The following is a 57,671-nucleotide window of genomic DNA, read 5'->3' as shown; positions in this document are numbered from 1 at the left end:
TGAGGCGCGGTGCGGCTTTCTGCCCGGAGATTCACCATTGGGCATCCCGTGGGCTGTCTAGGGATTGACGGCCCCTCTCCCCTGCGGCTAACCCAAAAAACATGGACCACGTCGCGCACCGCTCGCTCTCGACGAGCCTGCCCAATATCCTGACCTATGGCCGGATGGTGGCGGTACCTGTGCTTGCCGGCCTCCTGTTTTTCGGGACGGGCGACGTCGCGCGGTGGTTGGCGTTCGCGATCTTTGTCGCCGCATGTCTGACCGACTGGCTCGACGGATATCTCGCGCGGATCTGGGAGCAGCAGTCGAACCTCGGCCGCATGCTCGATCCGATCGCCGATAAGCTTCTCGTCGGGGCAACGCTTCTGATGCTCGTCTACACCGGCACGATCAGCGGCTGGGCGATCTGGGCGGCTCTCATCATCCTGTCGCGCGAAATTCTCGTTTCCGGGCTTCGCGAATTTCTCGCCGAGCTCAACGTCAAAATTCACGTCACGCAGCTTGCCAAGTGGAAGACGGCGGTTCAGTTCGTTGCGCTTGCCATGCTGCTCGTCGGACCGGCAGCGGAAGGCATCCTGCCCGGCACAACGACGGCGGGCGTTTTGCTTTTATGGATTGCCGCACTTCTTACGCTGTTGACCGGCTACGATTATCTGAAAGCTGGAATACGCCACGCGATCGATCGCTGAGGGCGCCATGACCGAAAAACAAAGCACCGGCGAAACTGTACTGCGCTATTTCGCGTGGCTGCGCGAGCGCACCGGCCTCAGCGAAGAGCGCCTGATCCTGCCGGCAGATATCCTGACCGTGAACGACCTGCTCCTCTGGCAGTCCCGCCGGGGCCATCCCTTCGATCAGGCTTTCGCGAAGCCCGAAGCGATCCGCGTCGCGATCGACCATAGCCACGCAAAACCTGCCGCTGAGATCGGATCCGCACGCGAGATCGCGTTCTTTCCTCCAGTGACCGGAGGCTAAGATGGCCGTTCGCGTTTCGGAGGCGGATTTCGATGTCTCGGAAGAAATGGCGCGGCTCACCGGCGACGATACCGGAATAGGCGGCGTTTCCATTTTCGTCGGCAAGGTTCGCGGCGAAGCGGGGGCCGAGAAGCTCGTCTCGATGACGCTCGAACATTATCCCGGCATGACGGAAGCCGAGCTCGAGAGGATCGAAGCGGAAGCGCACCGGCGATTTAATCTGTCGGCGTCGTTAATCATACACCGCGTCGGCGAGTTCAAACCGGGCGATAATATCGTGCTGGTCATCACGTGTTCGCCGCACCGCGGCGATGCGTTTGGTGCGACAGCATTCCTGATGGACTACTTAAAGACGTGTGCGCCATTCTGGAAGAAAGAGACGCTCGTCAGCGGCACCACCCGATGGGTCGAAGCCCGCGAAAGCGATGACGAAGCGGCCGCTGCTTGGGTATCAATCGGCAAATAGCTGCCGCCCAAAGCTTTCCCCGAAACTGCTGATTTTAGCTCTTAACGAGAGATTAACCGCTGTTGCCCGATAGTCTTAATAACCTATTGCTCCGACCGCTAAAACGCCATCTTCCCCAGGCACACAGAAGTCTCTGTGGCGCACTCGACCGGGTGGTGAGCGCGCCTAGGGGGATTGCACTTATGCGTTGCTCGGCTCGACGCTCAATTTGCAGCGTCTTCGCAGCGGCTTTCGCCGCCGGCGCAGTGTGCCCGGCCTACGCTGGTAGCAAGGCCGCAGACACGACCGCTCAGAATGCGGACGTGCAGACCGCAGCCGTCTCACCGGCCCCCGCGTCTGGTCCTGCGAAAGGCGCCACGGGCACCCGCTTCGTCATCGGCCTCGAAAGCAAAGTCGACTATGAGGTCTTTGCACTTGCGAACCCGAACCGGGTCGTCGTCGAGCTGCCCGGCGTCAACGTTCGGCTTCCGACGCTCGAAGGAAAGCAGCCGGCGGGCCTCGTCAAAAGTTTTCGTGCGGGCCTCGCCGCACGCGGTAAAACGCGCGTCGTCATCGACGTCACCGAACCGGCCGTGATCGAAAGCTCGAAGATCAGCAAAGACAAGGATGGCCGTTACCTCCTCTCTCTCGCGATCCTTCCCGCGGCCGCAGCACTTCCCGATCCCCGCAAATCGATGGCCAAGCCTTCGGCTCTCGGCGCATCCGACTTGCAGCCGCCCTCGCCGCGGCTTGCCGAAACCCCGAGGGAACGAGCGGCAAGGGCTTTCAAGCAGATCATCGTTCTCGATCCCGGTCACGGCGGCAACGACTCAGGCGCCATGAAATTCGGGACGGTCGAGAAGGAGGTCGTCCTAAAATTCGGCCTCGTATTGCGCGACCTTCTCGAGAAAACCGGCCGCTATAAGGTTTTGATGACGCGTAGCGACGATACATTCATTCCGCTCGACGAGCGGACGAGGTACGCGGAGCGCAACAAAGCGAACCTCTTCATTGCCATCCACGCCGACTACTCGGACAACGGCTCGCGGGCGCGCGGCGCCACGATCTATTCGTTGCGCGACGGCGTCGCCAAGTCGCTCGAACGCTCCGCAAAAGGCAACTCGGCGCAAATGGTCCTGTCGGCCGACGAGATCGATACGGTCAAGAGCGTCAATGGCGATGTCGGTACCGTCAAAGACATTCTCGCAGATCTCGCCAACCGCGACGTGGAAATGACGCGCGAACGCAGCGGCATGTTCGCGAAAACGGTCATCGAGAACATGGGCGAAAGCACGCCGCTTCGCCAAGAGCCCGAGCAGCAGGCTGCGTTCCGCGTTTTGAAGACCGCGCAGTTTCCTTCCGTTCTGATCGAGCTTGCCTACGTGACGAACCAGCAAGACGCCAGCAACCTGAAATCCGACGAGTGGCGCAGCAAGGTTGCGCAGTCGATCGCAACTGCGATCGACAATTACTTCTCACACGATATCGCGCGGCTGCCTATGTGAGCGCCTTGCGACTCCGCTGCGCGGAGCCGGCCGCGAGATGCGCGGCAGTGTCGGAAGCGCAAAAATAAAAAGAGGCCGGCTCATGGGAGACGGCCTCTTTTTTTGCGTGGCAGGAGTTCGTCGCACCGACCCCTGCATGCATCAGTCACCTCCTACATGGAGGATATTTGTTGTGTTGTCGCCAGAGCAGAAACAGCCAGCGTCTCCTTGGCAAATCGCGCGAGGGATGAGCCTCGCTTGATCGAAGAAAACCGGTTGGCTGGTGACAGCGCTTCTGCATGAGGCACTCCATCTTCCAGGTGTCCGCCAACTCGCTCAGGAGAACGAGTGTTCCGATATCGAGACAACGCACGCGGACTCTCAGCACACGGGCTCGCTGAGCGGCGCGCTAACGTCTGAGGTTCGAAATCGGAAATGCGGAAAGGGTTGGACAGGAACGTGAAGCTGCCGAACCTGAACCAGAACGACGCTCCCTCGGGCAGCCCTATCCATTGCTGCCGCGCGCCGTTCGAAGTCATCTGCCGGTCCATCCGGAACCGGTTCAGAGAAGAGAAGGGCATCGACCCTTGGTTCTCGCTCTGACGCTCGCACAAAGTTGTAAGGACACGCCTAACAACACTTCACACTTCATAGGCTAAGCGATTCGCATGACAATTCGTAAGATCAGCAACATAGCGGGGCGGGACGATCAGACGAACGCGGGGACCGTCGGCGCGAACCTCGACAGGAGACATTCCGCCCTCGTCCCCGTCGACCTGGAAATGCGTCCGTTCCCGTTTGCCGATGGTCGCGGCCTTGACCGGCAAAACGTGCACGCCCTTCGGTCTCGTTTCCGGGCGGGCGAGCCATCCCAGCGCCAGCGATAGCAGATTGGCTCCGATTGCCCGGCGAGTGCCGGCTTCCATTACGACGGCGACGAGCGTATCGCGCCCCACCCCGGCATCGGGCGCCAGCGTGAACACGCTGCCATAGCGGATCGCAAACGACAGGATTACCCAGCTCGCTTCGAACCTTCGCCCGTCGAGTTCGACGTCGAAGACGGGGTGCGCCTCGGCAAATGTCTTAATAACGGGATAGACATAGGCGCCCCGGCCGAACGCGCGTTTCGTCCGATAACTGAGCTTCGCGACGACGCGCGCGTCGAAGCCTGCGCCCAACATCAGGAAAAACGGTTCGCCGTTGGCGAGGCCGCCGCGCATCTCGATCTGCTCGCCGGTCAGCAGCACGTCGGCCAGCGCCTGAACGCCTTTCGGCAGGCCGATCTCGGCAGCGAGCACGTTGCCTGTCCCCAGTGGGACGAGACCGACGGGCAGGCTCGTTCCGGCCGCCCCCGTCGCCACGGCGCGGAATGTGCCGTCGCCGCCCGCCGCGATGACGGCGTCAGCCGCGCCGCGTCTTGCCAAATCCGCAACGCGTTCCGAGGCTTCGGCAGAATTGCGTGCCGGGACTTGGAAGACTTCTGCCTTGCTATGGCGCAGGCTGCTGACCACACCGTCGAGAAGGCGGGGAATAGCGACGCCGGCGGTCGAATTGAAAACGAGTGCATACCGGCGGTGCATCTGTGGATCGCAATCCATAAGGCAATGGCGGCACCGGTCGGCGCCGCCATGTGAAGCTTACAGAGATAAGCGGGTATGCGCCTTAAACGATCCCGTCAAGGCTGGTAATGCGTCAGTGGTGGGCGCCTTCGAGCGCCGCAGGCGCTTCCGCCTGCCGCGCTGTCGACGTTACCGCCTTCTGCACCTTTTCGAACGCCCTGACCTCAATCTGCCGGATGCGCTCGCGGCTGACGCCAAATTCTTCCGACAACTGCTCGAGCGTTGCGGGGTCCTCGGTCAGCCTTCGAGCCTCGAACACACGGCGCTCGCGATCGTTGAGGACCGCCATAGCCGACGAAAGATACGACTTGCGCCGCTGCAGTTCTTCGTCCTCGACGAGGCGATCTTCCTGGGTCGGCGTATCGTCAACGAGCCAATCCTGCCATTCGCCCGATTCCGATTCAGCGCGAATGGGCGCGTTGAGGGATGCGTCGCCACCGAGGCGGCGATTCATATTCACCACGTCTTCCTCGGGCACGCCGAGCTTCGTCGCGATCGTCTTGACGTGCTCGGGCTTCAGATCGCCGTCATCGAGCGCCTGGAGCTGGCTTTTCGCGCGCCGCAAATTGAAGAAGAGCTTCTTCTGCGCGGCGGTGGTGCCCATCTTCACAAGGCTCCACGAACGCAGGATGTACTCTTGAATCGACGCGCGAATCCACCACATCGCATATGTTGCGAGGCGAAAGCCCTTGTCGGGATCGAAGCGTTTGACGGCCTGCATCAGGCCGACGTTTCCTTCAGATATGACTTCGCCGATCGGCAAGCCGTAGCCGCGATAACCCATCGCGATGCGCGCGACGAGACGCAAGTGCGACGTCACGAGCTTTTCGGCGGCGTCCGAATCCTGATGTTCCTGCCAGCGCTTGGCGAGCATAAATTCCTCGTCAGGCGCGAGCATCGGAAATTTGCGAATCTCTTCCAGATACCGCGTGAGACCCAGCGAACCGCCGGCCAGTGATGGAAGACCTTTAGATGCCATTGCCCTCTGCCGGACCTTCTCCCGTTTCCGGTTCGGCCCGTGCTCCCTTCAGACTGTGGGAGTCTGTACGCTCCCCCAACGTCTGGTGTTACATAGTAGTGAAATCTAGGAATTCACTAGGGGTTCCCGTCACTTCCTCTTGAACGGCCGTGACGATTACCCACATCTCAACACCGCCTTACTTCAAACGACGGCTGCGCTTCTTTTCCGTCGGTTTGACGTGAGTAGGCTTCAACGCCTCTCCAAGCTGTTCAAGGTCGGCTGGCAATTTACTGCTAAACTTAAGCTTTTTGCCCGAAATCGGATGCTCGAACTCGAGTTCAGCGGCGTGAAGCGCCTGTCGCGTCAGGCTTGATGCCACGTCTTTCGCCTTGCCGGAAAGCGCCCCAAGGCGCGTCTTGAATCCGGTGCCGTAGGTCGGATCTCCCAGAACAGGATGGCCGATATGCGCCAGATGCACGCGGATCTGGTGCGTCCTGCCGGTTTCCAGCACGAGGCGCAGGAGCGACACGTCGCCTCCCGGCGTTTCTCCGGGGAATACGTCGATCACCTCATAATGCGTCTTGGCGCTGCGGCCGACGATGCCTCGCGTTACCGCGATTTTCATCCGGTTGGCGCGGCTTCGTCCGAGACGGGCGTCGATTGAACCGGCAGGTAGCGAAAGCTTGCCCCATACAAAAGCCAAGTAGCTGCGATGGAGCCGACCGTCGCGGCCGTGGCTCTGAAACTGTTCGGCCAAGCCCTGGTGCGCCGCGTCCGACTTGGCGACCACGAGCAGGCCCGACGTGTCCTTATCCAGCCGATGCACGATGCCGGGCCGCTTGACGCCGCCAATACCGGAGAGGCTATCGCCGCAATGGGCAATCAAAGCGTTGACCAGCGTTCCCGATGCGTGCCCGGCTGACGGGTGCACGACGAGGCCGGCTGGCTTGTCGATCACGATCAGATCGTCGTCTTCGTAGACGATGTCGAGCGGCACATCTTCGCCCTCGACGCCGGTATCTTCCGCCTGCGGCAGGGTGACTGTATAGACGGCGCCTGGTTTGACCGGTGTGCGCGGCTCCCCTATCGTCTCGCCCGCGCGGACGTGGCCATCGCGTATGAGAGACTGGACGCGGGCGCGGCTCACCCCATCAAGCTTCGAGGCGAGCCAACGATCGACCCGTTGGCCAGCATCTTCGGGGCCTGCGACAACCTCGATGAGGCTCTGTTTTTGTTCGTCGATGGGCACGGCGCTCGTAACTATCAGAAAGAAATTCTCGCGATGACTAACGATCAGCCGCAGACATCCTCGGCCGACTTGATGCGCGAACAGCGCCTCCAGCGCAATCTCAAGATCGTCGTCGGTGGACTTGCCGCGCTTATTCTTGTTGGGCTCGGAGCCGTTGCGGTGAAGGTGATTGGCCTCGCTTCGGGGGGCTCGGGCGGCGCACAAACATCGCGGACGGTCACCGTTTCGCCCGGTGCGACGCTTTCGCTGGAAATTCCAAAGGGTGCGCGGATCGTGTCTGTTTCATTGTCGGGCAACCGGCTCGCCGTCCACCATGAGGGGCCGAGCGGCCCGGGGATTGCGATCGTCGACATCGAAACAGGACAACGTGTTGCCGAAGTGAAGCCGGTGGAATCGGTGCCGCGCAATTAGCAGGTAAGGTCATAGGCTTGCCGTCTCTCTTCCCGCGCGGGCGTTCTCAAGCGCCTGTCCAGGTTGTAATTGCCACGCGCTTCTGGGCTTGATCGGCCGCGAACACTCGACTACACGTCCTTTGCGCCTGCCCCGTTCGTCTAGTGGCCCAGGACACCCGCCTCTCACGTGGGCAACAGGGGTTCGAGTCCCCTACGGGGCGCCAATTCAAGCTAAGCCATTGATTTTATAGAAGCCATTGAGAAACAAGGGCTTTCTTTACTCGACTGCTACGATTTGTTGCTACGAATCGAGCATGTCCGACATGGCCAAATATTCCTTCCTCACTCGTCGCTCCGGTTCCCAAAACTGGTATTACAAGCGCGACGTCCCGCTGGAGTTGCGTGCTCCTGGGCGACGGAAACAAGTCTGGAAATCGCTCCGAACTCCTGATCGCAGGAGCGCTGAAAAAGTCTACGCCGCAACGCATGCCGAAATTGAACTTCGCTTTGATCAATGGCGGCGGGAAGACAATCTGCCAATTGCCCCGGCCGGCACCCCGACAGACCCCAGCGCCTCGAACCCGACCGCTGCGCCTCTTACTCCGGCCCTCCTTCGAAAAATAGCCGACAGCCACTACCTCAGCATTTACGAGAATGACTTCGATTGGCGCAGCGATCTTTGGCGCAGAACCCGCGACAATGAAGAAGCGTTTTGGTCGGGCGATCTCATCAAGCATCCGGCGAACGACTGGCAGCAGCGCAATGGTCAGTCGTACAGCTATTACGCACTCCTTATGGAGGAACCGGTACTCGAGGAGGTATTCCTTTATTGCGTTTACTTCGCTCGGAAGGAGCGACTTCAAAAGCTCCGCCGTTACTACGACCTGGGTGACATTTGCGGCATCGAGGAGAGCGCTGCTGCGCTTTTGAGTTCGCAACAACTCAGCCTTAGCGACGCCGATCGCAATCGCTTACTGCGCAAGCTCCTGCAAACCGAGATTAAAGCACTCGAAGACATGACGGCGGGCAATGAGGCGACCTTTGACGGCATCGTGTCTCAAGACGTCGCTGTGGACGTGAAGGAACGAAAGCCAAAAGCCAGTCCAGCAGAAATCGCTTCGGTCCTGGCGGAGAAGTACATCGATACGATGGCAAGAGAGCGCGATTGGCCGCCCAAAACAACATTGCGCAAGCGCGCCGAAATACGAGAGTTCCTAGAGATATGTGGTGACCGGCCGATCAATTCATATGGTCAGGAAGATGGCGTAAAATTCAAAGACGTCCAGTCTGCTCTTCCAGTCTATCGCCAGAAAGCTCCATTCAAGAAGCTTTCGTTGACAGAAGCGGCCGAGAAAGCGACGGAACTTCGCAACAAAGGGCAGGATGTTGAGCTTCTGAGCCCGCTCACAATCAACGACAAGATCGGATCTGTTTCGTTGCTCTTCGAGTGGGCCAAGACGCGAACCGCAGACGTTGTAAATCCTGTTTCCGACCAGAGCATTCAACGTCGCAAGAATAGACGTCAGGGCAAGAAGGTACATCCCTGGACCATCGAGGAGCTCAATCGGATGTTTGCCGCTCCTATTTATATTGGGTGTCAGTCCGAAACCCATTGGAAGCAGCCCGGCCAATCCGTCCTTCGACGATCGGCGAAGTTCTGGGTCCCACTCATCGGCCTTTTCTCGGGCATGCGTCTGGGCGAAATCATTCAGCTGCAAATCACGGACGTCAAAGAGAAGGACGGAATCCACTACTTCGATGTCACCCCTATCGGCATTGATCCGTCCGACGAAGAAGCGGTTGATACTCACGAAGAGAAGTCGCTTAAGACCTCTTCAAGCCAGCGCGCCATCCCGATACATAAAATGCTCTTCGATCTTGGTTTTGAAGACTTCCTCGAATTTCGACGCGCGTCGGGATCGACGCGGCTCTTTCCAGAGTACGAAAAGGCCAAGGATGATGGCTCTTGGTCGAAACAGTTTTCGAAATACTTCAAGCGGTTTCGAGAATCCATTGGTGTATCGCGACGAGGCGTGCGGTTTCACAGCCTACGGCATAATGTTGAAGATGCCTTGCGCAACGCGCATATACTGAAAGAGGTGCGCGACGCCATTCAGGGGCACGGCGAGAATGGCGTATCCCGAGAATACGGCAGCGGCTATTATCTCGCGACTTTGAATGAAGCGCTTCAGAAGATCGCCTACGATGGCGTAAGCTTTCCTCCAGCGCAAAACATCGCCAATTACGCCGCGCCAACAAACGCCACACTCTAAGTTTCGTTGAAATTCAACAATCGTCTTAGGGCGAGGTCGAACAAACAGACCAGAAGAACGATCCCCAAGCGAGCATGTTTGGAAGCAAGTTTTTTGGGAAAGCCCAAAGCCTTCAGAATTTGTCACTGCAGGTGCATTGGGAGGATGTTGGTTGGCGGGTGTTAGTCACTTTCACCCAGCTCCTCAATCAAATCCGACCAAAAGATCACATCGATCTCCTCAGACCATTGCTTCCAAATAAATACTCCCCGCTTCAAGCTAAGGGACTGCAATCAATTTATTTGGCTGAGATCCCGGAGATACTTGCCGAGGTGCTGTTCGGACTGATCGGCGCAGAGGTAGATGCTATTCGTGTAGCGGGCGCAGCGATTGAGCCTGTCGCAGCCGATGATCTGGACGGTTGGGAAAAGAAGATCGAGCGCCAGATTGAAGATGAGGTGACGATTGCCGAGACCGATCGGCTTGCGTTGGTTCGGGCAAGGCGTGGACAGGGATTTTTTCGTGACCACGTGGCCCGAATAGAATCCCGGTGTCGAGTTACGGCCGTCGACACCCAACCCATCTAGTTGCAAGCCATTGCAAGCCATGGCGGGACGCCAGCAACGACGCGCGGTTGAACGGTGAGAACGGTCTCCTCCTCACTCCCGACCATCGATCACCTTTTTGACCGAGGCTTTATTGGATTTGAGGATGACGGACACCTTATCCTATTCGCCTGTTGCCCACAGGGCATCAGAGAAGTCGTTCATCACGGTAGCTTGGACGATTAAGGGCAGAGGTGCTCTTAGATCACTTTTCAAAAGCGCGGCCGATCTTCTTCCAGCGCTCCACACCGTTAATTGCCAAAAAACAAAGCGTCTAGTCGGCCGCCGTAGGATCAACTACGGATCTTATCTCGATGATCCGGTTTGCGGGAAAACCGCTAAGTTCCGCGTGCTTCCGAATTACGTCTTCATCTCTGGCGATATAAACGCAAAACGTGCTATCGCCAGCGACATACGAGTGCAGCCACTGCACATCCGGTGATAATTTCGCCAAGGCCTCGTTAGAAGTGGCCGCTGCTTGTCGAAGCTGCTCCGCGGTAGAACAGCCGACGCCGGGGATATTACGTTCAATGATAAATTTTTTCATTAGCACTTCTTAACATCATACTCGTTTGACGGAGCGCGAAAGCCGATCAACATCCGCTGGGTAAGCTCAAGTCAATCAGCCCCTAGCGTAATTGACCCAGACAGTTTTAGTCTGAAGATATTGTTCAATCCCTTCCCGACCATTATCCTTGCCGTAACCTGATTGCTTGAAGCCTCCCCAGCCGACGGCGGCATCAAATTGATTGTAAGTATTGATCCAAACCGTGCCGGCTTGAATTGCTGCGGCTGCGGCATGCGCCTTCGCAACGTCGCTTGTCCAGATTCCAGCGGCCAAACCATAGCTGGTCGTGTTTGCTCGTTTCACTAGCTCGTCGAAGGACTCAAACGTCTGAATTGCTAAAACGGGTCCGAAGATCTCATCGCTTACCACCCCATCAGTATCCTTAGCTCCGGTTAGGACGGTGGGCTCATAAAACGAGCCGGAAGCGAATGTGCCCTGACCGCGCCGTCCCCCCGTCACGACTTCTATGCCCGTATCTCTGGAGCGTTCGACGAAGCCACTGACCCGCTTAAGTTGGTCCTCGGAGATAAGCGGCCCGAGCGTCGTCTCGGTGTGAAGGCCATGACCCATCTTCAGTTTTGAGGCTTCCGAAACCACTTGATTGACTACCCGGTCGAAGGCTTTTGCTTCGACCATAAGGCGAGAGCCGGCAGAGCATACTTGACCCGCGTAGAAGAAAATGGCGCCTGCAGCAGTTACTGCGGCAGTATCGACATCGCCGTCAGCGAAAATGATGTGCGGATTTTTACCACCCAGCTCGAGAGATACACGTTTTAATGTCGCCGATGCGATACGTGCGATATGCTTGCCGACCCTTTCCGATCCGGTGAATGTAATTTTTGCGACGCCCGGATGTTCGACCAGTGCCTGACCCGTTGTTGCGCCATCTCCTGTAAGAATGTTGAGAACCCCAGGAGGAAGGCCTGCTTCAAGTGCTAACCTTCCAAGGATTAAGGCCGAGAGAGGCGTTTGTTCGGCGGGCTTGAGAATGACTGTGCATCCGGCCGCGAGCGCCGGCGCAATCTTGAAGCACGCCTGGCACAAAGGAAAATTCCACGGAACGATTGCCGCGACGACACCAACCGGCTCGCGACGCGTATAGACGAGCAACTCCGGAGAGCTCGCGGGTATCGTTTCACCTGCTAACTTTGTGCACCAACCCGCATAATAGCGAAGGGCGTTTATGGCGAGGCGCACGTCGACCGCGGCAATTTGATGTTTCGGCTTACCGCTGTCGAGACTCTCCACTTCTGAAATCCACGTCGTGTCGCGTTCGATAAGATCGGCAAGCCGCAGCAGAATCTGCGATCGGTCCATTGGCGACATTTTTTGCCAACTGCCATGAAGCGCTGAAGTAGCGGCGGTTACCGCTGCGTCAACGTCTGCCGCTTTGGCGTTCGGAACCTCTGCCAGCGCTATTTTGAGTGCAGGGTCATACGTTCTAAGAGTTTCGCCCGCAGCACTCAAAACGTCGTTTCCATCGATGAGCAATTTATGCGTCGACGAAAGAAAATCGATCGTTTTCTTCGACGCCAATTGCGTCCCATTCAGTGGTTGTTCGATCATGTTCGGAGTGGCCTCGCTACCTGCATCTGTGTAATCAAATTACGTTTCGAGTCCTCGCGGGGCATCTCTGCGAACAGAGACCAAAGCGATCCTGATTGTCTGACGTTTGTCCTTCAGAAAGCGCTTTCCTCCCGGGTCAGTCGCTTAGTGCAGCGGTCAGAATGGTAACGCCGCCGCTCGCGAACCTGCTCACGTCCGCAACGGCCGCCCTGCCTTCCTCCGATTCCAACGAAGCATCGAGATCCGCTTTTGAATCGTAGTCGAGGAAGGCGATCAGATGAGCCGGCCTCTCAGCATTGCTATTCTCAACGGCCCCGCGACTAAACGAAAACGACTGCAGGCGGGGCATCTTAGCGACGAGCTTGACATGAATGTTGTGGTAGTGGTCGTCAAAAGCGGCCGGATTGGCGGGGGGGTCATAGATGACAGTGACTCTGATCATTGTGCTACCGAGAAATTGAGAACTCTAGCTGCGTCGCTGAAAGAACTTCCGCCGACTGATCAAATCATCGCAGCGCGTTTTTCGCTGGTACGGCATATAGTTCGCGTCGGTGATAAAGGAGCGGTTGGTGGACCGTCTCTTCGATTTTGTGCACGAGGGCAGCTACAATCACGTGGTCGCCCGCGGTCAGCAACGCGTCGACTTCACATTCAAATGTCCGGCAGGCACCTTCAAGCCTCGGTCCAAATTCGGTAGGTGCCCAGTTTAATTCAGAGAATTTATCGTTCCCTTTGCCTGATAGTTTAACGGCGGCCGCTTCCTGGCCCTGAGCGAGTAGATGAATAAGGAGACGCTTGCCCTCTTGGGAGAGTGCCTTGAGGGTGGAGGAAGACCGATCAAAGCAGGCAAGCATCAAGGGTGGATCCAAAGACAATGAACAGACCGCAGAAAGTGTGGCACCGGTCGGTTCACCTAGATCATTCCAGCAGGTCACGGCCGTCACTGCGGCCGGAAATTCAGCGAGCGCCGATTTAAACTGTTGAGCATCGAGACTAGCGCTAGTTTCGTTTTCTCTATTTCTTGGGGAAGCGACTGCCGTAGCTGAGGGCATGCGCATTAAACTCCTCGGCTGATGTGATCGAGGACGACACGCCCCCGCGAAAGGACAAATTCCACCTTAACGTCGCGAATTTCGTCGACGGATCCACGGTAAGGGTCGCGATCCAACGCGATCACGTCCGCTAACTTCCCGGGCGCCAAGCTTCCCTTCGTATCCTCTTCACCGAGGGCGGCCGCAGAGTCGATCGTGTGCATTCGCAGTGCCTGATCGAGTGTAATAGCTTCATGCAAATCGATAATGGCCCCGGAGTACGCTTGGCGCTTTAAGCAGCACCAGATGCTGTGGAAGGGATTTGTTGTTTCACGTTCTCCACCAACCCAGACGTCCGAACTGCCGTTCAAGCGCCATCCTTGCGAGAGCAAAGTCTTGAACGGAAATCTGCCTTTACTTCCGATTTCGCCCAGATAATCAGGAAAATATTCGCCAAACGCGAAGATGAAGACAGGCTGGGGAACAGGAATGATACCGGCGCGCGCCCAGCTATCCATTGTTCGTGCGCGAGGCAGCCAGTTCCCCGCGTGCTCAACACGTGTTCTCGTTCGGCCGGAAGATGTGCCGCCAAGCTCAACAATGCACTCGCAAAGCCATTCCTGAGCTCTGTCTCCGTTCGCGTGCACAGACAGTTGAAGATTTGACGCCTGGCTTAATTCAAATGCCCGCCGGAAAAAATATTTGGAGAAGGCGATCTGCCCGCAACCATCGGAGCCCACATATGGACAGGTAACGGCGGCGCTTTTAGCGGAAAACCCCCCATCCGAAAATAATTTGATGCCTTGAATGCGAATTGCGGCATCGTTCGCATTCAAATTTATATGACTTTTCCAGTCGGCGGCCTGTTCAAGTTTAAGGGTCCCAGGTGCCCAGATATAGATACGGTAGCTCGCGTCGAGTTCATCTGATGCGGCGAGCGCATTGAGGGTTTCGACGCCGTCGATCGTTTCCGAGATTTCACCGATTGTCGTCACACCGAAGCGGGTGAAATACTTCGCTACGCCATTCTTCAGCACTGACCGAAGTTCACTTTTATCAACCTGAGGAAAGGATAGAAGAGCGTCCATTTCCTTTACGACCCCCGTGGGATCGCCACTCGCATTACGTTCAACAACGGGCAGACCGGTCACACTATAATCAGGAGGCACGTAGTTGCGATCGATCCCTGATACTTCCAGTGCCTTGCTATTGAGCACCGTGATGTGCCCGCCGGCCCTCAGTGCCACCGGCCGATCCCGACTGACTTTGTCGAGCTCCTCGCGAGTAGGAAGACGCCCTTCTTTCAGCTTTCGATCGAAGAACAGGTTGCCTTGGCCAACAATCCAATAGTCACTGGCCTTCGCGCCTGTCGTTAGCGCATCGCAAATATCGCCAACACTGCTGCATTCCGGAAGCCGGCAGTCAATTGTCTGATAATCGGTGCGAAAAATCACTTCGCTATGAGCGTGAACATCTACAAAACCCGGCATTATCGGACGGTCGCCAAGATCATAAATGTTCGTGTCCGGACCTCGGAACTGATCAATTTCATCGCGGCGTAGCACGCGAATTATGCGGTCGCCGCGAATGGCTAGGCCATGGGCATCCCTATCGTTGTCATGCATTGTAATGGCACGCCCGCCGACTACGATGAGGTCGGCGTAATCAGCTTCAGTGGCCATCAGATGAGTTCCCGAGTGCGCTTGAACGCGGGAATGACTTCCCGACCGATTAGTTCGATTGAGCGCATGATGTCTTCATGCGGCATCCCATCAATTCTCATGACGACTTCTTCGACCCCAAGCTCTTCGAGTAGACGTAACCTCTTGATGAATTCATCAGGTGTGCCGACCAACACCGAAGGTGTTTCGGTCAGCAGAAAGTCCATATCTGTCCGGTGGTCCAAGAGCCTCAAAATCTTCTTGTCGAGATATTCGTACGAGATCTTTTTTCCTAGCGGTGCATATAGGTCGAGGATGAAATTGAAATAGCCAAGGCTGATGTCGCGAGCCTTGTTCACCGCGTCCTGCTTTGATTGAGCGCAGAATGCCGTGATGATAAGAACGCTCAATAGATCGGTCCGCTTCGGCATCAAGCTGCGCCCGGCGGCTTCAGCAGCTCCGCTCCGATAAGCGTCGATGCATTCCCTTAGATAATCGAACCCAAAGTAGTTGTCGAAACTGATGACGCCAATTCCAATTTCCCCGGCGTTTTTGTGCGACTGGGCGCTTGAGGCCGCCACAAATATCGGAGGATTAGGAGATTGAATGCAGCGTGGCAAGATCGGCACACGAGGTATTTTCCAAACCGGCCCGTCGTGTTCGATATATTCCTTCTCGAATATCTTCGCGAGAACAGCCATCGAATCTTCCCATTGTGTTCGCGTTTGGGAAGGATCGACGCCGAAAGCTGCCAAAGTCGTCAAATTGTTTGAACGCGCGGTCGCCAATTCCGCACGTCCCTTCGACACAATGTCGAGTGTCGCCAAACGCTCCGCAACAAGGATGGGATGATTCCACTGGAGCAGCACGGAGCACATGATCCGCAGCTTTATATTTTTCGTTTGGCGCGCGATGGCGGCATAGAGAATTTCGGGGGCAGCGACGCTGAAACGGGGCGGTGTGAAATGCTGTTCGGAAGTGCCCCAGCAGTGGAAGCCCACGCGATCAGCGAGTTCAACCTCGGCAATCATCTCGTCGTAACGCTGAGCAACGGTATTGCCCGGCATTACCTCACCTTCCTGAATCAAGCCGATCTTCATTTAACCACCATTTCTCCGAATTTCGCGCAAACCTACCTTTCTCATGACCGTATAAGCCGGAAAAAAGCTTGTCAAGAACCGTTAAACAGAATTATTGGCAATCGTTGGTCCGATTTCTGGAGGATTGATCAATGAGAGCTAACGCCCACATTCCTGTTTCGGTACTGACCGGCTACCTCGGTTCCGGAAAGACCACCCTTCTCAATCGCTTGCTCGCCAATCAGCGCGGACGTCGTTATGGCGTCATCGTCAATGAGTTCGGCTCTATAGGGATTGATGGCGCCCTCATCGTCGATGCGAACGAAAATGTAATTGAGCTGAATAATGGCTGCCTTTGCTGCAGCGTCCGGGGAGACCTTTTGGGTGCGTTAGAAACGGTAGTCGCTAGGGTTGACGGAGTGGACGAAATCTTGATCGAAACGACCGGGCTCGCTGATCCCGCCCCGATCGCAGCTACGTTCCTTTTGGATGACGATATTTTCGACCGCGTGAAACTAAAGGCCATCATCACCTTGATCGACGTGCCGCTGGTGAACGATCAAATCGGCGAGGATCCCGTTGTGGAAAGCCAGATTGCGTTGGGTGATATTGTTTTGTTGAATAAGTGCGACGTTGCAAGCGGCGAGCAACTGCAATCCGCCGAGGCGCTGGTAAAAAGCATCAATCGGATCTCGCCAGTCCTCAGAACGGACCGTGATGTTGTCGACGTTGTGGATTTACTTGCAATTCCGGTCGATCAACATGCTCGGCTTTCTTTCGTTAACAGACCAACCAGACCGCCGCGGCACGATGTGGTCAGCGTTTCATTGACGGCGCAGGAGCCGGTTGATGCCGAACTTTTTGCGGAATGGATTTCCAATGTCATCCGCCGCAACGGGCGGGACATCCTGCGATGCAAAGGCATCGTTGCCTTCGCAGGAGAAGATCGTCGATTCATATTTCAAGGCGTACAAACAATCTTGGAGGGGGATGTCCGCGAGCCTTGGGCTGAGGGGAAGCTCCGTGAGAGCCGGTTGGTGTTCATCGGTCGCCGACTGGACACAGCCGCACTGAGAGCCGGCTTTGAAACCTGCCTAGTGCGGGCCATACGATAGATGGAACCTCGTTGAGCAAATCTTTCACGACGTTCAATCAACAAGCGTTGCGAAAGCAGGTCTAAGTTCGTGCCGCGCTTTTCCGCGAGTGGTCGACCGTCACAAGCCTAGAGCTGACGAGCGCCGGCGACTCCAAGTTTGGATCATGCGGTCGGAAATGAGCGCGACCAGGGCGATGGAAAGTCCCGCAACCATGCCGAGGCCAACGTTCGCTTTGGAAAGCGCCACATAGAGGTCTTGGGCAAGACCCTGCGCTCCAACCATGGCCGCGATAGATAGCATGCCCAAAGAAGCGAGAATTGTCTGGTTAAGTCCCAGCATGATAACAGGCCAAGCGATCGGAAGTTCGACATGGAACAATTGCTGCGTACCGCTGCAACCCATTTGCCGCGCAGCTTCAACGATTTCGGGTGGGACGCTTCGAATGCCATGCTCGAAATACCGTATGGGCATAACGATGGCATAGAGGACGATGGCAATAAGTGCTGTGAATTCGCCAACCTGAAACAGCATGAGAGCAGGTATCAGCAGCACGAACTGTGGCATAGTTTGCAAGGTGTCGAGCATCGGACGCAGATAAAAGGATACGCGATCGCTCTTACCAGCCAATATGCCGATCGCCCCCCCACACAGGCACGACAAGATTACGGCCACCGTGCAAAGATAAAGCGACTGCATTGTGCTGCTCCAGGCGCCGCTCGCCGCAATAAACAACAAGGCCAGCAGAACGAAGGCTGCCAACCTTAATCCGCCTATTGTGAGTGCGAGCATAGTCACGACCAGAATAAATGCCGGCCAAGCGACTCCGGTAGTTCCAAAGTAGAGGAGCCATGCGAGAAAAAGCACCGAAAGACAGATGCCCAAGCGACGGAATAGGAGCCAAGAAAGAAAAGCAAGAATGACTGAGACCGCCCAATAGCCAATCATCAGTTCTGGAGTAAAGGTAATGCCCCAGGTGAATGGACTGATGGCCTGAACTAAACCCACGCGGAGTGGAAGGAGCACGAAGAACAATACTGCGTTCTTAAGGGTCGCTAGGTATTCACCAAAGTTTGCAATGAACGCTCTTAGCGCCGCGTTGAGTCCTTCGGAGGGATTATAGTGCCAGGCTGCAGGAAATCTGTCCAACTCGGGAAAGATCTGCGCTGCGAGAAAAGCGAATGCAAGGCCAGCGAGGAAAACTGCCAGGAACTGTTTGCGGGTGAAACTGTGTTGCTTGCCGCAAGCGAATCCCGTCGTTATCCGATCCATCATGATCGCAAGCAACGCGATCACCCCGCCGCAAAGCAAGCTTTCCCCAAATTGGGCTTTACGCATCGTGGTCAGCACTTGCCATCCGATATCGTCGGAGCCGCCAATCACGGCAGCGATAATCACCATCGCAAAGATGGCCATGACGGCTTGGTTGACGCCGACCAGGATCTGGCCCAGCGCGGCGCGAACTTCGACGTGCCAAAAGAGCTGCGATCGAGTACATCCGCTCATTTCGCCCGCTTCTCGAAGGGAGGCGGGGACACGTTTCAATCCAAGTAAGGTGTTCTGGGCCATCGGCCCGATGGCATAAATCGCACTGGCGATGATGCCGACGACTGGCCCGAATCCGAACAGAAGCAGAATGGGGATGAGATATGAAAAGGTCGGAACCGTCTGCATGAGATCAAGTGTCGTCATGACAAATGGGCGGCCCCAGACAAAAACGTACCCCATGACCCCGAATGCGAACCCGATTGTCACTGCAATCGGGACGCCGATTAACACGGACGCGACCGTATTCATCGTATGCGTCCAGTACCCGAGCACGATGATGTAGGCTACACTTCCCGAGGTGATCAAAGCGAGGCGGTGTCCTCCAGCTCTGAACGCGATTAAGGTGATCGCTACGGCGATCACGGACCAAGGCAATTTGGCGAGAGCAGCCTGAAGAAAGGACAACGGCAGCGCAATAAGTGCGGCGATAGCGCGGAAAATCCACTGAATATGCGGAAGGATGCCGCCGAACGCCTGATTGATCCAGTCGGCAGTGCGGAGAGTCCAGGCCACCGGAATGACGTGGACTGCTTGAACGTTGCGCCCGGCTGTCTCGCACCAAACGGCGAACAGCAGAACTGCAAGCCAACCAATTGCGCGAGTGTTTAATTCTGAGAATTGCGGTGCAACGCGAGTTTCGGAAATTTGAACCACGCTCAAATGCCGCCCTCTGTTCGAATCTGCGAGCTGATGCGGCTGATTGCGCGCAACAAGCCCGCTGACGTCACTTGGCCATGGAGGCCGGCATCATCCGCGATGAAAACGGTGTCTGTTTCGGAAAAACGGGCTATCAATTCTTCTGCGGACGCCGACAGGGGTGCAGGGTTACTAATGCCATTTGTGCTTTCAAGAGGCTCCAAAACGTCGGCGGCCGAGAGCACCTTGGTGAGCGGTACTTCAGAAGCAAATTTGGCAACGTATTCGTCAGCGGGTGCGAGAACAATTTCGGAAGGTCGGCCAATTTGTACGATCCGCCCGTCACGCATTACGATGATCCGGTCGGCCAGTTTCAACGCTTCTGAGAAATCATGCGTAATAAAGATGATGGTCTTCTTCAGCAATTTCTGCAGCCGAAGAAATTCCTCCTGCATCTGTCTTCTAATGAGAGGATCCAGCGCAGAAAAAGGCTCGTCGAGAAACCAGAGATCTGGTCCCACCGCCAGCGAGCGGGCAATACCAACGCGTTGCTGCTGACCGCCCGAAAGCTCTCGCGGGAAGGCGGTTTCCCTCCCCTGAAGTCCGACAAGCCCAATCATTTCGCGAGCACGGTTCTCGCGTTCAACTTTTGAGACCCCCTGAATGCGAAGAGGAAAAGCAACATTCTCGAGCACATTGAAATGCGGAAGTAATCCGAAGGACTGGAATACCATACCCATCTTGTGACGCCGTATCTCAATGAGTTCCCGGTGCGAGAGTTTCAGCAGGTCGAGGCCGTCGAAGGTGACTTCGCCGGCGCTCGGCTCGACTAGTCGGGAAAGGCACCTTATCAAAGTAGATTTTCCAGATCCCGACAGGCCCATGATCACAAGGATCTCGCCTTCGGCGACCTCGAAGCTCGCATCGGCGACCGCCACAAGGTGGCCGCTGGCCTTCAGCGCGTGAAGTGCCTCGCTGGCGTCCCCCGTTTCATGAAGTGTACGACGCAGTTGGCTCGTCGCCTCGCTGCCGAATGTCTTCCAAAGATTGCGACATCGAATTTTGGTATGGACTGTTGTCCCACGCGCACTCATGGCGAGCCTCCGGTTTTATCTTCGCCGACTGGGATTGCGCTGTTATTTCGCGGCGGCAAGCCACTTTGCTAAGATATCAGGATGGCCATCGAGCCACTTGTTGGCGGCTTCTTCAATCGGGATCTTTTTCTCTTCGACTTCGAGCGACAGCGCATCTTGCTGCTCAGCCGAAATCGAAAACTCCTTCAGGACCCGATACGCTCCGGGCCATTTATCTTTCATGCCCACCCAGCCCAGCTTCTTTACCCAGCCGTTGGGCCATCCGCAGTCATGCGTAGCATCAGGATTCGGTCCCCACTTCGGATCCGTGTAGCATTCGGGTCTGCTTTCAGGCAGCTTCACCATTTTGGGATGGAACTTCGCTAAGAGCCAATGCGGGCTGCACAGCATCATGAGAATTGGCTTATGTGCTGCGACAGCAGCCGCGAATTCAGCTGCTGCCGCTCCGTCCGATCCCGGCGGAACCACTTTGAAATTTAAACCGAGCGCGGCGACGCGCTTGTCATTGTCAGGTCCGTAATCGGCAGGGTAATCAAGTAGCCGGCCCTGCGGGAACGTTTCGGCGGTTGCAAGCTTCTGAGCGCAGTCGTTCAGTGCCTTGTAATCAGGAAGTCCGGGGCATACCTCTTCCAGGTACGCCGGATAAATCCAGCCTTCCTTCGACATAAAGCCGGTGCTGCCCAGATCTTCGGCCTTGCCGCTCGCGATCGCCCTGTCGAAATTGCCTTGGATGGTATGCTCCCAAAGCTCCAACGTCGCGGTGATGTCTCCGTCCATCACGCCTTCGATCTGAGGAAGATAGCCCGCAGTCAGATATTCAACTTTGTAACCGAGCCGCTTGAGCGTCTCGCCTGCCAGATACGTCGTGACGTGCTGGCCCTGCCATTCGTTGATGGCAAGCTTGATGGGATCCTGCGACTCAGCGCCCGCCCGAGCCGGTGAATTGCAGAGGAGGGCAGCTCCCATAAAGAGGAGACAGGTCGCTGTGCGCTTAGCTTGATGAGACATGCTTGTTCTTCCCCTTGGGACGCCGAGGGCGTCTGATATCCGTTAAGGATCGCCGATGCTAAAGATTTCCAGATTTAGCGGATTTTCCGGTATTTGTGACTGTATTTTTGTGGAGCAGTCCATGTCAATAGATTTTAACGTGGGTTTTCTCGTTAATTTCGACCGGTTTCGACCCGGCTTGCAAAGCTTACAGACGTCCGCCTAATGTCCGCGGTGCGGGACAGACAGGGCGCAGAAATGAATTCAAGACCTTCTAAGCGTGACTTCGCGGCGGGAAGTGACCCGTTGCGACAATGGCCCTTGTCCGATCTCGATCGACAGATCATCACGCACTTGCAGGAGGACGGACGTCGGGCTTTCGTAACCATCGCCCGTGCCGTTGGTGTAACGGAAAAGACCGTGCGCACGCGCGTTCGTCAGTTGCTCGGATCCAACATCATTCGAATCGTCGCTCTCACTATGCCGAGCGCAATCGGGTACAACGCTGGAGCATTAGTCGCGATAAACGTCGAAAGCTCAGCGCAAATCACAGACGTTGCTAGGGCGCTGGCGGGCGTCGATGACGTGGATTACGTCGTGTCAACATCGGGCCGGTACGATATTCTGGCCGAACTCGTCTCACCCAGCAGGCAAACGTTACTCGAGACCTTCCATACGAAAGTCCGGGGAATCGACGGCATCGCACGCGTCGAACTTTTCCCCTATTTCAGCTTTTACTATCAGCAAGCAGCTTTTTTTACCCAGCCTAAGGCTGCGAAGGGGCTCTCAAGCGCGCACGGCGAACAGCTTGATCTTCTCGATAGATCAATCGCCGTTGAACTCAGCCATAACGGCCGCGCACCGCTAAAGAATGTGGCGCAAAACGTGGGGATGTCGGAGACGCAGGTCAGAGCGCGGATACAAAACATGGCGTCGGCCGGCACTATGACGATCATGGCCATCGTCAATCCAATGAACCTACCAAACAGCGCTATGGCTTGGTTAGCGATAAAGGCGAATGGCAATAGCAGCCTTCGATCCTTGGCTCGTGATATGGCCGAGATTCCGTACATCAGCTACGTGGTCATCTGTGCCGGACGGTTTGATATCTTTGCTGAAATCGTCTGTCCCTCTACCGAAGCGTTGTTAGCCACTATCGACAATAAGGTTCGCGACAATCCCAACGTCCGTAGTGTCGAGGCTAACTTCTGTTTCGATCTCCATTATAAACCGGTCATCCCCATGAACGGTTACGGTACAGATCGTTCGACGGGCACTGTAGAGCTCCCCGACGACCTCGATGACGTTCAGCACGAACAAGATAATTCGTGCGAATGAAAATGGGCTTTACCGTTCTATAGCGGCCCCATAGCATCGGTGTCTTTCGCAGCGAAGTTATCCGTGCGCGCCTCTTTCTCTTAGCTGATATCAACCGCTTCTTCGTCGAAGGGATCAATACCGATAGGGGTGACGTCGAAGTAGCGGATCCCGTCCTTCTCTTTGTCTCTTTCCACATTTTGAAAAGGCAAGGACGAGGCTTTTGGTCAAACAGTTTTCGACATACTTCGAGCGGTTTTGGGAAATTTCAAGCGGCGCGGAGTGAGGTTTCACAGCCTACGGCATAACGTCGAAGATGCACCGGGCTGCATCCAGAAATTGTTGTGTGCCGCTAATTGCAGGTGCGACTTTCGCCCAGGCGGCGGGGGAGCGGTCAAGCGAACGAGGTTTTGAAAGGCATTAAGATTGCCTGCATTGAGTAGAGATTTCTCGCCGTACGGAACACTCTCACAAGCTGCCTTGAGGTGCGGCGCTTCAAATTTTCGGCTGCCGAGATGCAAAGCGCCATGCACGACCTTGGCGCGCTCGGTACAATATGTCTTGAAGGTCTTGTCGCGTTCCTTGGACAACTTTTCAGCGGCCTTCTTTGCATCTTCGCAGAGGCAACGATGATCAGCCGCCAGCAGTTGCTCGGCAACGTCAGCTTGCTCCTTGCTGATATAGAAGATGGACTTAGCGACGCCCTTCTCCCATTGCAGATGCTCGGCAATAAAATCGGCATTGAACACGCAGACTGACTTCTCAAGCCCAGAGAGTTCTTTGCTTGGGTAGATGGTTGCATCTTCCATCTCGACTTCGAAGGCGCATCCTTCGGGGAGCAGAGCACTTGTGTGACCCGATTGCAGCGAGGTAAAGATGCGCGACAACATGCTCTTTCCCGAACCGTTGAAGCCGTAGACGAGATTAGAGCGACGGAAGACCGGAACAACGTCCTTTGCGGCCTTGTCGGCGAGAATGCCGACGCCCGTCATGGAGCGGACGCATTTGATGCCGCCAACCTTCTGCTTCGAATCTTTCCTAGCGGTTGCGCGTTTGCGTTGGGCTCCCGCTTGTACGGCGCGAGGCTGCTCACCTAAGCCAGGTTTGCCCAAGGCTTTATCCTGAGCAGAAGGAGGCTTTAGAGTTCAACTGAATCGCCATGGGCCGCTCTTTGAAATGCTTCAACGGTAGGTGGACACCCGTTCTTACTGCTAAGCTGCGATTTTTACGCCCGAAGGTGACTTAGCATCTCGCTTTGCGATCGCGACGCGGCCGACAAAAGTCTTTCGTTCCAAAAGAGCATGCCCGCGTGTTGTGTCTTTAAGCCAAGGAAAGATTTGACCTCGGCGCAAATGACTATGTGTTTGCCGTCCGGGGAAGTTTCCGCAGCGATAATCTGACACCTACCTGACGAAACGGCTTTATATCTTTGTTTGGAAGTGCTGCCCCCCGCCACCCATTTCCCACCCAATTAATTTCCAATATGAGCCGGAGATTGGCGCGCCGCGAAGGCTATGACAAGTGGCCGGAGCCTACCCTAAATGGGGTTGTCCTATTTCTTGTGGTGTTTTTAGCACAGACTCGACCGTCCGCCCCCATTTTGAAGAACCAGAGTAGGCAATTTTTATGCCCACCCCCATCCCCTCGGCTTGGGTCCCATAACCGGGGCGGCAAGTACCCCCCGGGGGTGCCGGTCCTCGAGCGGGACGACGTAATGAGGGATTGCGCGATTTTTTTTTTGCTACGAACCAGTCGTTCGCGTTGACAGTTCGAATTTCAAATCAAGAATTTTGCTGATTGCGAAGTCGCACATCGGCATGGCGGCGAGCCACGGCCTAACACGCCACCGAGACGCGCTCAGTAGCAAGAGACGACGAGTTGCTCGGTAGCGGCAAGCCGATGCGTAATGGCGTTTGCTGTCGCGACGTGATGCAGGCTCGGTCCTCACCTTGCTAGGCGACGAGATCGATATTCACGCTCCATCGAAGAGCACCAGCGACGGCCGCACACCATAGCTTTTCGCATTGAGCTTCGATTCACCAATTGAGACAATTCCGTCAGCGTTTGATCTACTCAAAGCGGCTTGGCGCACCATGTGATTACTTATGAAAATCGATATTTGCGTGAGTGATCCGATGCCGACACCGAATTCGTCCCAACCCGAAACAGTCGCGAATGGCGCCCTCGCCATGGCACTGCAGAAGGCGCTCCCCTTCTCACAAGCGGCGCAATCGGACGGCACGCGCCGCGTCTACGCTGAGGCCTTCGCGCAGTGGGCGGCCTGGTGTGATCTCCACCACACCTCGGCCCTGCCGGCGGCGCCCGAGGCCGTCGCCGCGTACCTGGCGTCGTTGGCACGCGCCGGCAAATCGGTCTCGGCGATCAACGTCGCCCTCTCAGCCATCCAGTCGCACCACCGCGCTTGCGGACATGCGCTGGACCGCAAACATCATGCGATCGCCGACATCGTCGCCGGCATCGCCCGCACCTGCGAACGGCCGCGCGAGCGCGCCGCCGCCCTTGATATGGGGAGCTTGCGCCGGCTCATAGCCTCCCTGTCAGGAGATGACCTCCGGTCGTTGCGCGATCGGGCCCTGATCCTGATCGCCTTCTTCGCGGCGCTCAGGCGCTCAGAGATTGCCAGCCTCGACCTCACCGGCCGCTCGCCGATCGCTCTCTCAGATCGCGGCCTCGTGTTGCATCTAACTTCGACCAAGGCGTCGCGGAGAACTGAAACCGTCGCCCTCCCCCGCCGCAGCGATGAGCTCTGCCCGGTGGCTGCGCTCGAGACGTATCTGGCCAACGCGGCTTTGACCTCCGGGCCACTGTTCCGCGCCATCAGCAAGGCCGGGCGCCCGCTCGAGCGCCGCCTCGATCCGACCAGCGTCCGTCACATCCTCGCCCAGCGCCTGTCGATGGCGGGTCTCGAGACCGCGCGCTACTCACCGCATTCGCTGCGCGCCGGCTTCATCACCGCGGCGGCGGCGGCCAACGTTCCCGAGCACCTCATTCAACGGACGAGCCGCCACAAGTCTGTCGACGTGCTCAGATCCTACATTCGCGCTGCTGACGCCTTCGACGACAACGCCGCGCGCTTCGTCTAGTCGGCGCCGCGCACATTGTTTGAGGACGTGCGCATCCCCATCTTTAAGCCATGGAGGAACATGCGACGCCAGGATCTGTGGAAGCGGACGTTGATGCCGAGACGGCGCAGCGGGATGCGATGCTGCGCGCTATTGGTGTCGATCCCACCGTCATCCGCTGGCCCGACCCAGTCTGCACCCATGAGCCTGAGCCCATGGCGGCGGCGCCATCAGGTCAAGCGCTCAGTGATCCTGAATGGGATCTGATTGCGCCGCATCTCTCCGCCGAGCCGTCACAGGCCCACGCCATGTGCAATCGCGCCTTCCTCGACGCCGTCCTCGTTGCCATGGCGCGGGGGGCGTGGACGGACCCGCGCCACCGCGGCCCGTCTTCCGATGCGGTGCGGCGGCGCTTTGGACGCTGGGCCGCGCAAGGCGTCTGGCAACGGCTGGCGGCCGCAAACCTGGCGCTCGCCCCCGCCCGCAAGGCGGCGTTGCTCGCCCTTGCCCAGCGCGCCGGCGCGCGTCGCCGCTAAGGCAATATCTGACACTGTCCGTCCGTCCAGGACGCGCGCCGGCACTGAGTTTTCACGCTTGTTTCCCCTCGCGGCGCGCATCTGCAGAGCGCACGAAAAAGAAAGCAAGAGCAAGTCAATTCAGGTACTTAGCCTCATGCGAGGTCGGCGAGGCCTGATGCATGGCTGACGTAGTTTGTTGCTGAACTTCTTTTTCCTCCAAAATGAAGATTAGGTCTCGCAGGCCTCGCCACGAACTTAACTGTGTGAATTAACTATATTTTTCTGCCCGCAGTGCGCCTCGCCCTCCGCCGGTTTGCGAGGGGTGAAAGGGTGATTTGTCCCATCCTGCGCATAAAATTAAGCATTTGGCGGGTCTTCCGCGCCAGCCTATGGGCCCGTTTTTAGCCCGCTGAGCCGCGATTTTTGCCCGCCAAATGGTTAATCATGATCCCACCGCACGTGCCGCTTCACTGTTGTCGTTGGCCGGGTCTTTCGTTTGCACCAACCGCTGCGCGTGGAGGACGGCGGCTTTGAAGGCCTTGAAATTGGGGGGCTCTCCCGGCCCTGTTTCGAACTTTTCACACCAGGCGACCACGGCACCGACGAGATCTTGAATTTCTTCAATGGGAGAAAGGGGCTCGTCACCGCTGACCAGAAACTGCACGTCAATTTTGCGCTTGTCCGCGAAGTTGGCGCGAGCTGCGCTAAGCGGGAGAAAACGATAGGCCGCCTTCTGCTCGCGATCGCGGTGAGCATTGCGTGAGGCGTCGACAACCCCCAAATCCATCAGTGTACGCGTGATATCAGCAGCGGAAGCCTCCTTGGCACCGTACCGCTTGAACGCGTGATTGAGCACCGAACGGACAAGATCTTTATCAACCCAGGTCGGTCCATTCAAATTAAGCGGTTTGCGAAGTTCGACGTCACCTTTGTTGGTATCGAGGAGCGCTACCTCCCCTTCGATCAGGATATCGGCAATTGCGCGATCTTGCGACGTCAACATCTCCAGAACCATCTTGGCACGATGTTCGGTGTGCGGTGGCTTTCTGATATTGAAATTTGAAATGTCACGCTGCATCAACTCATCGATCATCGCCGCCAGCCCGCCCTCATGATAGAGTTGCTGGCGAATGGCGCTGAAATAGGCGTGATCGCTGGCGCGGCTATTATCGACGTGCAGGACGAAATAGCGTTCTTCGTCGAAGGTGATTGGAACCGGCGTCGATGAATTCGAATTGAACCACCAACGCCCGAACGATGGCACTTCATAAGGCGTTTTGAACTTCAGTTCGACAGTCTCAGTTGGATCGGTAATCTTTGACTTGAGCGGACCTTCTTCGCGCGGATCACGAGCGAACACCGCCTCTTCGATTTGATTGAACATCATCGGTTGCGCTGAGCCGGCGAAGCGCCCGACAACGTGTTCTTTTTGCGCGAACATACGTGAAAGCTCCCCGCCCAGCGCCTCACGAATGGCGTCGGCGACGGTGCCTTTGCCGGTGCGCTTGTCGCCCCAGCAGACGATGGCAACGCCGGGCTTTTCCCACGGTTTTTGGAACAGATGCGCTAGCCAGTTCAAAACATATTCGTAGCAGGTCTCGTCGCCCCGGCAGAGGACTGTCCTGATGTGTTCCTTGAGAAGCGACCAGTCTCCGGGCGCACCCATCTGTCCGAAGCCCGACCATAGATTGAAGACCATGCTCAAATCCATTTGCCGCCCGTGCTTGTCACGATCGCAAGGAGCGAAGGTGACGCCTCGATAGAGTGCACGCGCAGGGTCCTCCAGCCAAATGAGTGAGCGCGGCTTTTCACGCAGTTTGCCTCCAACATTCACAATCTCGGTTTCTGCCCCGATCTTCACCTTGAATTCCTCGCGGGTGTAAGCCACGCGCGTTTCATTCTCGAAGACGACAATCTGGCCAGCATTTTCGACCAGCGAATAGCGCTTGTTGAGGCGCAACGTGATGAGAAGACGGTCGTGGCTTTCCTGAACCACCTCTTCAAAGGCGGAAATATTGGGCGTAGAGAGCAAGCGCGGCGAAATCTCACGCGTAATATCGCAATCGCAAAGCTGATTAGCGAAATCCTTGATCTCGGCTTTTGAGATCTGATGCGGTTTGATGTCAGCGTCGCCGATAAGAGCGACGACGTAGTCATCTACTGGATAAGCGTAGCCGGTCTCCTTCTCAACAATCGGCTTATATCCGAGCAAAGTCGCGTCCCGCACTTTGATTTCATCACCCTCGACCAGGGGGTCCGGGATAATCAACGCGTTGTCATCCTCACGCCCTGCAATTCCCGTGGCAACGAGGAGCGATTTGAGTTTCAGCCGGCTATACTTGGTCCCCTCTCGCTTCCTAATGGCCCGGCGAAGGCGCGCCGACAGCGAAGCGATATCGCGTCCCGTCTTGCCCTTGACCTGTGAGAGGAAAAAGGCGTGTGAGGAGGCGGGCCAGCCGGCAATCTCCGCGATGGCGGCATCAACTTCTTCTGTGGTGCTCGAGGTGGTGAGAGACTCGATCCGCAAAACTAATCTCCTAAATTAAAGTCCGACAAGGCTGAGATTGAAATCCGATTGGTCCTGGCCGAGGTAGAACTTTGGATCGCTCATCCGTGCGAGGTAGACGAGCGTGCCGAGCCCGACGCGCGATGCGCTATTTGAAGGCGAGCCAAAGGACTCCCATTTTCGCTCTAGCGCATCCTCGTCGTATTTGTCGGGGACGGTGGCCGACCAGTCGTGCGCCAGCCGTAATCCCTCGTCTGACCCATCCGTTTCATTGAAAATGACGATGAGGCAGCGGATCCACGTCTCGTAATCGTCGGCCGGAATTCGCTTCAGACACTCTGCGAGCTGACGGATCTTGTGGTCGTGCGGGATATCGGCGAATTTTTCGCGCCGCGCTGCGATCTCGAGGCGGCGCGCCTCAATTTCCTTCGATACGTCCTGCCATGCCGGCTGCCAGCTCCAGAGCTGGCCATCGAATATTATGATCTCATGATCAAGCGTCGAGCCGGTTGGCTTGGCCGGGAGGTAGATTGGCTGGCATGGATTGCGGCAGCTAAGATCGATGATGTCGAGGACCTCCGGCCCGAAGAGTTCGATCGCCGCTTTCTCATAGAGCGCTTTATAACCATCAATTCCAACAGCCCCCTCACCTACAAGGGGCATTGTCTTGTCGAGGAAAAGGATCACCCGCAGCTTCTCGAGCGGGTCGTGCAAGACCACGTAATGGCCTCCCCAAGCGACATGTATGGCGAAGTTTTCCGGGCTGAGATCGAAAAGGATATTCTGCAGATGACCGAGTTTGTTGGCCTGAAGGTACCTCGTCATCGCTTCTCGGGTCGGCGGAAACGGCAGCCCATGCTTTGCCGCGAAGACCTGATAGCGCTCTGCGCTGACCTTGGTGCTGATTTTGCCATGGGAATAAGTCGTATAAACGAGCGCCGTATGGCCAGATGTCGCCAGACGCGCTTTGAGTGCAGAGAGGCTGATGGCACCGTCGCAATCAAAAGCCAGCGCCTCCATCGACTGCATGTTCAAATTGGAACGGGCGCCTTTGCAGTCGCCCCAGATCAGCGCATTTTCGTCTTTGTCGCTTTGCTCGAGATGCCCTGGGCACAAGTTCTTGACGATCCCCGCCAATGGAACGTCTCGCAGTGGCAGAAATTCCTTAGCCGAACGGGAAGCAAGATAGGACAGGGAGCCGATACGCGCGTTCAATGAGGCAAGCGAGGGAATTGTGTGGCAGTCACGGATTTGCGCCAGCACTTCGGGCGGCGCTTTCCCTTCTTTCGTAAACGGCGCACGCTCTTTCTTTTGATTCATTTCAGACACGACTCGACCTTTGACCAAAAAGCATTTCGCGATTAATGGCGGTGCAGGGTGGTGGTTGGTGCTGAAGGGAGATTGTCGTTATCTGGCTCTCTCACCATTTGAACCGCTATCTCGCAGATTTGGCGCAGGTCGTTACGATCAAGCCCGAACTTGATCGCCTCCTCTTCGATCGCTTCGTCGCGCCTCGGCACCAGCTGTCGGGAGAAATGGATATGATAAATCGACTGAACAGCAGAACCAGATACCGGGCGACTTACAATTTGAAGCTCAAATTCGTTCTTCGTTGGCGACGTTTCGACAGAGTCGATATGAACGCTTCCATGCTTCTGCTGGATGACCCACGCGCAGAACATCTCAAATTGGTCCATTTTTGATTCCTTGCTTTCTAGGGGTACGTCCACCGGCTCTCCCCGGCGGGCATGCCTCACACGCCATCAAACGAGTCGGTCGAAGGCGGACTTTCACTGCACTTCGACGCTTTCATCATCAGTGACTGTAATCGCTTCCCCATCTGTCGAAGCCATCGCATGCGCGCTTGAGCTCCTCGAAATAATTTTCGACTTCCTCGCGTAGCCAGGGATCTTGCACGTGGACGACCGAAAGCATGATCGTCAGCGCCCGCACTACCGGTTCAATTAAGGCGTTGGAAGCACATCCGCGGCACGACGAGCCGAGTTGAGATGTGATCACTTCTTGATTCCCGCGGAGTTCATGAACCTCCGCCTGAAGCTTTCTCATCCCGTCGTCCGTTAGAGCCCCTCGCCATCGGCCGCAGAACGGGCAGTCACCATCGGGAGAAACGCTTCCGGCGCCCGCTACAATAGATTTGATTTCAGAGGCGGTGAGCGGATATTTCTCCGCCGCAGCCGTCACCAAGTCCGCATGATCAGCCGAGAGCGGCAAAGTAAATTTTATGTGGTAAGCAAAATGGCTGAGTTCCTCGTCGACAGGATTGAACCATTCGCTCTGATCCGTGATCGAGAGCGGAACAGGCTGATCAACTTCCTTGACGATCACACCCAGTTGCATCAAGGGGCCATCAGCAACACGTCGATGAGCTTCAATATAGTAGCAAACGTGAGCATCGCGCTTAGATGGCTCGCTTGTGTATTCTTCCAACATTCAGTGATCTCCTCCGGGGGGACGGTTGGGCGACACCGTGCCGCCCGAACGCTTTTTTGACCGAGGAGAGCGGATGGTTGGAAATTTAAAAAATCCCCACCAGAAGTTAACAGGCGGAATTTTCAACCGCGATATTTGCCGGTTCCCTTGAGGCGGTCGACTCGATCCGCCCTCATAATCCAATCTCGAATGGTCGCTTCAGGAATACCCGAGACCTCATGCATTATTTTCGAGATAGCTCTGATCGACCTCGCGGCGCCTGCCCGACGGAGCTCTTCGGCGATCATCTCCGCGATCGGTCGCATATGGCGATGGTGAAGCTGCGATAGGCGGTTACTCTGTAACGCGTGAAAAATGATCGGGACAACGCGTTTCGCGTCTCCGTATTCGCTCTGTTTACCGCGCGATGGTTTCGCGAGCCTGGCGCTTAATTCGACTTGACGGCTTTTCCTGTCCAGCGACGTGGGGGTCCCATGCCAGAAAGCGGGATTGTTCTCAAAGTCGAAAAGCGTATATTTCATAGCTTTGCCGTTCCGATGCGTTACGCTGTTGGAACGTGACAAGCGAAAGGTATGCCAATCCGCAACACTGCGTCGTCCACAATCGCGCAGCGATTGTGAGGTTGGCGAGAACCAATTTGAGACAACGACGGTCTTCTTTACGTTATTTAATTCGCTTAATAGGGCTTGCGCTTCATTCAATGATGGACGTTGCAAAGACTGCGCCGTAGTCGATAAAAGCTGCACCATGCAGAAAAGAAAAAGGTCCGCTTCTGACTGGAAACAAACATTTGCGATCAAAATGTTTCTTACCGAAACAGGACCGCTTTGCCGAGAAAGCGGACCTTCCTTCGTCCGCGGTCACCCCTAGGTCAAGTGTGCTGCGGTTACGTCGGCAAGACCACCGAAAGCAGACAACCACCAATTGACGCAAAGGGCCAACAACAGAAATCATTCCGGCGTTCGCGTGGGTGACCGCCCACTCGGGAACATGCCGCTCCACTACCGAGGGAGGTGACTCTGCTGCGCTTTCGTCAGACCGAGATTCGAGGTCGGAAGAGGCGTTGGTGCTGGCGAGGGGAAGCCCATCGAGCATTGCCGCCCGTCTATACATGCGCACGGCACTGTCGCGCATCCGGTGCGTGTCGTCGAGCGTGTTTCCGACGGACGGAATATAGACGGCAAGACGGTCGCGCTCGCGCGCCCAGTCAAGCTTGAGTGTCTAGGCCGCGCGTCTGTAGACGTCGGTCATGCGCTGGATCACTCTGGGGGAAAAGGATGCTGTATGGGACATCGGGTCTGCAAATCCAAGTAAGCTGCAGAAATGCGCTTCGGCGCCCTTAGTGGCGAAGCGGGAGACTGGCCGGCTCCGCAGCGTCGTGATTTCAAATTACTTGCTGGCGAATCCAGTGAATGCCGACGACCAGGATGCCATTCATGTCGTCCTTCTTGCACTACGTCGCTGCGCGTCCTTTGGATCATAGATCTCACCATGGTCGCGGTCATTCGCTGGATAGTCACTAATGAAGGTCACCGGTCGTAACGACGGTTCTCACCTTTCGACTCAGTGTGCAACTGAAGTCATAGGAAGAAGAGCCATGTGAGCAGCAAGAAGCAAGGGACGAGAATGGCCCCCGACCAAGCCATATAGCCAAAGAAGCTTGGCATTCGGATTCCTTGGCTCTCAGCAATGGCCTTGACCATCAAATTGGGAGCATTGCCGATGTACGTATTCGCACCCATAAACACTGCGCCCACGGAGATTGCCGTTAGTGTAGTTCGCAAAGGGCCGGTGAGGAGGGCAGGATCTCCGCCTGCCATATTGAAGAACACAAGATAGGTTGGGGCATTGTCGAGAAAGCTCGACAGACCACCTGCAAGCCAGAAATACATGACGTTGTTTGGCTGACCGGCCTCGTCCATTGCGAGGCGTATGACTGGTGCGAGCGCACCCGCACTACCGGCTTTCAGGATGATGATCGCCGGGATAAGGGTGATGAAGATGCCGCCAAACAGCTTTGTAACCTCGACGATCGGGGCCCAGCTGAAGTCATTGCCAGCGCGAATATCCTCTGAAGTGCTTGCCCACGAGCACCAAGTGATCAGCAAGAGTACGACATCACGCAGTAGATCTTGTAGCCCAATCTCAACGCCGCAGATGTTCAGACCGACTCCCGGCTTCCACAGACCGCTAGACAACACCACGAGCACGATACCGGCGAGCAGCGCAATATTGATCCATCCCGCAATGCTCAGCCTGCTGTCGAGAGTAGGATCTCGCTTGGGAGGGTGTCTCTTCTCGAGCCGAAAGAGATATGAATCGAGAACGAAGAAAACGGCGAGCAATGCCGACACGACGACGAGCCAGGGACCAAAGAGATGGACGGTGGGCCAGAAAAAACCGACCCCCTTCAGAAAGCCAAGAAACAGAGGAGGGTCTCCGAGGGGCGTCAGTGCGCCACCCATATTTCCAACGATGAAGATGAAGAAGACGATGACGTGCACATTGTGAAGTCGGTGGTCGTTAGCTCGAATAACCGGACGGATCAGGAGCATAGCTGCACCGGTTGTTCCGGCTACCCCGGCGATGAGTGCCCCAATTCCAAGAATGGTCGTATTCAGAGCTGGCGAGCCGTGGAGGTTCACCTTCACCAGTACGCCTCCGGCCACGGTGAAGAGGGCGAGAAGCAGGACTACGAACGGTATATACTCGAGCAACAAAGTGTGAGCCAGTTCGTAGAGCGTTGAAGTGAGACCGAAGACGAGCGAGCTGGGCAAAAGAAAAGCGAACGCCCAGGCCGCTGCTATCTTTCCGAAGTTGTGATGCCAAAAGCGCGGATGCGTCAGGGGCACAATGGCGATCGACAACAAAAGGCCTACGAACGGGACGATCCACAGCGCGCCGAGGTGCTGACCGTCAATGTGTACGCGTTCTCCCGCCCAGGCCCCACCTACGAAGAAGAATGAGCCGGCAATAATGGCGCTCGGACCTATGATGGCAGCCGTGATTACGCGATACTTCAATACGGCGATACAGGCTAGCGTTACGGCAACAAGCAAGAAGTGAAACGACACGCCCAAACGCAAGCTCCGCTCATTAAGCCGCTAACGTGAGCGGGGTTAAAAAATCGAAAGAGATGAGTAGGGAGTCCGGACGCCGTGATTGGCGCCCGGTATTTGTAATGTAATCTGGCATCCGCGAAATTTGCGGCTCAACACGCGAGGTGCCAAACGCAACCGTGTAGACCAATGCTCCTACCAGCACTGAGGGTAGCGCCGCCCAAGGTTCGGTGCGAGGGTGATCGGATCGATCAGCGCAACAGAGGTGCCCGCGCCCAGAGCGAGCGCCGCCAAAAGGCACGTTACACAAAACAGGCAATACTTGAACGCCGCCTCAACGCCAATTCCATTCATCTGTGATTAGCGATTGGTCGTGTCGACATTGCAGAATCGCCTTAGCGCCTTGCTTGGCGTCTAGTCCCATTTCATCTTCTATCTGTCTCAACAGCCACGAACGGAAACGTCTCAATGCTGGATTTCGTAGCCGGCTTCGCGGATAAACAAAATAGTAGGTGAAATTGCCGCGAGACACGACAGGATCGCATACTTGAACGAGCGTTCCTTGCTGGATGTCATCGCGGAATAGTGCAATCGGCCCAAGCAGCACGCCTTGGTTCCCCATCGCGGCTTGGTAAGCGAGAAGCGAGGAGGCGAACTTAGGCCCTCCATGCGCATCGACCACTCCCGTAAGGCCCGCTGCCTCGATCCAGAGTCGCCAGTCGTCGGGCCTTGCTACCGTGTGAAGAAATCTCACGCGAGCAAGATCCCGTCCCGTGCGCAAGCCATGCTCAGCGGCATACTGGGGACTACAAAGCGGAGTCAGATCATTCGCAACGAGACGATCTATTTCGCAGCCAGGGTAACTACCATCGCACAAACGGATGGCGGCATCGATGTTTTCTCGTTCAAAATCGACGCCTTCAAGCGAGGTCGTAAGGCGCAACTCTGTATTCGGATTTTCTAGATAAAACGACTTTGTCCTCGGAATTAGCCACTTGGCGGCAAACGTTGTGTAAGCTCGGATTCGAACAATCTGCTCGTCCTTGTACCCAGTGAGGATGTTCGTTCCTTCGGCTAAAGCGTGCAGGTGCACCGTTACAATCTGAAAGTATTGTTCGCCTTCAGCCGTCAAAATTACCTCGCTAGGCGAGCGGCGAAACATGGCGATGCCAAGGAATTCTTCGAGGACCTTAACTTGCCGGCTAACTGCCCCTGACGTGACACCTAACTCTTCCGCGGCTTTTCGAATGCTCTTGTGCCGTGCGGCAGCTTCGAATGCGCGTAAGGGATTGAGCGGCGGAAGAGTGCGCATTCGCGGTATCTCGTTACAACCAACGGAGCGTTGTTTTGGCGCATTGATTTTGAGATTTAACGTTGCACAGAACCAGGTGCTAAGCAAACCCAATTGTCCGCTCTCCAGAACGCCACCTTCGAATGTGGGCGAAGCTGTCAGCTCCGTCTGGAAAAGCCGAGGAGGCTGGCGGAAACCCCGTTAGGAAACGCCCGGGCAACATGCGTCAGCCAGAGCTCAACGCATCACGAATGGATTCCCGGGGATGCTGTCCGAGGTGGAGATCCAGACGCTTTTACGTTCGAGAAAATCGTTAATCGCCTCGATGCCATTCTCGCGCCCCAGACCGGAATGTTTCATTCCGCCAAATGGCATCATAAAGCTGACAGCACGGTAAGTGTTGACCCAAATGGTTCCTGCGCGCAGTGCTTTCCGCATCCGGAGTGCGCGCTTCATGTCATTAGTCCAGACTCCAGCCGCGAGACCGTAGATCGTATCGTTGGCGATGCGCACGGCTTCGGCTTCGTCATCGAAACCCAAAATTGACAGGACCGGACCAAAGACTTCCTCTTGAGCGATACGCATGCGGGACGTTACGTCGTCGAAGATGGTGGGTTCGATGAACTGCCCCCCCGATATCCCTTTGCCGGAAGCGGGCTTACCACCCAAAATGCAGCGCGCGCCTTCGCGTTTGGCGATGTCTATGTAGTCCAGCACCTTTTGGTACTGGCTGGGCGTCGTGATCGGCCCAATATTGGTCTGCGGCAACATAGGGTCGCCGATCCGCGCGGAGCTCGCCATTTCAATCAGGCGTTCGACAAAATCGTTGCGGATCGAATTTTGCACGAGAAGACGCGATCCGGCGATGCAAGTTTGGCCGGTGGCGGCAAAGATTCCCGACACGACCCCTGCTACAGCAGCGTCAATGTCGGCATCAGCAAAGACGATGTTGGGGGACTTGCCCCCCAGCTCCAATGCCACCCGCTTCATGGATTTCGCAGCCTGAGCATAGATCGCGGCACCCGTGGTGTCGGACCCGGTGAAAGTCACCATTGCTATGTCTGGATGATCGACGAGTGCCTTGCCAGCTTCCGGCCCGAAACCCGTGACGACGTTGAACATGCCGGGCGGGATGCCCGCTAATGCTGCAAGTTCGGCAAATTCTAGAGTGCTGGCCGACGCGAACTCCGACGGTTTCACGACGACTGCGCAGCCGGCTGCCAACGCCGGAGCACATTTGAATGCAACAAAAAGCAGAGGCGAGTTCCAAGCGGTCAGCGCGGCAACTACTCCGACCGGTTCGTGCTCGACAAATGCAAACATGTCAGGCTTGTCGATAGGCACGACATGGCCTTGCAGCTTGTCGGCAAGGCCACCGTAGTAGCGCCACCAGTGCGGGATGTAGCGCATCTGGCCGAGCATCTCGGTCAGAAGCTTTCCATTGTCCCGCACTTCGATCTGCGCGAGTCGCTCGGCATTGTCGGCAATCAGTCCCGCGAGCCTTACTAGGATCGAGCCCCGCTCGGTCGCGCTCATCCGGGACCAGGGCCCCTCGGTCATGGCGCGCTTGGCGGCTGCTACAGCGCGTTCGACATCGGCTTCGCCGCCGCGCGGCAGCTTTGCCCAAATGGTTCCCCGGTAGGGATCGATGCTATCAAACCACGATCCCGAAACCGTATCGACAAAAGCACCGTCGATGAAGAGCTGGTAGGTTTTCATATGTTACTTCCATGGGAGTGACGCCGTCCGTCGGGCAAAACAGTCTCACGCGTGGGAGCCGAATCGAGGGGTCCGTATAAGGACATCCGGTCGACCCGCGGCGGTAAACTTGGCGGCGGAAAGTCCACGCCATTGATGCGATAAGGCGGATGAAGAAGCGGCCATCCCCGACCATCCTCATCGGAGGCGGTAAGGATCATGTCGCGCTGAAATGCTGGATCGAAGAGCAGCTCGTCCACCCTGCGCACCGGTTGCACACGATTGCCCGCGCTACGGAGTCGACATGCTGCGTGCGCTCGAGGAAGCGTTGTCACGAAGAGCAATTCAGCTTCGTCCACGATACTCTCGTCGGCGATCCAAATTGGCCCGTCTAAGACTTCAAGCAGATAGCCTGCGTTCCCTTCGCCTTCGCCGGCCAGAAGCGCGGCCCAGGCAGTGACGTCCTGCATCGCGACGTCGACAAGGCGGTTCGTCGACCACACGCCTGCCAGAATGGCGAACAGCGTCACCTGGGCGCCAAGAATGTCGGCAGCCGAAATGCCAAGCTTCACCGGACCTCGACTGCTTGGCGTTGCGACCATCGCCCCCGACATGGCCTGTATCACTGTGTCGAATGCAGGTCGGCCAGGATAGGCCGTTGCAAGCCCGAAACCCGAGACCGAGCAATACAATAAGTTTGGATTGATCCGGGCCAATCGCTCGACGCCGAAACCTAGTTTCTCAAGCGAGCCGGGGCGCATGTTCTCGACCAGTATGTGAGCGTCGCTGATCAACTCTTCCAGACGCGTCTTGCCCTCGTGCGCGGTCAAATCCAACCGCTCGCAGCGTTTGCCGGCATTTGTCTGCGCGAAGTAGTAGCTCGTCCCATCCATTCCCGGCTGCCAGCGCCGCGATGTTTCGCCGGAGGGTGCCTCAACTTTCACAATCGTCGCGCCGAGCGAGGCCAGATGCCGGGTAGCTAAGGGGACGGCGGTGAATTGACCAAGCTCGATCACTTTCCAGCCCGACAGGGGTTGCGTGGCGGTGCCTGTCCGGCGCGGTATTTGAGCTGCCCCACCATTCAGGAAAGAGAGACGAAAGAGGTCGACGTTTGCCGCAACGGCGCTGCCGGAGACTGAGGCTTCCAGCTTTGCTGCGGCTTCAGGATGTCTAAAGGCGAAGTTCGGCTCACGCCAAAGATCTTCAGGAGCAACTATGGGTCCAGCTGGAATCTGAATGGCCTCGCAGACGGCTACACATTTTGAGGTCGCCAGTGAAGCCGTCCATTTTGCGATCAGCGCGTCCAAAGCGTCCACGGCCGCGATGCGGTCTGGCGAGGTTGCAAATCGCGGATCCTCAAGTGCGGAATCGCCGATTGTTTCGCGCAGGCGTGCCCATTGAGCATCTGTGGTGGTGCAAATTAACACGTGTCCGTCACGCGTAGGATAGCCATTCCAGGGAGCTGCTGCTGTGTGCCGGTTGCCAACGCGTCCGCTGCGATGACCGAGGAAGGCTTTCGGCAGAAAGGTGGTCAGCATTGCCACCGCAGTGGCAACCAACGATACACCGATCCGGCGCGGAGGTTTCCCTGCCAGCCGAGATGCCGAAATCAGTGCGGCTGCATACAGGGCGGCCGAGATTTCGACCACCGGTATCTGCGTCGCGGTAGCCCCGTGCTCAGCAAAGCCCGTGACATCGGTCAGGCCAAAAAGCGCCTGTATCTCGGCATCGCTCAAGCTCGGTCCATCGCTATTTGGCCCAAAGCCGGTTGCAATGTCGCACAGGACTGCACTGCAATGTTCCGCGGCGATCGCAGCTGCATCGTTCTCGTCCGATGAGAAAAGCACGACATCGTATGGACCCGCGAATTGCGCGCAATCTTCCGGATACACTTTCGCCCCCGCCTTTCGCAGCAGTTGGCCGCAAAGTGTAACAGCGAGACGCCCATCCAAACTTAAGACATTCATGGCTCTGTCTATCTTCACTCAGATCAGCGAAAGGCCGCGGTGGAAGTAATCTCACGGCCGTGGATCAGCGCGAGGATACCGTTGGTTCCATCGGGTACCTGGAAGACGCGAGTGTCCCGCCACATCTGCTCCAGCCCGACCTCCTCGCAGGTACCCAGTGCGCCCATGAGCTGCATCGAAAGGTCGACAGCGCGCAGCGATTGGCTCGTGGCGAACCGCTTAGCCATCGCCGAGGTGCCATTGCCGCGTAGTCCATGATCCAGGGCATCCAATGCCGAAAGGCACATCAGCCGCGACGCCGTGACGGCGGTTTCGATGTCTGACAAGTCTTGTTGGACCAACTGCATACTGGCGAGAGGGCGGCCGAACTGCTTGCGATTTGCGCAATGATCTCTCGCGATCTGATAGGCTCGCGATGCGATGCCGGCGCAGATCAAGCCGAGAAGCGGACGGTTCCCGTTCCACATCAGCGTCATGTATTTTCCGGCATCGCCCGGTTCGCCGACGATATTCTCCACCGGCACCTCGACGTCGTCGAAGAAGACCTCGCTCAAATGCCCCTGCCTGAGCCCCGTTATGGGGATCTCGCGGATGGTGACGTTCTTTGCTTCATGAAGGTCCACGATGACGCGGCGATTGAGTGGACGGCCCCTGTCGTCTGCCCCAGTCGTGCAGGCGACAACCATCACGTCGCAGATCGAGCCATTGGTAATCCAAAGCTTTTGCCCTGAGATGATTGCGCGCTCACCTCGCACCGTCAGCCGCGTCGATATTGCGTTCGAATCCGAACCTGACCCGCCTTCACTCGTCGCGGTGCAGGCAATTTTGCGCCCCGCGGTGAGGTCAGGCAGATAGCGCGCGCATACTGCCTCGCTGGCACCGGCGCTGAGCCGCACCGTGGACCCGTCGTGCGATATCAGTGAGATCGCCACGACCGGCGGCAGTTGCTCCAGCATCAATCCGAAGTCGAGAGCCGCCATTCCCGCGCCGCCTCGATCGGCCGGAAGCCGCATCGAGGTCACGCCGAACTCTGCCAATGCAGCGTAGATTTCGAGCATCGCTTGCTTTGGCAAAGACCGGTCAGGCGCGTGCCGTTTGAGGATCGGCTCGAGTGTCTCCAGCGTAAGCCGCCGCGTGGCATCGACGAGCAATCGCTGCTCTTCCGTCAGTTGAAAATTCATTTCGCTCCCCGTCGCCTGTTTGCTTCGCTCAACTTGCGTCCCTGATGGAAGCGTAGACTTCGCTGGCGAGCTTGATCTTCAGCAGACACCGAAACATCCCGGTCGCGCTTGTGGGCAAAGGCTCTGATATGGTCGAGGACTGCGAGAGAGGGGCCTTGAGACGTCTTCGGTCTATTAGCGTGCGACATTTTTTTGGACATTCTTATAGTACGTGTCTTTCTTCGTGATCTTTGTGCCCCTGTACTCCAATAGATCGACGCCGAGGCAATCGAGCTTGCTTCCGTCTGTCTGCGTAGCGGTAACCCGCCACTCGATGACAGCCTTGTTGCCCATGACCCATGAGCGTTCATCGTTCCATTGCAGATCGGGAGAAGCAGCAAGTCGCGCACGGATCGCATCCATCACGGTGTCCTTACCTTTGAAGCGCGTACCCCAGAAGTCGGATCCTCCCGGCGTCAGCATTTCAACGTCACTTGCGAACAATGCCTCGATCGCATTGAGGTTACGCTTATTGAAAGCGGCCAGGTACTCGCGCACGACGACCTCGGTGACAGGACCATTCGCAGCTTTGTCGACCGTAGCGAAGATGAACTCCTTCGTTCTCCGGAAGAATTCGCTGCTCTCCTGGGCCAGTTCATTCAATTCGTCGAAGTGATCGCTGGCAGGAACGTCGTAGCGCTCCATACTTCTTTCTGTCGTGGCGAAGGCATTCGCGTAGATATCTGATTGTCGGTGGAACTCCGGCGTCTCACGGCCCCCGACGACAACAAGCTGCGGAGCGTTCGTTGCAGGAGGGTTGTTCATTGGGCTCTCGGCCTTGGCTTCCGCCTCATCCATCTTGAGGCCCGCGTTGATGGACGTTGGAAGCAGCGGCACAAGGTCGAACAGTCCCGAGACGGGTATGCCGCCCCTCAGGAGATCGCGCGGCAAGTCGCTGCCGTGGGACGGCCAATCGGTCGCCATGAGCATTGCCGTAATATGCCCACCCGCCGAATGCCCCATGGCGAAAACCTTGTCTCGTGAGACGTCCAGATCGGACGCGTTGCGCCAGACCCAGGCTACGGCACGGCGAGCTTGCTCGCTGATCTCCTTGATTTGTACTGAGGGGCATAGATCGTAATTTACGATCGCGATGGAAATGCCGTTCTTGACGAACGGCTCTGCGAGGAAGCTGTAGTAGTCCTTGCTTCCGCGCTGCCAGTATCCCCCGTGGAAATAAACAACAACGGGTGCGTCCTTTCCACCTTGTGCAGAGAAGAAATCCAATCGCTCGCGCGGGAGGCTTCCATACTCCAAATCCAGCCGACAGGGAGCGATCGCACGATAATCGTTGGCTCTCTTCACCCAGGACGGCCAAATATCGGTATCGAAATCCGGCCGGTACATCCGCAGGGCGTACTGCTTCTCCAGCCCAGTATCGTCATAGTGGAAGAACTCGAGCATTCCATCAGTTCCTTGCAGGCTATTTCGAACGGTTGGATCAGACGAAGTTCCTCCGTCCGATCGCAGCACCTATCGTGGTGGTAGAGGTCCCCGCCGGGAGGCGAGAGCAAATGTCATGAACTTTTTTGCGAACTGGTCGTCTGCGAAGTGGGGACTGGCGAATACTGCGTCGCTGCCCAGATGTGCGACTCCGCACTCTGGATAAGAGGTCCGTCGCGCTCCGATTCTGCCGCTGCACTTATCCAATCGGGGTCGGCAAGGAGACGTGCCCAGGCCTCTTGCATCGCGTCGATGGAGCGCCACCGCAGAATGTAGTGCAGTTGGCTGATGAAGGAGTCGCCATGCACGGGGGTCCAGAATCCGATCACCTCCATTCCGTGCCGCTCGAAGAGTGCCACGAGGTAGTTCTCGAAACGCGCGTGAACGTTCGGCAGCTTGCCAGGAGTGGCGACGTACTTGCGATACTCGAAGATCATGCATTGACCCTTCTCGATGGATCTGACGGAAAAGTCGGGAGAGGCTCGGAAGCGCAGGGCACTGACAGCGCCCTGCGCGGCTTAGGTCGACCGCGAGCTGCTACGCGGCTCGCGGTCGGGTTGGGTTCATGATTCCAGCCAACTCTTGGGCGCCGCCCACTTCATCAGCGCCGCGTAAGAAAGGCCCGATAGCAACACTGACGGCAGGGTCGCCGTCACATACTCGTAGGGCGTGCTGGACGCGAACGTCAGCGGATCGAGCAGGAACATGTACGTGGCAACGCCTACGACCAGCGCGACAAGCGCGAACGGGTTCACACCACCCACGTAGTGGTAGGGCGTGCCCGGTCCGTGCACGAAAATCCCCGTAAGCGACGCCTTACGGCGCAGCAGGAACGTGTCGGCAAGCTGGATGCCGCACACAGGCGCGAAGGTCAGGCCGAGGAAAGCGAGAAACACCGGAATATGTCCGTACAGCTGCTCGGCAAAGAACGTCGATACGATGAACACCGGCAAGATGCCCAGCAGCGTCGCCACGTTCCACGGCAACTTCCCCTGAAGCGAAGTCACCTGACCGATGCCGACTGCGAACACGTAAGTTCCGACCAGCAGCGTGCCGAAGTTGGCCAGGATGATGAACAGCAGGATCGGGACACCCCCAATTGGTCCCGCGAGTTGGAGCAGGAACTTCGTCGGGTCGCCAGCGGAATCCGGCACTGCGAGCGTGGCCGCGAGACCGATGACCGAAACGCCGGCAACGGACAGTCCGATGCCCAGGATCATGGGCCACATCGAGCGGCGCGGACCATTACCCAGCCGCACCAGTCCGCCGATGTATGGCCACCATGCGAGGTTGATCGCCATCAGCAGTTCGACGCCGGTGGTAAAATTGTATCTATGAGACTCGCTAGCGTACGCGGGCTTGGCGGCCAGTAGCTTGTCCAAGCCGAACCCGTTGATGATCAGGAAAATGATCAAGGCGCTGAGCACGAGTACGGAGAGCGCCACAAGCGTGCCGACCATCGATACCGATTGGGCGCCGCGCGCCAGGGTGATCCATACACCGAGTACGGTCGCAGCAATAACAGCGATCTGGACGCTGGCGGCCTGATCGGCGCCGACCAGCCCGAGCGACACCCCGATTTGTGACGATGCCTGGCCAAGAAAGATGGTCAGCACCGAATTCCACCCGATGACGGAGAGCGCAAGCAGAATCAGACCGAAGTATGCGCCTCGCGTGCCCATCTGGGGCCGCAGTGCCGCCACCGAGTCAATGCCGTACTTAGCAGTGATCGGCAGAACGGCCAGAACCGGAATGAGAATGCCGAGCATCGACCCTGCGAGCATCGCCACAACGCCCTGAGTGAAATTCAGATACGCAGCAGCGGTAGCGCCGATGATGAACACCCATGTAGCGACGGACACACTCACCGCGACGCCGAACATGGTCGTCGTCGACCAGATCCGGTCGCCCGGCGCTGCCGGCCACCAGCCTTCATCGTTAGCTCTCGTTACGTAAGTGGTAAAGTCGCTCATTGCATTCCTCCGATCACCAGCGCGATCAGAGGAAGAACCCCTGCCACCAAAATTGCCAAAATGTAGTCGCGTGCCCGTAGTGCCGTGTCCTCTGACACGCCGGATTCCACCAAGCGGATCCGCTCTGCGAGCAGAGACGCAAGCTCATTGTCATAATCAGATGCATGGCCTCTGGGTGTGGCAGTGTTCGCGGAACTAGCACTCTCCGCTGGAGCGAATTGCTTCGACATTGTCAGGCTCCCGTTCCCATAGTGAGGTTGGTGCGCACGTCACGACCACGCTCCCCGCGCACGTTGGGGATGACTTTCTCGCCGATCAGACGAATTGTCTTCAGGTGGTTCTGGTGGCCAAAGCCGTCGATGCGGAGCAGCACCTCGTCAATGCCTTGCTCCTCGAGCCTGCGGAAGGTCTCTATGAAGTAGTCGGGAGTTCCGACAATCACAGCAGGAGTATGCTGCATGAGCGCCTGAATGTCGTCCTTGTGCTTCAGTAGGGGCTCGATCTGCGCCATATATTCGTAGGACGCGTTCGACGACATCCCGGAGTACAAATCGACGACAGCCTTGAAGTACTGGAGCGCTTGCGCTTCAGCGATCGCGAAGGCTTCCTCGCGCGTTTCAGCGCAGTAGGCCGTGCAGACGTAGTAGCCGTAATAGTTGTTGCGCGGCTGTACGTTCGGCTCGCTCTTGGAGCCTTCAATGTAGGCGCGGACGCACTGACGGATGTAGTCCCAGCCGAAGTAGCTGTCCGCCGAGACAACGCCGAGCCCCTTGGCACCCGCCAAGCCGTGGGTTTTCACGCTGGTCGCGGTGACTGAAAGTGGTGGGTACGGCTTCTGGATCGGCTTGGGAGTGACTTGGCATTCCCCCACCTGCCAGAATTTTCCGTCGAATGTCAGCACTTCGTCGGTGAACGCTCGGCGGAGCAGTTCAATGCCCTCAGTCCACTGCTCCTGAGTGGTGGCGATAGGCACCTTGAAGGCATTCAGCGTGGTCTTGTTGTTGGATCGGCCCGTGCACAGCTCGTATCGCCCGTTGGAGATGATGTCCATCGTGGCGGCCCGCTCGGCAATCATTACGGGATGGTTGTACTGCACGAGGATCGAGGCCATCACGCGAAGGATGATCTGCTCGGTGTTTTCCGCCACCGCGGCATACAGCACTTCTGGCGCAGAGACGCTGAACGACGGCGGACTGAAGTGCTGCTCTGACGTTCCCCACGCGGAGAAACCCAACTTGTCGGCGAGAGCCACTTCGTTGATCATCTCGCGATAGCGTTCCGCCATCGTCGTGCCGGTGAAGTCACCCTCTTGCAATAAACCTACACGCACCTTTTTCTCCTCCCTTGATCATTTTTGTGAGTGCTAACGGCGGGTAGGCTGTTGCGCATCGATCCTCACAGTGCCGCCACCACCGACTTCGACTCCATGAAGTCATCGACTGCGAGCCGGCCCAACTCGCGGCCCCAACCCGACTCCTTGAAGCCGCCGAAAGGCAGCGCTGCGTTGAGCATGTGGTATTGGTTGATGTAGACGGTGCCGGCCTGAAGGCGCGCCGCGGTCGTGTACGCTCGCGACAGGTTGGTCGTGAACACGCCCGCGGCGAGGCCGTACGGACTGTCGTTCGCCTGCCGGATAACGTCGGACGCGTCCGTGAATGGCATGGCGACAAGCACCGGGCCGAAGATCTCCTCACGCACAACCGACATATCGGGGCGCGTATCGGTCAGCACGGTCGGCTTGACGAAGTAGCCTTTGCTGCCGTGCCGCTCGCCGCCCGCGGCGATCTGGGCGCCATCGCCCTTGCCCGCGGCGATGTAGCCAAGGATGCGGTTGAGCTGCTCGTCGCTCACTAGCGGACCCATCTGGGTCGTGCTCTCGGCGCCGGGGCCAAGGACTATGCTGTTGGCGTAGTCGCTCACCCCGACCACGACTTTGTCGAATATGGATTTCTCGACGTAGAGCCGCGAGCCGGCGTTACAGGCCTGTCCGTGATAAGCGAAGATCGCATTTGCCACGGCCGGGATGGCGGTGGTGAGATCCGCGTCTGCGTAGACGATGTTCGGCGACTTTCCGCCGAGCTCGAGCGAGACCTTCTTGAGGTTGCCCGTGGCGGCGTGCACGATTTTCTTGCCGACCTCAGTCGAGCCGGTGAACGTGACTTTGTCGACGTGGGGGTGTGCCGTCAGAGCGGCTCCCGCGTCGCCGTAGCCGGTAACAACGTTGAGCACGCCGTCTGGAAGTCCGGCCTCGCGCGCTATCTCCGCCAAGCGCAATGCCGCGAGCGGCGTTTGCTCGGCCGGCTTGACCACAACCGTGCATCCGGCGGCGAGAGCCGGACCGAGCTTCCACGCGCACAAGAGCAGCGGAAAGTTCCACGCTATGACGACGCCCACGACCCCGACCGGTTCCTTCTGCGTGAACGCGAGGTACTTCTGCCCGAGCGGAATAGAACTTCCTTCCACCTTCGTCGCCCAACCCGACATGTAATGGAAGACGTCGGCGGCAAAGGGGATGTCGCCGTGACGAGCGACCGAAAACGGCTTGCCGTTGTCGAGCGTCTCGATCATCGCCAGCTCGTCGGCATTTTCGAGGATCAGATCGCCGATCCGATGGATGACCTTGCCCCGCTCCGATGGGGTCATGCGCCTCCAAGGTGCGTCGTATTCGAAGGCCTTGCGCGCGGCGCGGACGGCACGGTCGATGTCCTCCGCGCCACCCTTGGGAACGGTTGCGAGCAGCTCTTCGGTCGCCGGGTTTATGGTGTCGAAGGTTTCGCCGGATGCGGCAGGCACCCATTCACCGTCGATGAACATCCGGTGAGAGCGTGCTGCAAACTCAAGAGCACGCAATGAGGAGGAGGAGGTCTGCTTCATCAACATCATATCCTTCAACAGTCCCAACGGGCCACGGGTGTCGGTGACCTTCTGGTGGAATTCATCGTCCGCTGTAGACCGGTGCACGCTTCTCCATGAAAGCCTGACGGCCCTCGAGACGATCTTCGGTATCGCGCAAGTGGCCCCAGGCTAGTTCGCTCAACTGCATGCCGAGAGCGGGAGGCGCGCCCTCGGTCTGCGAAGCAAGCATCTTGATAAGCTGCAGCGACAGAGGCGCTTGCCGGGCGAGAGAGGCGCTGTAAGACCGACTAAGAACAGCGAATTCCTCGGCCGGAAAGATCTTACCGACGAGACCGACCTCGACAGCACGCATTGCCGATAAGCGCTCTCCGGTCAGCAGCAGATGCATGGCCAGCCCCCGCGGTAGCCAGCGGAAGATGTTCCAGACGCCGCCTGCTCCGGGCAGACTGCCGATCGACACTTCGGGAAGACCGAACTGGGCCTTGTCGCTGGCAATGATGAGATCGCACTGAAGCGCAAGTTCAAAACCGCCGCCAAGGCAGTAGCCGTCGACAGCAGCGATGAGCGGCTTGCGGCGCGGTACGTTGGTCAAATCCAGGAGCCGGATATAGAGCCCCATCCGCGATGCCGAATCGAGGCCCTTCCCGTAAGCCTCCGCGTACCGCGGACCATCAGTCCCGACCGAGGAGAGGTCGGTTCCGGTGGAGAAGGCGCGCCCTCCGGCTCCAGTCAGCAGCACGACCCTGACGTCCGGTTCAGCGTCACAGCGAGTAAGAGCATCACGCAATGCTTTAAGGTGATCGATATCGAGCGCGTTGTGCTTTTCGGCGCGGTCGATGGTGACGATCGCTAGTCCAGCTTCGATGTTTGTGCGAATTCCCATGGGCCCCTCAGACACTGACGCTCGAGAGGGAACGACCGCCGCAAACATAGATCGTCTGCCCAGTGACGTAGTCATTGTCGGGCTCTGCAAGGAACAGAGCCAGGCGCGCAATGTCATCGGGCCGGCCAATTCGCTTGCGCGGCACCGAGGAGCGCAGATTTTCTTGCACTTTGGCGTCGAACCCGAGGAAAAGCGGTGTTTCTATAATGCCGGGCGCAATGGCGTTGACAGTCACGCCTTTGCTGGCGAATTCGAGGGCAAGGCTGCGAGTGAGACTGACGACGCCGCCCTTTGCAGCTGAGTAATTGCTCTGTCCGAACCCGCCAAGCCAAGCGCGCGACGAGATATTGATGATCCGCCCCGCCCCCTGCTCGAGCATGATGGGGGCGACGTGCTTGCAGGCCAGGAATTGAGATCGCAGATTGGTCGCAATAACGAGGTCCCAATCTTCCTCTTCCATGTTCACGATGCGCTTGTCGCGCACGATGCCGGCGTTGTTGACCAGAACGTCGACGCGGCCGAAGGCCGTTCGCGTTGCCTCGACAGCCTCCTTCACGGCCGCACCTTGGGTGACGTCGACCTCCAGAGTGAGAACGCTTGTTTCGCCCGCGTCCTCCGCGAGCCTTTCCTTCGCGTCAGCTAAGGCGGCGCTATCCCGATCGAACAGCGCAACGTCGTAGCCATACTGTGCAAAATGCTTAGCGATGCCGAAGCCTATGCCGCGAGCGCCGCCTGTGACGATGACAGATCTCTGTTCCATCATCACACCGCCAGCACGTGAACTGATGAGGCAGCGTGATCGACGCCGGCGATGCCGCCGCCGGTGCACTGAGTGACGCCGACGCGCGCACCCTCAGCTTGACGGCCTTCCGCCTGGCCTCGAAGCTGCCAGACGATCTCGACCATCTGAGCGACGCCAGTCGCGCCGAGTGGGTGTCCCTTGGCGAGCAGCCCGCCACTCGGATTGACCGGCACGCGACCGCCGAGACTTGTCGCGCCGCTCTGAAGGAGCGACGCGCTCTCACCGGGAGCACAAAGACCGAGCGCTTCGTAGTAGATGAGCTCGGCAATCGTGAAGGCGTCGTGCAGTTCGACGACGTCCACTTCGCTCGGGTCGACGCCGGCTTCTTCGTAAGCCAGCCGTGCCGTACGCGCGGTTATCTCGCCATCGAGAATGTCTCCACACCCGAGTTCTTGGTGACCCGACTGCACAGCGGAACCGAGAATGCGCACTGGCTTGGCGCTATTGGTCGGCTTGCGGGTCGTGAGAACCACGCACGCCGCGCCGTCAACGACCGACGGACAGCATTGCAGCAAGGTCAGCGGCTCCGCGACCTGACGCGAGGCGAGCACCTCCTCGACGGTCACTTCCTTGCGCTGCTGCGCATACGGGTTGCGACTGCCTGCGGCGCGATTCTTCACAGCGATTTCAGCAAGGACCGACCGCGGAAGATTGCGCTCATGCAAATAACGTGTCGCCCTCATCGCGTAGACCGATGGAAGTGTCAGGCCTTGAGCGGCGTAGAGCTCAGTTTTGTAGTCATTGCGCTGAAGAGGGATGGTGCCGCCGCCAAGCTGGCTAAGCATTTCCACGCCCCAAACGACGACCGTATCGTATTTGCCGAGCTGCAATGCCATCCGCGCCAGATGCACGGCAGTCGCACCGCTGGCACAGGCATTCTCCACGTTATAGAGCGCAGGCCCCGTGATCCCGAGGTCGCGAACCAGAACCTGGCCGAGGATCATGCCTCCAAAAACATTGGCGCTGTACATCGCCTGAATGTCTGAAAGCTTGATCTCTGCATTGCGCACGGCACCGAGAACGGCTTCCTGCACGAGGTCCTGTATCGAGCGGGTGTGCCGGGCGAAGGGCGTCATCGCCGCTCCGGAAATGTAAACCTCACGCATTACGCAGCCCCCGCAGCAGGAACGAACACGAAGCCCGATGCGTTGTCGCTGGCCGGCCGACAGCTCAATTTCATGCCGATTGCAACGTCTGTGAGTGCACACTCGAGCCGGCCCAGGACCCGCACCTCCTGGGGGAAGTCGGCCATTGCGAGCACGAAAGGTGCGAGACCGGATTTTGGATTCGGATGAATGACGGTGAAGCTGTAGAGCGAAGCGTGCCCGTGAATCTCGAGATCTTCATATTGCGAGGCAGAAGGGGCGGTCGCGGGCAGACGCGGGAAGACTCCCAAACCGGTTGTTCGGCTTTTCGACGCGAGAAGGGTCATCTCACCGAACTCGTCTGCTACAAAGGCATATCCAGCAGGCATTACAGCTCCGATCGTCAGAATGATTGCCTTAGAGTGGCAGAAACTTCTTCCGCACGTAGGCCCCCAATTTCTCATTGCTGAATGATCTATAGTCACTCTGGTTTGGTATTCGCCTCGCCAGCCGCCAACGAACCGAAGTAGCGCTACTTCGGTCAGGACAATTCTTGCAGATGTTCAGCACGATGATTGCCCACCGAAACTGTCCGCTGCGTATTGCGCCGGCGCAATGACGCCAGTCATGACGACCGAAGCAATGTTCAGACCGTTTGCGGATGAAGAGGCGCTGCTAAGAAGCGTTTGTCCTGGCACTAAATCCAAACGCCTAAATTGCTGCGAACCGTTTCATGACCTCGAGCCCTCGAGCATCAGAGGAATGAACTGCCGCTCAGCATAGACAAGCGGACGCAGCTTGCTGTTCATGTTGATGTCCGCAATCTCGCCGAGGACGATGGCGTGATCGCCGCCGGGGACAACTTCGGATAGACAGCACGCGACTGTGATGGCACTCCCCTTGAGCAACGGCAGTTTCAAAGGGCCTTCAGTCCAATCAACACCGTCGAACTTGCCTAAGCCCTTACCGGCGAAACACCGTGCAAGCTTCTGCTGGCCGTCGGCCAGAACGTGGATAAGGAAGCGGCGCGTCGCACGAATAGCCGTTAGGGTATCCGAGCGGTGGTCGAAGCAGGCGAGCATGAGGGCGGGAGTCAACGAAAGAGGCGTCACTGCCGACAGAGTAGCGCCTGTCGGACTACCATCCCGGGCAAGCGTCGTGATGACCGTTACCGCGGCCGGCATCGCAGCCATGGCGCCCTTGAATACATTCGGGTCGATGCTGTTGCATTCGACGACAAAGTGAGGATCGAGGATGTGGCTCATACGCGTTCCCTCTTTGGCATCGGTTTCTCGGCCAGGGCTTCCGGCCGAGCACAATGGGAGACCATCCTTAATGTGGCGGATCTGGCGACGATTTCGTCGGACGGCGTGTCGGCCCCTCTCATCCGGCAACTGCCAGAACTGCTTGTCGGCGAACGATCACATCGACCTGCCCAGCCATGCGTCCGAGCGATTTCTCGATGTCTGAGTGCTTGAGGCCGTGAATGTGCAAGGGAAGATCGTCCATGCCTGTTTTCTCAATCTGCTGCCGTAGCTTAGGGGAAAGCCAACAGCTCGCTGAATTCATCTTCCGCCGCGCAACGCGACAAAAGGACCGTATTCCGCGTATTTTGTCAGGTCAATAGGCAGATTTCGGGTATAGTGACATTTTTTTGAACACGATCCGCCGTCCCGAGGCGGCAAAAGAGGGCCGGATGGCAAAAAAGCTTACGATTACAGACTACTTGCGACTGGCAGCTCCGCTCTCGGACGTTGACCGACAAATCGTGTCGATGCTGCAAGCGGACGGACGCCAGTCGTTCGCTCAGATCGCTCGCGACGTAGGCATCGCCGAGAAAACGGTGGGCCAACGCGTGCGGCATCTCCTCGACGAAGGCGTCATCCAGATCACCGCGCTCACCGATCCCAGAGTGCTCGGGTATGGCGCAGCAGCGCTCCTCGGCCTCACGACCGATCCCAAGGTGCCGGCTTCACGGATTGCGGAGGCGCTGAAGAAGATTCCCGCGATCGACTACGTCATTATCGCAACGGGACGTTTCGCTTTGTATGCGGAGATCCTGTGCTCCGGCATGAGCAAGTTGCAAGAGACGATCGAGGCCAACATCGGCCCGATAGTAGGAATCAATTCGATCGAGGTCTTTCCATATCTAAACCTGCACTATCAAAACGCGCATTTTGCTTCCGCGCGAAGCAAAAGCGAAGCGCATGAGGGGATTCGTCCGCGCGAACTCGATCAGACCGACAAGAATATCGTGAGAGCGCTCAGTCGAGATGGGCGTGCATCCTTTCAGCAGATCGCCGATGATCTAAATATCTCGGAAACCCAGGTCCGCACGCGTGTGAAGCAGCTCACCGAGTCGCGAATCCTCGAGGTGATCGCACTCATCAATCCTATGGGTTTTGAATACCGGAGCATGGCCTTGGTGGCATTGCGCGCAGCACCAGGCCACCGGGTTGCCGAGCTTGCCGATGCACTGGCATGCCTGCCCAATACGACTTACGTCGCGATTTGCGCGGGCCGGTTCGACATCTTTACGGAAATCATTTGCAGGTCAGAGCACGAGCTGCTGGAGATTATCGACAATGAGGTACGAAGCTGGCCGTCGGTAGCCTGCGCGGAAGTGTCGATTTACATCGACCTGCACTACAAGCGCCTCACACCCATCCGCGACGACGATGCTCAGTTGCTCGGAACTGCCCGGTCTACTGAACGATGAGACGCGGACCGAACTTCTCTCATTTGGCTCATCAAATTGGAAGAACGAGGATCAAAGTCTCGTCTGGTCAGGGAAGGTGTGCGACACGTGAGGTCCACCGTTGAAAGTCGATGCTGAATCGCCAGGTCGACTTACGCTCTATCTGCCGGTGGATAAACAAGCGTCAATGTCTGCTAAGTGTCGATCGCTAACCGAAAGAGCGGAGATAGTTGCCAAAACTAGACGTTGGACCACGGAGATGTGCTGAGCGGGTGCATGTTGTTTGTCTCTCCACCAAGGATAAGCATGCACGGCTGACAAGCACACAGTTCGCATGCCCTCGGGTAAGGGCAAGCTAATCGGGGCTGAGGCCGATCCAGGCGTGGTCGATCCGAACCAAACTTCAGATGCAGGGCGAGGCACTCTGTTCAACTCGCCATGGCCTGACGCAATACAACAGTAAGCAGACTCGGTCGGCAATAGCCTCCGCCTCGCCGATCATGCGCGCGATCGACTTCCGCTATTGGGATCAAGCGGCCTAAGCGCTTCTGCGAAGTCCGTCTCCGACGACGCATTGTGAATTACGACCTTCGCTCGTTGCCGGACTCGCTTTTGCATCTGCGCCGTTCGATTCTGTCCGTGGTGAGTTGCGTGACAAAATCAATTGCATGTATTTGACCCTGGAATTAGCAACCCAAGTCTGCTACTCAGAATAGCAGTAGCAGTCAAAATTATCCAATATAATCAATAGCTTATGTCCCCGTCCCCTACGGGGCGCCAATCCGTCTTCGACGGCGTTTTTGCAAGTAATTTCAACGCTTTGACTTCAGTAGGCAACTTCCGCTGGGCACTCAATGTGACCTAGCAGGAGATGAGAGAATGTTGCCTAAAATCGATCGAGCGACAAGACGTCAAACGATCTCTGTTAGCCGTATGGCCTCGCGCCGAAGAGAACAGAGGCACCCTGACGACATACTCAACGCCGTCATCGATTCCGCTGCCAACGACAATGATGACCTCGCATTCGTCATTGCTTGTAGCGCCGTCCCGATGGAGGCCCATCAATGATGACTTTTGTCTTTGCGGCCTTCGGCACCGCTCTGTGGGCAATCATCATTCTCTCGATTGTGAAGAGCTTCTGAACCCCAGCGCGGCTTCTACGGCTCGTGATTGGCTTGTCGGTAGTTGGAGCCAGTCGCGTCGCTCACATCGGCGATTGGGAGGTCTGGACTGCATTCGCAGCCATCGGATTCGTCATTGGAGAGATATGGGCTAGACGACCCCGCCCTCCTCAAGCGTTGCCGCCCGATAACGAGCGATAGGTCTGAGTAAGAAGCAGGGGTAGCTAAGGCTATCCCTGGCTTCACACGGAGAAGCGAACGAACTCCTTCCGAAGAACTCCGTTGTCGAGGCAAAAACTCGAACCTATGGAGTTTACAGTTTTCCGCGCTGTCCAATGGGTTACTGGATAAGTAGCCGTTCGTTCAAACTGCCATCTTCGGAGCAGATCAAGTTCAGTGTAGGTTGTGAGATCGGTACCCTTGGTGTCCGTCTCGCTGATCTCAGAACAGATCGCTGATGTGTTCGCGACGATCTTTCAGTCGACGTTCCTCTATTTGACGCTGAAGGATTGCTTTCAGAAGATCGCCTTTTGTCTTTGTCTTTGGCAGTTCGCCAAGGAACTTCCGTGCTAGTTCTTTCGCATCGGCGATCTTCAAAGCTTTGTCTTTTTCGATCCGCTTTACGACGGCTTCGAATGACGCGTTATCTTCCTTCGTTGTCGCTAGTTCGGAAAGAAAGCGATCTATAGCGTCGTTATTGAATGCTTCTCGTTTCTTCTTTTCAGACGCCACTTTCTTGATCAACTTATCAAGAGCAGGCTTTATCGCCCGTCCGAATTCCTCGACGGAGACCTCTCCGATCTGGTCTAGCATTTCCAGCAATGCCAGGGCGTCGGAGTTCCCTTCGGCAGCTCCGATTAATCTCTCCCGCAAGTCTTTGACTTTCACGATACCAACGCTCTCTTATCTTGGCCGGGCATCACATAAACGTCCGAACGGTCTATCGGATTGGTCCAGCGCAGACGCTCCCCAATCGACTGACCAAGCTCACGGAACATATCTCGCGCCGCCCGAACTGAGGCAGACTTCCCGTCAGAGCTGAAAAGTATTTCGCTGCCGCCAGCTTTAGCAAGTTCTTGGCGCTGACAGATTGGGGTGCTGGTTAGAAGTGGAACAATGCCATTGTACATCGGCGGAATTTGCCGTTCGAGAGACTCAATGAATGTCTCTTCCAAAGGGCTGTAGCCAGTGGACGCAGCAATCATCGACGGCACTACGCCGAGGACCTGAAGCTGAGGATTGAGCTTCATTCGGAACTGCTGAATGGCTGCGAGAGTGTTGAGCGTCGCATTGAGCGATTGGCCGTCCAGAATTGTCGGAACTAGGACGTGCGTGCTGGCGGTGAGCGCGTTGACTACGCCTGTGAGCAATCGCGGCGGCGCATCAATCAAAACCATATCAAACCGAGTCGCTTCATCTGTCTTGAATGGAGACGACTGTAAATAGTCGCTCAGATTGAAGCTTGATGGCGATCTAAAGGGACAACTTCGCCCATAGCCACAACCACCGCCACTATCACGAAAACCTGGACAATCTAGCCTCGGCCGACGTCTACTTCGGACGGGGACCTCGCATCCTCGAATGACGCGACGACATCAAGCGGCGAACACTCGAACTACGACGCCAACAGCACTTCAACGCAGCAGCCGAGCCATAATCGTTGACATTCTCTAGACTATTGGTCTAATTATTCGCCATGACGACACCGTCACGCCGTCGCGGCCGACCGCTGAAAGCCCATGCCAGCTTTAGCCAGACACGGGAAGATCTCATCCGCGTCGGCATGGCGATCCTGACGGAAAAGGGGTTCTTGGCTGCGGGTCTCGACGAGATCCTTTCTGCGGTCAATGTTCCCAAAGGTTCTTTCTACCACTACTTCGAGAGCAAGGAGAGGTTTGGCGCCGTGCTCATCGAGCGCTACGCTGCCTACTTCGCGGGCCGTATCGATAGGTTTTTGTTGAACGCGGAGTGCTCGCCACTGGAGCGGCTCAAGGAATTCACGCGTGACGCCGAACGCGGCATGGCACGGCACGGTTTCCGGCGCGGTTGCCTAGTCGGCAATCTCGGCCAGGAAATGGGCGCTCTTCCCGATGGATACCGACGGCAGTTGAGCAGCGTCTTCAAAGACTGGGAAGCGCGAACAGCGAAATGCCTGGAGGGCGCCAAAGACGCAGGAGAAATCGCTGTCGATGCCGACTGCAAACAACTCGCTACCCTCTTCTGGATCGGCTGGGAGGGCGCGGTGTTACGTGCCAAGCTCGAGCAAAGCGCCAAACCGCTAAGGATATTTGCCGATGGCTTTTTTGCCGTCGTCCAAAAATGAGCGTGTTTTTTGCCCTTTTCTAGACGGTTGGTCTAATTAAGCCGCGTAGCCAGTGCCACCCGAACAACGCTGCGACTGAAACGGAGGAACTGATCATGGACACGACAGGACAGCCGATCATGATCGGAAACGGCATCGGCAGCAGCTGTCTTGCAGCGAGCGATGGCCGCTTGCCGATGGCGTGGCGCGGTTTCAGTGGTTGGAGGAACAGCCTATTCGGCGATACGCACACTTACGGCGAGGAAGGCGTGCGCTTGGACACCAGGCAAAAGGCGATCATAGAACGTTGGTCGCAGGAGATCTCGAAGGGCGCGGAATTCGCTATGCCGGTGTCCAAATGAGCGAACTCGCCTTCGACTATATCGTGGTTGGCGCCGGCACAGCCGGTTGCCTTTTGGCCAACCGGCTGTCTGCGGACCCATCGCGAAGCGTGCTGCTCCTGGAAGCGGGCGGCCGGGATTCCTATCCGTGGATTCACATACCCGTTGGTTATCTCTACTGCATCGACAATCCGCGGACCGACTGGTGTTTGCGCACCGAACCCGATCCAGGCCTCAACGGGCGCAAGCTCCTCTATCCGCGCGGACGTACGCTTGGCGGCTGCTCGTCAATCAACGGCATGCTCTATCTGCGCGGTCAGGCCAGGGACTACGATCAATGGGCCCGCCTGACCGGCGCTAACGAATGGTCGTGGGAGGCCTGCCTTCCCGACTTCAAGGCACACGAGGACTACCACCAGCTTGACATCGATGCTCGCCCCCGGCTCAACGGTACTGCGACCGAAATCCAGCGCCACCACGGCCACGGCGGCGAATGGCGCATAGAAGCGCAGCGTCTCCGCTGGGAGATTCTCGATGAGTTCGCGAACGCAGCCGTGCAAGCCGGGATTCCGAAAACCGATGACTTCAATCGCGGCGACAACACGGGCGTGGCTTATTTCGAAGTTAATCAGCGCAAAGGCTGGCGCTGGAGCACGGCAAGCGGCTTTCTGAAACCGATCGAAAGGCGCAAGAATCTCACGGTCTGGACCAACGCGCAGGTCAAGGGCGTGACGCTTGGGCGAGATTCCCTCGGTGCCCTCGTTTGCAAGGGCGTCGAGTTTGAATCGAGAGCCGCGCCCGTGAAGGCCGTCGCCCGGCGAGAGGTTGTGCTCGCTGCCGGTGCCATAGGCAGCCCACAACTCCTGCAACTCTCTGGCATCGGCCCTGGCATGCTCTTGCAGAAGCACGGCATCGCTACGGTGCAAGACTTACCGGGTGTTGGTGCCAACTTGCAGGATCATCTCCAGCTGCGCACAGTCTACCGGATCAACGGGGCGAAGACTCTCAATACCTTGGCGTCCTCGCTCTGGGGCAAGGCGACGATTGGCCTCGAATATGCGCTCACTCGCACCGGGCCCATGAGCATGGCGCCCTCACAACTTGGAATCTTTACCAGGAGCGATCCATCTCAGACTCACGCCAACATCGAATTCCACGTCCAACCGCTTTCGCTGGAGGCCTTCGGCCAGCCCTTGCATTCGTTCTCGGCCGTTACGGCAAGTGTCTGTGGCCTCAATCCGACAAGCCGCGGCACGGTTACGATAGCCAGCCCGCGCTCGCAGGATGCGCCGTCGATCATGACCAACTACCTATCGACGGAAGAAGATCGCAAGGTCGCCGCCGATGCGATCCGTGTCGCTCGCCGGATTGCATCGCAACCCGCCCTTACGCGCTTTGCGCCCGAAGAGGTCAAGCCCGGCAAGGCCTTCGACACCGACGAAGCACTTGCAAAGATAGCGGGCGACATCGGCACCACCATCTTTCATCCCGTCGGCACCGCCAAGATGGGCAGATCCGACGATCCGCTCGCGGTCGTGGACTCTCACCTTCGTGTTCGCGGCGTGAAGGGGTTGCGTGTCGTTGATGCCAGCGTGATGCCGACAATCATCAGCGGTAATACCAACAGCCCAACGCTGATGATCGCCGAAAAAGCAGCCCGCTGGATCGCGGCTGGCACTTAAAGGGAGCCCCCCCAAGGCCAGTCACAACGATCATGCTCTCCGATGGCCCGCTCGAGGTCATGAACGTCATCGGGTTCTCCCGTGGTCTTAGGCGGACCGTGCTGCACGACGGTGCTCGCATCCTGCAGC

General features: G+C 57.3%; 53 protein-coding genes and 1 tRNA gene (1 of these 54 cut by a window edge). 18 read left to right on the top strand and 36 right to left on the bottom strand.

Going from position 1 to position 57,671, the window contains the following annotated elements; genetic code table 11:
• From K2Q04_RS03150 to K2Q04_RS03125, 6 genes are all read left to right on the top strand, one after another.
• Positions 1–3: the 3' end of a DUF3772 domain-containing protein gene (locus K2Q04_RS03150; RefSeq protein ID WP_291159082.1), read on the top strand. 2,646 nt of this gene lie to the left of the window's left edge; the window shows 3 of its 2,649 coding nt (coding positions 2,647–2,649); its start codon lies beyond the left edge, outside the window; its stop codon occupies positions 1–3.
• Between the two features lie 98 nt (positions 4–101).
• Positions 102–689 carry a CDP-diacylglycerol--glycerol-3-phosphate 3-phosphatidyltransferase gene (pgsA, locus tag K2Q04_RS03145; RefSeq protein ID WP_291159081.1) on the top strand — a complete coding sequence of 196 codons (588 nt, stop codon included), beginning with the start codon at positions 102–104 and terminating at the stop codon, positions 687–689.
• Positions 690–696: 7 nt separating this feature from the next.
• Positions 697–975, top strand: a complete 279-nt coding sequence (gene moaD, locus K2Q04_RS03140; RefSeq protein WP_291159079.1) for a molybdopterin converting factor subunit 1 — start codon at positions 697–699, stop codon at positions 973–975.
• 1 nt (position 976) lies between these two features.
• Positions 977–1,441 carry a molybdenum cofactor biosynthesis protein MoaE gene (locus K2Q04_RS03135; RefSeq protein ID WP_291159077.1) on the top strand — a complete coding sequence of 155 codons (465 nt, stop codon included), beginning with the start codon at positions 977–979 and terminating at the stop codon, positions 1,439–1,441.
• A 182-nt stretch (positions 1,442–1,623) separates the two neighbouring features.
• On the top strand, positions 1,624–2,925 hold the full coding sequence (locus K2Q04_RS03130; RefSeq protein WP_291159075.1) for an N-acetylmuramoyl-L-alanine amidase: 1,302 nt from the start codon (positions 1,624–1,626) through the stop codon (positions 2,923–2,925).
• 414 nt (positions 2,926–3,339) lie between these two features.
• Positions 3,340–3,507, top strand: coding sequence for a hypothetical protein (locus K2Q04_RS03125; protein WP_291159074.1), 168 nt, complete (start codon positions 3,340–3,342; stop codon positions 3,505–3,507).
• 38 nt (positions 3,508–3,545) lie between these two features.
• Here the strand turns inward: K2Q04_RS03125 and K2Q04_RS03120 are convergent, their stop codons facing one another.
• From K2Q04_RS03120 to K2Q04_RS03110, 3 genes are all read right to left on the bottom strand, one after another.
• Positions 3,546–4,484, bottom strand: a complete 939-nt coding sequence (locus K2Q04_RS03120; protein ID WP_291159073.1) for a diacylglycerol kinase family protein — start codon at positions 4,482–4,484, stop codon at positions 3,546–3,548.
• A gap of 112 nt (positions 4,485–4,596) precedes the next feature.
• A complete protein-coding gene (gene rpoH / locus K2Q04_RS03115; protein WP_291159070.1) occupies positions 4,597–5,502 on the bottom strand; it encodes an RNA polymerase sigma factor RpoH in 906 nt (301 codons plus the stop codon).
• Positions 5,503–5,680: 178 nt separating this feature from the next.
• Positions 5,681–6,727, bottom strand: coding sequence for an RluA family pseudouridine synthase (locus tag K2Q04_RS03110; protein WP_291159125.1), 1,047 nt, complete (start codon positions 6,725–6,727; stop codon positions 5,681–5,683).
• Between the two features lie 39 nt (positions 6,728–6,766).
• On the opposite strand from K2Q04_RS03110, the gene K2Q04_RS03105 reads away from it, so the two are divergent.
• The 4 genes from K2Q04_RS03105 (at position 6,767) to K2Q04_RS03090 (ending at position 9,964) form a co-directional block, all read left to right on the top strand.
• Complete coding sequence (locus tag K2Q04_RS03105) at positions 6,767–7,144, top strand: hypothetical protein (protein ID WP_291159068.1); 378 nt, start codon at positions 6,767–6,769, stop codon at positions 7,142–7,144.
• 129 nt (positions 7,145–7,273) lie between these two features.
• Positions 7,274–7,349, top strand: a tRNA-Glu gene (locus tag K2Q04_RS03100).
• A 99-nt stretch (positions 7,350–7,448) separates the two neighbouring features.
• Positions 7,449–9,398 carry a site-specific integrase gene (locus K2Q04_RS03095; RefSeq protein ID WP_291159067.1) on the top strand — a complete coding sequence of 650 codons (1,950 nt, stop codon included), beginning with the start codon at positions 7,449–7,451 and terminating at the stop codon, positions 9,396–9,398.
• A gap of 74 nt (positions 9,399–9,472) precedes the next feature.
• A complete protein-coding gene (locus K2Q04_RS03090; protein WP_291159066.1) occupies positions 9,473–9,964 on the top strand; it encodes a hypothetical protein in 492 nt (163 codons plus the stop codon).
• 292 nt (positions 9,965–10,256) lie between these two features.
• Here K2Q04_RS03090 and K2Q04_RS03085 read toward each other — a convergent pair whose 3' ends face one another.
• From K2Q04_RS03085 to K2Q04_RS03060, 6 genes are all read right to left on the bottom strand, one after another.
• Complete coding sequence (locus K2Q04_RS03085) at positions 10,257–10,529, bottom strand: DUF4242 domain-containing protein (RefSeq protein WP_291159064.1); 273 nt, start codon at positions 10,527–10,529, stop codon at positions 10,257–10,259.
• A 75-nt stretch (positions 10,530–10,604) separates the two neighbouring features.
• A complete protein-coding gene (locus tag K2Q04_RS03080) occupies positions 10,605–12,116 on the bottom strand; it encodes an aldehyde dehydrogenase family protein (RefSeq protein WP_291159062.1) in 1,512 nt (503 codons plus the stop codon).
• 136 nt (positions 12,117–12,252) lie between these two features.
• Positions 12,253–12,558: an EthD family reductase gene (locus tag K2Q04_RS03075; protein WP_291159060.1), complete on the bottom strand. Its 306-nt coding sequence runs from the start codon at positions 12,556–12,558 to the stop codon at positions 12,253–12,255.
• Between the two features lie 64 nt (positions 12,559–12,622).
• Positions 12,623–13,174 carry a flavin reductase family protein gene (locus K2Q04_RS03070; protein WP_291159058.1) on the bottom strand — a complete coding sequence of 184 codons (552 nt, stop codon included), beginning with the start codon at positions 13,172–13,174 and terminating at the stop codon, positions 12,623–12,625.
• On the bottom strand, positions 13,174–14,829 hold the full coding sequence (locus tag K2Q04_RS03065) for an amidohydrolase family protein (RefSeq protein WP_291159056.1): 1,656 nt from the start codon (positions 14,827–14,829) through the stop codon (positions 13,174–13,176). The genes K2Q04_RS03070 and K2Q04_RS03065 overlap by 1 nt, the downstream gene beginning before the upstream one ends.
• Entirely contained in the window at positions 14,829–15,908 is a 1,080-nt protein-coding gene (locus K2Q04_RS03060; RefSeq protein WP_291159054.1) for an LLM class flavin-dependent oxidoreductase, read from the bottom strand. Before K2Q04_RS03060 ends, K2Q04_RS03065 begins: the two co-directional genes overlap by 1 nt.
• A 131-nt stretch (positions 15,909–16,039) precedes the next feature.
• Between K2Q04_RS03060 and K2Q04_RS03055 the strand changes: the two genes are divergently transcribed.
• Positions 16,040–17,002, top strand: a complete 963-nt coding sequence (locus tag K2Q04_RS03055) for a GTP-binding protein (RefSeq protein WP_291159051.1) — start codon at positions 16,040–16,042, stop codon at positions 17,000–17,002.
• 99 nt (positions 17,003–17,101) lie between these two features.
• Here the strand turns inward: K2Q04_RS03055 and K2Q04_RS03050 are convergent, their stop codons facing one another.
• Genes K2Q04_RS03050 through K2Q04_RS03040 form a run of 3 tightly spaced genes read right to left on the bottom strand, consistent with a single transcriptional unit; the run spans position 17,102 to position 21,267 of the window.
• Entirely contained in the window at positions 17,102–19,183 is a 2,082-nt protein-coding gene (locus tag K2Q04_RS03050; RefSeq protein ID WP_291159124.1) for a proline/glycine betaine ABC transporter permease, read from the bottom strand.
• Positions 19,184–19,185: 2 nt separating this feature from the next.
• Positions 19,186–20,259: a glycine betaine/L-proline ABC transporter ATP-binding protein gene (locus K2Q04_RS03045; RefSeq protein ID WP_291159048.1), complete on the bottom strand. Its 1,074-nt coding sequence runs from the start codon at positions 20,257–20,259 to the stop codon at positions 19,186–19,188.
• A gap of 42 nt (positions 20,260–20,301) precedes the next feature.
• Entirely contained in the window at positions 20,302–21,267 is a 966-nt protein-coding gene (locus K2Q04_RS03040) for an ABC transporter substrate-binding protein (protein ID WP_291159045.1), read from the bottom strand.
• 300 nt (positions 21,268–21,567) lie between these two features.
• Here K2Q04_RS03040 and K2Q04_RS03035 point away from each other — a divergent pair, with 300 nt between their 5' ends.
• Complete coding sequence (locus K2Q04_RS03035) at positions 21,568–22,584, top strand: Lrp/AsnC family transcriptional regulator (RefSeq protein WP_291159042.1); 1,017 nt, start codon at positions 21,568–21,570, stop codon at positions 22,582–22,584.
• 269 nt (positions 22,585–22,853) lie between these two features.
• On the opposite strand, the gene K2Q04_RS03030 is transcribed toward K2Q04_RS03035, so the two are convergent.
• Positions 22,854–23,555, bottom strand: a complete 702-nt coding sequence (locus K2Q04_RS03030) for an AAA family ATPase (RefSeq protein ID WP_291159039.1) — start codon at positions 23,553–23,555, stop codon at positions 22,854–22,856.
• Positions 23,556–24,668: 1,113 nt separating this feature from the next.
• Here K2Q04_RS03030 and K2Q04_RS03025 point away from each other — a divergent pair.
• Positions 24,669–25,667, top strand: coding sequence for a tyrosine-type recombinase/integrase (locus tag K2Q04_RS03025; RefSeq protein ID WP_291159036.1), 999 nt, complete (start codon positions 24,669–24,671; stop codon positions 25,665–25,667).
• A gap of 77 nt (positions 25,668–25,744) precedes the next feature.
• The gene (locus tag K2Q04_RS03020) at positions 25,745–26,182 is read left to right on the top strand and encodes a transposase (protein WP_291159034.1); all 438 of its coding nucleotides are present in this window, start codon (positions 25,745–25,747) and stop codon (positions 26,180–26,182) included.
• 424 nt (positions 26,183–26,606) lie between these two features.
• On the opposite strand, the gene K2Q04_RS03015 is transcribed toward K2Q04_RS03020, so the two are convergent.
• The 21 genes from K2Q04_RS03015 to K2Q04_RS02915 form a co-directional block, all read right to left on the bottom strand.
• Positions 26,607–28,691, bottom strand: a complete 2,085-nt coding sequence (locus tag K2Q04_RS03015; protein ID WP_291159032.1) for a primase-helicase family protein — start codon at positions 28,689–28,691, stop codon at positions 26,607–26,609.
• Between the two features lie 15 nt (positions 28,692–28,706).
• Positions 28,707–29,990, bottom strand: coding sequence for a PriCT-2 domain-containing protein (locus K2Q04_RS03010; protein WP_291159029.1), 1,284 nt, complete (start codon positions 29,988–29,990; stop codon positions 28,707–28,709).
• A 41-nt stretch (positions 29,991–30,031) separates the two neighbouring features.
• Positions 30,032–30,367, bottom strand: coding sequence for a hypothetical protein (locus K2Q04_RS03005; protein ID WP_291159027.1), 336 nt, complete (start codon positions 30,365–30,367; stop codon positions 30,032–30,034).
• Positions 30,368–30,485: 118 nt separating this feature from the next.
• Positions 30,486–31,121 carry a hypothetical protein gene (locus tag K2Q04_RS03000; RefSeq protein WP_291159025.1) on the bottom strand — a complete coding sequence of 212 codons (636 nt, stop codon included), beginning with the start codon at positions 31,119–31,121 and terminating at the stop codon, positions 30,486–30,488.
• A gap of 122 nt (positions 31,122–31,243) precedes the next feature.
• Complete coding sequence (locus tag K2Q04_RS02995) at positions 31,244–31,921, bottom strand: hypothetical protein (protein WP_291159022.1); 678 nt, start codon at positions 31,919–31,921, stop codon at positions 31,244–31,246.
• Positions 31,922–32,701: 780 nt separating this feature from the next.
• Positions 32,702–34,195: a sodium:proton antiporter gene (locus K2Q04_RS02990; protein WP_291159020.1), complete on the bottom strand. Its 1,494-nt coding sequence runs from the start codon at positions 34,193–34,195 to the stop codon at positions 32,702–32,704.
• Positions 34,196–34,514: 319 nt separating this feature from the next.
• On the bottom strand, positions 34,515–35,585 hold the full coding sequence (locus tag K2Q04_RS02985) for a LysR substrate-binding domain-containing protein (RefSeq protein ID WP_291159017.1): 1,071 nt from the start codon (positions 35,583–35,585) through the stop codon (positions 34,515–34,517).
• Between the two features lie 123 nt (positions 35,586–35,708).
• Complete coding sequence (locus K2Q04_RS02980; protein WP_291159014.1) at positions 35,709–37,190, bottom strand: aldehyde dehydrogenase; 1,482 nt, start codon at positions 37,188–37,190, stop codon at positions 35,709–35,711.
• Positions 37,187–39,136, bottom strand: coding sequence for a CoA transferase (locus K2Q04_RS02975; RefSeq protein ID WP_291159012.1), 1,950 nt, complete (start codon positions 39,134–39,136; stop codon positions 37,187–37,189). Before K2Q04_RS02975 ends, K2Q04_RS02980 begins: the two co-directional genes overlap by 4 nt.
• A 23-nt stretch (positions 39,137–39,159) precedes the next feature.
• Positions 39,160–40,317, bottom strand: a complete 1,158-nt coding sequence (locus K2Q04_RS02970; protein WP_291159010.1) for an acyl-CoA dehydrogenase family protein — start codon at positions 40,315–40,317, stop codon at positions 39,160–39,162.
• A 174-nt stretch (positions 40,318–40,491) separates the two neighbouring features.
• On the bottom strand, positions 40,492–41,760 hold the full coding sequence (locus K2Q04_RS02965; protein ID WP_291159008.1) for a nuclear transport factor 2 family protein: 1,269 nt from the start codon (positions 41,758–41,760) through the stop codon (positions 40,492–40,494).
• 113 nt (positions 41,761–41,873) lie between these two features.
• Positions 41,874–42,236, bottom strand: a complete 363-nt coding sequence (locus K2Q04_RS02960) for an NIPSNAP family protein (RefSeq protein WP_291159005.1) — start codon at positions 42,234–42,236, stop codon at positions 41,874–41,876.
• A 126-nt stretch (positions 42,237–42,362) separates the two neighbouring features.
• On the bottom strand, positions 42,363–43,772 hold the full coding sequence (locus tag K2Q04_RS02955) for a cytosine permease (RefSeq protein WP_291159003.1): 1,410 nt from the start codon (positions 43,770–43,772) through the stop codon (positions 42,363–42,365).
• 232 nt (positions 43,773–44,004) lie between these two features.
• The gene (locus K2Q04_RS02950) at positions 44,005–45,102 is read right to left on the bottom strand and encodes an LLM class flavin-dependent oxidoreductase (protein ID WP_291158999.1); all 1,098 of its coding nucleotides are present in this window, start codon (positions 45,100–45,102) and stop codon (positions 44,005–44,007) included.
• A 65-nt stretch (positions 45,103–45,167) separates the two neighbouring features.
• Entirely contained in the window at positions 45,168–46,733 is a 1,566-nt protein-coding gene (locus tag K2Q04_RS02945) for an aldehyde dehydrogenase family protein (RefSeq protein WP_366935735.1), read from the bottom strand.
• Positions 46,708–47,511 (bottom strand): enoyl-CoA hydratase-related protein, encoded by an 804-nt coding sequence (locus tag K2Q04_RS02940; protein ID WP_291158996.1) that lies wholly within the window; start codon positions 47,509–47,511, stop codon positions 46,708–46,710. Before K2Q04_RS02940 ends, K2Q04_RS02945 begins: the two co-directional genes overlap by 26 nt.
• A gap of 7 nt (positions 47,512–47,518) precedes the next feature.
• Entirely contained in the window at positions 47,519–48,271 is a 753-nt protein-coding gene (locus K2Q04_RS02935; protein WP_291158993.1) for an SDR family NAD(P)-dependent oxidoreductase, read from the bottom strand.
• Positions 48,272–48,273: 2 nt separating this feature from the next.
• Positions 48,274–49,419 (bottom strand): thiolase family protein, encoded by a 1,146-nt coding sequence (locus K2Q04_RS02930; protein ID WP_291158990.1) that lies wholly within the window; start codon positions 49,417–49,419, stop codon positions 48,274–48,276.
• Complete coding sequence (locus tag K2Q04_RS02925; protein WP_291158987.1) at positions 49,419–49,787, bottom strand: OB-fold domain-containing protein; 369 nt, start codon at positions 49,785–49,787, stop codon at positions 49,419–49,421. The genes K2Q04_RS02930 and K2Q04_RS02925 overlap by 1 nt, the downstream gene beginning before the upstream one ends.
• 342 nt (positions 49,788–50,129) lie before the next feature.
• Entirely contained in the window at positions 50,130–50,663 is a 534-nt protein-coding gene (locus K2Q04_RS02920; protein WP_291158984.1) for a flavin reductase family protein, read from the bottom strand.
• A gap of 118 nt (positions 50,664–50,781) precedes the next feature.
• Positions 50,782–50,907, bottom strand: coding sequence for a hypothetical protein (locus K2Q04_RS02915; RefSeq protein WP_291158982.1), 126 nt, complete (start codon positions 50,905–50,907; stop codon positions 50,782–50,784).
• Positions 50,908–51,094: 187 nt separating this feature from the next.
• Here K2Q04_RS02915 and K2Q04_RS02910 point away from each other — a divergent pair, with 187 nt between their 5' ends.
• Positions 51,095–52,117, top strand: a complete 1,023-nt coding sequence (locus K2Q04_RS02910) for an Lrp/AsnC family transcriptional regulator (RefSeq protein ID WP_291158980.1) — start codon at positions 51,095–51,097, stop codon at positions 52,115–52,117.
• 1,541 nt (positions 52,118–53,658) lie between these two features.
• Here the strand turns inward: K2Q04_RS02910 and K2Q04_RS02905 are convergent.
• Both K2Q04_RS02905 and K2Q04_RS02900 read right to left on the bottom strand, forming a co-directional pair.
• Positions 53,659–54,105 carry a hypothetical protein gene (locus K2Q04_RS02905; RefSeq protein WP_291158977.1) on the bottom strand — a complete coding sequence of 149 codons (447 nt, stop codon included), beginning with the start codon at positions 54,103–54,105 and terminating at the stop codon, positions 53,659–53,661.
• Positions 54,102–54,614: a ParA family protein gene (locus K2Q04_RS02900; RefSeq protein ID WP_291158974.1), complete on the bottom strand. Its 513-nt coding sequence runs from the start codon at positions 54,612–54,614 to the stop codon at positions 54,102–54,104. The genes K2Q04_RS02905 and K2Q04_RS02900 overlap by 4 nt, the downstream gene beginning before the upstream one ends.
• A 299-nt stretch (positions 54,615–54,913) precedes the next feature.
• Here K2Q04_RS02900 and K2Q04_RS02895 point away from each other — a divergent pair, with 299 nt between their 5' ends.
• The 3 genes from K2Q04_RS02895 (at position 54,914) to K2Q04_RS02885 (ending at position 57,542) form a co-directional block, all read left to right on the top strand.
• The gene (locus K2Q04_RS02895; protein WP_291158971.1) at positions 54,914–55,540 is read left to right on the top strand and encodes a TetR/AcrR family transcriptional regulator; all 627 of its coding nucleotides are present in this window, start codon (positions 54,914–54,916) and stop codon (positions 55,538–55,540) included.
• Between the two features lie 95 nt (positions 55,541–55,635).
• Positions 55,636–55,881, top strand: a complete 246-nt coding sequence (locus K2Q04_RS02890; protein WP_291158968.1) for a hypothetical protein — start codon at positions 55,636–55,638, stop codon at positions 55,879–55,881.
• Positions 55,878–57,542 (top strand): GMC family oxidoreductase N-terminal domain-containing protein, encoded by a 1,665-nt coding sequence (locus tag K2Q04_RS02885; RefSeq protein ID WP_291158965.1) that lies wholly within the window; start codon positions 55,878–55,880, stop codon positions 57,540–57,542. The genes K2Q04_RS02890 and K2Q04_RS02885 overlap by 4 nt, the downstream gene beginning before the upstream one ends.
• Positions 57,543–57,671 lie beyond the last annotated feature (129 nt).

Origin of the sequence: Hyphomicrobium sp., assembly GCF_019753045.1 — a bacterium.
Classification (GTDB): Bacteria; Pseudomonadota; Alphaproteobacteria; order Rhizobiales; family Hyphomicrobiaceae; genus Hyphomicrobium_B.
Note: the sequence above shows the minus strand (reverse complement) of the source record. Positions and strands in the feature narration are given on the sequence as shown.

What these genes read in the sequence shown, in the direction of transcription:
- K2Q04_RS02935 (WP_291158993.1), bottom strand. Translation starts at nt 48,271, where the DNA reads ATGGAACAGAGATCTGTCATCGTCACAGGCGGCGCTCGCGGCATAGGC.
- K2Q04_RS02965 (WP_291159008.1), bottom strand. Translation starts at nt 41,760, where the DNA reads ATGCTCGAGTTCTTCCACTATGACGATACTGGGCTGGAGAAGCAGTAC.
- K2Q04_RS03135 (WP_291159077.1), top strand. Translation starts at nt 977, where the DNA reads ATGGCCGTTCGCGTTTCGGAGGCGGATTTCGATGTCTCGGAAGAAATG.
- K2Q04_RS03125 (WP_291159074.1), top strand. Translation starts at nt 3,340, where the DNA reads ATGCGGAAAGGGTTGGACAGGAACGTGAAGCTGCCGAACCTGAACCAG.
- K2Q04_RS03005 (WP_291159027.1), bottom strand. Translation starts at nt 30,367, where the DNA reads ATGGACCAATTTGAGATGTTCTGCGCGTGGGTCATCCAGCAGAAGCAT.
- K2Q04_RS02900 (WP_291158974.1), bottom strand. Translation starts at nt 54,614, where the DNA reads ATGGTTTTGATTGATGCGCCGCCGCGATTGCTCACAGGCGTAGTCAAC.
- K2Q04_RS02930 (WP_291158990.1), bottom strand. Translation starts at nt 49,419, where the DNA reads ATGCGTGAGGTTTACATTTCCGGAGCGGCGATGACGCCCTTCGCCCGG.
- K2Q04_RS03095 (WP_291159067.1), top strand. Translation starts at nt 7,449, where the DNA reads ATGGCCAAATATTCCTTCCTCACTCGTCGCTCCGGTTCCCAAAACTGG.
- K2Q04_RS02895 (WP_291158971.1), top strand. Translation starts at nt 54,914, where the DNA reads ATGACGACACCGTCACGCCGTCGCGGCCGACCGCTGAAAGCCCATGCC.
- K2Q04_RS02920 (WP_291158984.1), bottom strand. Translation starts at nt 50,663, where the DNA reads ATGAGCCACATCCTCGATCCTCACTTTGTCGTCGAATGCAACAGCATC.
- K2Q04_RS03045 (WP_291159048.1), bottom strand. Translation starts at nt 20,259, where the DNA reads ATGAGTGCGCGTGGGACAACAGTCCATACCAAAATTCGATGTCGCAAT.
- K2Q04_RS03105 (WP_291159068.1), top strand. Translation starts at nt 6,767, where the DNA reads ATGACTAACGATCAGCCGCAGACATCCTCGGCCGACTTGATGCGCGAA.
- K2Q04_RS02910 (WP_291158980.1), top strand. Translation starts at nt 51,095, where the DNA reads ATGGCAAAAAAGCTTACGATTACAGACTACTTGCGACTGGCAGCTCCG.
- K2Q04_RS02960 (WP_291159005.1), bottom strand. Translation starts at nt 42,236, where the DNA reads ATGATCTTCGAGTATCGCAAGTACGTCGCCACTCCTGGCAAGCTGCCG.
- K2Q04_RS02970 (WP_291159010.1), bottom strand. Translation starts at nt 40,317, where the DNA reads ATGAATTTTCAACTGACGGAAGAGCAGCGATTGCTCGTCGATGCCACG.
- K2Q04_RS03080 (WP_291159062.1), bottom strand. Translation starts at nt 12,116, where the DNA reads ATGATCGAACAACCACTGAATGGGACGCAATTGGCGTCGAAGAAAACG.
- K2Q04_RS03075 (WP_291159060.1), bottom strand. Translation starts at nt 12,558, where the DNA reads ATGATCAGAGTCACTGTCATCTATGACCCCCCCGCCAATCCGGCCGCT.
- K2Q04_RS02885 (WP_291158965.1), top strand. Translation starts at nt 55,878, where the DNA reads ATGAGCGAACTCGCCTTCGACTATATCGTGGTTGGCGCCGGCACAGCC.
- rpoH (WP_291159070.1), bottom strand. Translation starts at nt 5,502, where the DNA reads ATGGCATCTAAAGGTCTTCCATCACTGGCCGGCGGTTCGCTGGGTCTC.
- K2Q04_RS03060 (WP_291159054.1), bottom strand. Translation starts at nt 15,908, where the DNA reads ATGAAGATCGGCTTGATTCAGGAAGGTGAGGTAATGCCGGGCAATACC.
- K2Q04_RS02975 (WP_291159012.1), bottom strand. Translation starts at nt 39,136, where the DNA reads ATGAATGTCTTAAGTTTGGATGGGCGTCTCGCTGTTACACTTTGCGGC.
- K2Q04_RS02925 (WP_291158987.1), bottom strand. Translation starts at nt 49,787, where the DNA reads ATGCCTGCTGGATATGCCTTTGTAGCAGACGAGTTCGGTGAGATGACC.
- K2Q04_RS03070 (WP_291159058.1), bottom strand. Translation starts at nt 13,174, where the DNA reads ATGCGCATGCCCTCAGCTACGGCAGTCGCTTCCCCAAGAAATAGAGAA.
- K2Q04_RS03025 (WP_291159036.1), top strand. Translation starts at nt 24,669, where the DNA reads ATGAAAATCGATATTTGCGTGAGTGATCCGATGCCGACACCGAATTCG.
- K2Q04_RS02955 (WP_291159003.1), bottom strand. Translation starts at nt 43,772, where the DNA reads ATGAGCGACTTTACCACTTACGTAACGAGAGCTAACGATGAAGGCTGG.
- pgsA (WP_291159081.1), top strand. Translation starts at nt 102, where the DNA reads ATGGACCACGTCGCGCACCGCTCGCTCTCGACGAGCCTGCCCAATATC.
- K2Q04_RS02915 (WP_291158982.1), bottom strand. Translation starts at nt 50,907, where the DNA reads ATGGACGATCTTCCCTTGCACATTCACGGCCTCAAGCACTCAGACATC.
- K2Q04_RS03000 (WP_291159025.1), bottom strand. Translation starts at nt 31,121, where the DNA reads ATGTTGGAAGAATACACAAGCGAGCCATCTAAGCGCGATGCTCACGTT.
- K2Q04_RS03130 (WP_291159075.1), top strand. Translation starts at nt 1,624, where the DNA reads ATGCGTTGCTCGGCTCGACGCTCAATTTGCAGCGTCTTCGCAGCGGCT.
- K2Q04_RS03055 (WP_291159051.1), top strand. Translation starts at nt 16,040, where the DNA reads ATGAGAGCTAACGCCCACATTCCTGTTTCGGTACTGACCGGCTACCTC.
- K2Q04_RS03120 (WP_291159073.1), bottom strand. Translation starts at nt 4,484, where the DNA reads ATGCACCGCCGGTATGCACTCGTTTTCAATTCGACCGCCGGCGTCGCT.
- K2Q04_RS03030 (WP_291159039.1), bottom strand. Translation starts at nt 23,555, where the DNA reads ATGACGGGCGTCGGCATTCTCGCCGACAAGGCCGCAAAGGACGTTGTT.
- K2Q04_RS03065 (WP_291159056.1), bottom strand. Translation starts at nt 14,829, where the DNA reads ATGGCCACTGAAGCTGATTACGCCGACCTCATCGTAGTCGGCGGGCGT.
- K2Q04_RS03010 (WP_291159029.1), bottom strand. Translation starts at nt 29,990, where the DNA reads ATGAATCAAAAGAAAGAGCGTGCGCCGTTTACGAAAGAAGGGAAAGCG.
- K2Q04_RS02980 (WP_291159014.1), bottom strand. Translation starts at nt 37,190, where the DNA reads ATGAAAACCTACCAGCTCTTCATCGACGGTGCTTTTGTCGATACGGTT.
- K2Q04_RS03040 (WP_291159045.1), bottom strand. Translation starts at nt 21,267, where the DNA reads ATGTCTCATCAAGCTAAGCGCACAGCGACCTGTCTCCTCTTTATGGGA.
- K2Q04_RS02890 (WP_291158968.1), top strand. Translation starts at nt 55,636, where the DNA reads ATGGACACGACAGGACAGCCGATCATGATCGGAAACGGCATCGGCAGC.
- K2Q04_RS03090 (WP_291159066.1), top strand. Translation starts at nt 9,473, where the DNA reads ATGTTTGGAAGCAAGTTTTTTGGGAAAGCCCAAAGCCTTCAGAATTTG.
- moaD (WP_291159079.1), top strand. Translation starts at nt 697, where the DNA reads ATGACCGAAAAACAAAGCACCGGCGAAACTGTACTGCGCTATTTCGCG.
- K2Q04_RS03085 (WP_291159064.1), bottom strand. Translation starts at nt 10,529, where the DNA reads ATGAAAAAATTTATCATTGAACGTAATATCCCCGGCGTCGGCTGTTCT.
- K2Q04_RS02940 (WP_291158996.1), bottom strand. Translation starts at nt 47,511, where the DNA reads ATGGGAATTCGCACAAACATCGAAGCTGGACTAGCGATCGTCACCATC.